Here is a 54954-nt window from a genome sequence, read left to right on the forward strand (position 1 = left end):
GAGTCTATACAGTAAGTGTACAAGTTGAACCATCCAATGTATTTCAGACATTGCAACAAAGCTCTACAGAGGTAAGCAATGAAAAAATAAAGCAGGGATTGGATGGAAATGATCCAGAAGTCTTTGCAGCTGTATTAACAGAAAGTGTCCAGAAGAGTCTTGAAAAGAACAGTTATGGAAAAACTGTTACTGTAAAAGTATCAGTGGAAAAAGATAATTCAGGAAAGTATGGTCTTTCGGATACAGAGATGAGTAAGCTGGAAACAGCGATGTTTCCAACAGAATAAGAATGAATGGAAAGCTATCAGAGGAAAAAAACTGGTAGCTTTCTTTTGTTTCAAAAACAGAGACTTGTTAAAAAGCTATTGTAATAAGCGAATCAGAAAAGTTATAATAAATGATAATGGATGGCAGAGGTCATCCATTCATTATGAGAAAAAGAAGGGATCCCACATGAACCAACAAGAAATATTCACATACATCCAAAAGCAATACCCCACCCATCCAGACACCATCAACAAATCCGGATACCTCGTCACCATCTTCAAAAACCCAAGAACCGCCGCACCTTATGCCATCTTTTACCAACCAGCTGAAAGAACAACTTTCATGGAAGTTCAGGCAGAGCCGGACATGATAGGCAACTACATCGAAATGTATCACCTTGCTCCGGCAAAGTACATGGACAAGAAGCACTGGCTGGCAGTTCCGTTGGATGGTTCTGTCAGCGATTCAAAAGTTCTGGATTTACTCGATATGAGCTACGACCTCGTAGACGGACAGGCAGAAACAGATGGAGAGACAGGAGCAGATAGATAGGGGCAGACGGACAGGCAACAGACAGTACGCCAGAAGAAAAAGATTGACAATTCTGACCACACATTCCATAATGACGATAGTGGTTCGAGAGAACTAACAGGAAAAATGGGAGAGACAACATGAAGAAAAAAAGCTCATACCGATGGCTGATATGGATCATTCTGGCAGTGGTTTTAATCGGGGTAGCACTTATGCATATCCTTCCCCCATACATCGACCGATGGAAATCCGCCAGAGATTATGACAAACTTGCCGAGGAGTATGTAAATGATGAGTCCGAACCAGATGATGGAAAGCAGAAGAAAAAAGACTGGTGGGCAACAGACGTAAAAGTAGAGTTTGACAAACTGAAAGCCGAGAATCCAGATGTTATCGGATGGATACGGTTTGATAATCAGGACGAACTTGGCATCAATTATCCAATTCTGTATTCAGGTGACAATGAGAAATATCTGAGAACCGACTTGTATGGCAACAGCCACATCGCAGGGTGTATCTTTTTGGAAGGTCTTAACAAATCTGATTTTTCGGATTATTACAACATCATCTACGGTCACAATATGAATGACGGAAGCATGTTTGGGAGCCTGAAAAAATATAAGGATGACGGATTCTGGAAAAAGAATCAATACTTCACTGTATATTCTGAGACAACCGCCTACCGTTATCGAATCTTCTCTTATGAAGATGCGGTCAATGGCGGTGATGTGTATAAAGTAGGATACCAGCCTGGCGAAGAGTATCAGAAATTTATCGATCAGATGATAAAAGATTCCGATGTCGATACAGGAGTAAAGCCGCAGACCAGTAACAAGATACTGACACTTTCTACCTGTACAGGGAACGGATACAGCAAGCGGCTTGCCATCCATGCAGTCTGCGTTGACGCACAGACTACGGATGAGTCAAAATTAAAGGAAACAGGAAATTAACTATGAAAATATCCAAAAGTATGTGAAAAAAGAAATAAAAACATATTTTTGGATATTTTTATATGGAATTATAATGTTGTAGCGGAAAATGCATTGACAAACCTGAAAAAAGGACAATATAATTAAAAATACATGGTTTGAACCAACTAACCAAAGCGTAATCGGGAAATAAGAAACAGAGGAAAAAAAGTAATGGAAACAAAGAAAGTGGCAAAAGAATACCTGCAAAAAGATATTCTGCGGACGATTTTTCAGATGTGGTATTCCTTTTACACCACAGAGATTGGAAAAGAGAGAAAAGCGGCTATCGAAGATATGCGGTTTAAACGGGATGGCTGGCTGTACATAGAGCCTTGGGAGATTTGGTTGGAACTAACGGAGCATCCGGAAAATGAGGATGATAGAATAATCTGGTATCAGAACATGCATGGAATCTGGAAGAAGGCAGAAGTAAATGATCAAATCATCAAAATCCCTGCCACAGCATTTCACATAGAGTACGAACAGCAGTGGTTGGGTGAAATACACTTCACCTGTAATCTGGGGGTGTCGCAGAGAAAAAGAAAGGCTCCAAGAAAAAAACGATATGCTTACTGGATGGAAGGCTTTTGCAGAAAATACCGGATATCGTGTAGCGGACAAATATATAAAAAAGACAGGTGGGAAAGGTAAAATGGTAAAGAAGATTGAAAACAGAAATATTGATGTGACAAAAGCCAGAGGCGAACTGGAAGAAGATCTTCTGGAATATGTCTACCGGACATGGAGGCAGGGCAGACAGATCACATCGAAAGAGTATGCCAGAGAAGTGAACATAACCGGATATGAAGCGGCAGGCCTGGTGCGGAGTCTGGTGAAAAAAGGATTTTTGTGTGAGCCGGAAAACGGACATCTGGAACTGAGCGATAAGGGAAAACTGGAAGGTATGGAGTGCCTTGCACGCCATGAGAAACTGACACAGTTCTTTCAGATGGTAAGTGGAATGGATCAGCAGAGGGCGCAGGAAGATGCCTGTAGAGTGGAACATTATATCAGTCCGGAAGGGTTAAAAGGAATTGAAAACTTTCTGCAGTACGGTGACGTATACGACAGAGTTTATGACGATATGGACTTGTATACCTTTTATGAGGATGGTGAGTTCCCGATGGCATTCGGACTGTATGAACCGGAACGACGCAATCCAAGGTTCCTTGCACCAGAGTACGGGAAACTGGAACACTCTGTCATATTAAGAGTGAAAAAGTCACAGAACTGTTTCCTGCTCAAGACAAAAAAAGACGAATCCATCGGCTATGTATGGTACAGAAGAGATGATGAATGGATACAGGCGAAAGAAGAAAAAGGTGTTTATCAGTTACCGACAGACATCTGTACTTATACTGCGAATACAGGAATCCCGATTACAGAAGCAGTGGCAATCATTGCGATTACACGCTTTGAACAGAAGCCATTGCCAATCGATTATCGGGAATTGAATATTCATGTATGGTGACGAAGAGAGGAACAGGAAAATGGAAAAAGGTGAACATCTAAAGAGACAGAACAGACCTACGATGCTACAACTGCAATATTTACAAGGTCTGTCAAAAGTAGAAAAGAAACGTGGAGCTCAGGGAAGTATCGCAGAATATTATGGCGTGAACCGATCAACGGTGAACCGTTATTTTAAGAACTGCATAGAAAGAGGAATTCTGACAGAATCACTGGAATTTACTCCTGTGGGAGAAGAATGGCTGGAAAGATATACCAAGCTGCATGAGAATCTTGAAAAATATCTGGAAGAAATCGGTGCAAAACCGGAAGAAATCGAGGAATCACTGGATGTTATGGTGGAGAATATCGACATCCACATGCTGGAACTGATGATTAACGCCTATACAGAGAAAAAATCAGTATACAAGAAAAAAGAGAATGAACTGGATCAGGAGATACAGCACAATCTGCAGAAATGTGAAAGGCATCCGGTAGTGTTCCGACTTTACCGGATGAATAAAAAGCAGGGGCAGGGAAGAGACTCTATGGCGATGAGAGGATTTGAAGAAATAGCCGAAATCGTTCAGGAGAATGGAGAAAGCTATCTGGAATTAAAGCTGAAAGAGATGGCAGCACACTCCAGAGTGAGTGGTGAAATGATGGCTGGAAAACTGAAAACATTGAAGTATGAGCATAATGAAGTCCTTGAAGAAGCAAGAATAGAGAATAATATAGTGAAAATCCCGATGGAAGCGTGCAGAATCCACCGATGGACGGGGATTGGCACGATGGGAATTGTACCAGTTACCGTTACCTGCAGCGTAGGACCAATGCACATGCCGGAAAGCACTGCACTGTTATATTTCTGGGTATAAATAAGAAGTGAGAAAAATTCTCATTTACGCATATCATGTAACAAAATAAGAAAAAATTTCAATAAAGTGTCGCTGTTGATAAAACACTATCAATAACGGCACTTTTACGTCTATTGTTGTCTGAATAGCAACAAAATCAAAGGAAATAACGGCTCGTTTGTTGCAATTCAGGCAACAAACTTGTAAAAAATGGTGTTGACATTGGATGGCAAATTATGGTATCTTTTGGACAAGGAGTTAGACGTGGGTAACCGGAATAATTCTCATGGAACTCTAAGTATCATAACTAATAAATTATTAGCAAAAAAGCTAATGCCAAAAAACGAAAAGGAGGATTACAGTTATGAGAAAGATCAAGAAATTAGTTGCTACACTGTTAGCAGCAACAATGGTAATGGCAATGGGAGTTACAGCGTTTGCTGCAGATTCATTAGCAGATGGTAAGTACACAGCAAAGCAGAATCTTTATAAGAACTCAGCTTGTACAACAACATCTATGGGAGATGCTGCACTCAATGATATGCGTGCAGAAATTACGATTGCAGATGATGAGGCAACACTTGTTGTTCATACTCATGAGATTACATATTTAGGTCTGACTGGACATTTAGGAAAAATGGTAGTTAATGGAAAAACAGTTACTCCGAAACAGACTACAACTAATGGCGTAACAGATTACTACTTCACATTCACAGGTTTAGATGCATCTACAATTTATGAAGGCTGTGTAATTACTGGTAAATTCACAACATACGTTGGAAGTATGCCGATGAACGCAACAGGATATTTGAAACTTACAGACATCACAGCAAAATAAAATAAGTAAATATGTATGTAAAGCAAGCTGCTGTACCCAAAAGTGCAGCAGCTTGTTTTAATTGATACGGAGGAAAAATGAAAAAAATAAAAAAGATATTAGCCTTTGTATTGAGTACAAGTATGTTACTTGGCGGTATGAATATACAAGCGTTTGCTGGTGAACAGAAAGAAACAAATACCGCAAATACAGAGTTAGATAACCAAAATGAATATGTTGTTCCACTGACTTTTTATGGACCTTCTGGAAAACTGCTTACGGAGGAGCCTTATTCGGGTACAGTTCAGGATTACATGGATAATGTTGCACTAGTAAAAAAGAATGATAATGGAACATATCATGTAACCTTACAGATTGAAAATTATGAAAAAATTGATATTTTGCAGTTCTCAAAACCGGGTGTAATTTCAGATGATATAGCACCTTCGAATGCACCTATGGGAACTTTTAATATTCCAGAAAAATATATTGCTAATAATGAGGAAAATCCATCAGAGGCAACGGAATATTTGAAGGAACAAGGACAAATTAATGAAGAGTGGAATGATAAATACATTCAAAATTATTCTGTTGAAAAAGCAACAACGGGTGTGTCGTGGTATTCTTTTGATGTGGATACACTGGAAGGAACGATGTATACTAAAGCTTTCTATAGTTATGGAAGAACAGATGATGACTTGGAAAGCTATATGTACGGAATTGTAAACGGAAAATTTACATTTGATGTAAATAATGCAGTAGTTGCTAAAGAGATTAACGAAGAAAATTATAAAAATATTGGATTGGAGCTTTCTAAAGTTGTAACCAGTGTTGGAGATTCACCGGATTTCACAGGATTTGTAGCAGAAGAAAAAACTGCAAATGATTTGTTTAGTGGTACTTGTGAAGCAAAAATTGAGAATGGAAAAGTTACTGTTACAGCAGAGACAAGTAGCATTGATTCAATAAGAGTACTTGAAGAAATTAAGGATTTAGGCGAGTGTACTTATCCTTCAACTTCTTCATATCGTCAATATATGTATGCGTATTCGAGAGAAGTAAAAAAGAATAAGTATATTTCTGTTTATTCAGACAATATTTTGGAAGATGGAAAATTTTCCATTGAATACGAAAACTTAGAAGAAGCTATTTTTGGAAAACAGGTTGAGATACAAACAGAAGATGGTACCTACTATGGAGAATTGCGAGTAAGAACAACACCGAAAGAAAAACTCGAATTGACAGATGGTGATGTTACACTTGTAACAGATAACTATACAGTTAATAGTAAAGCAAAATTTGGAGCAGAACTTTTACAGGAAACCTCAGATGAAGATAGTGAATATAACAAATATTATTCTTTATTAGCAGGAAACGCTTCAAAAGCATTGATCTATAATTTGTCATTAAAAATGAATGACTCGCAGGTTATTCCATCGAGAGCAGTAGAATTAAGAGTAAAAATTCCGAAAGACTGGGATACGAGCAAAATAGAAGTTCAATGGTATTATCCAGTAAATGAAATGTTTAATCCGATAGAGTATTTTGATTCATCTTCCTATAAAAATGATGATGGAAGTATTCACATGGAGGGCGATGAACTGGTTATAACAGGCACTACTCGTGTTTATAATACAATCGCCATTACACAAAAAGCGGATAAAGTAGATATTTCAGAAATCCAGGACGGAACATATAATGTTAATGTTACTATGTGGCAGCAGGATCAGCCGGATAGATTGTCTATGAGCAATTCTGCGGTTGTAAATGATTCAGCTCGTTTGGTAGTAGAGAATGGAAAGAAACATATCTATTTTGATACACAAGGAATTGTGATTACGGGCAGATATGGTTATACAAATGGAATATTCTGGGCAAATAATGAGCAGACAGAAGAAAACGGACTTCCGATATTAAGTGAATATACACCGCTTGATTATTATAGTTACTACCTAAATGATTCGGGAAGCACAGATATGGATTCCTATGCGGAAGAATATGACTTATATTATCCGAAGAGCGTAGGTTTTGAATTTCCAGAATCAGCAGACAGAGATGATGGGGTATATTTGAACTTCTTTGTTCCTATCATGGATGAACTTCAGCATAAAGTTCCTGGATCTGGTGAAGGATGCAGAACTGCATTTATGACTTTATCTGGTTTAACACCTGTGGCAGAAATTAACGAGCCAACCCACGATAAATCTGTTTTAGTTGTAGCAGTTGATAAAGCATCTAAATATACAGCCGACAATTATACAGAGGAATCTTACAAAGTATTATCTGACGCAGTAGCAAAAGCTCAGAAGGTAATCGACGGAACAACTTCTGCAAACGATTCTGAAATCGTAGCATTAGATAAAGAAATTTCTGATGCAATCAGCGGATTAAAAGAGGCAACTGGACTTGACAAATACAATAAAGTCCTGAAAAATGCCAAAGCATTAAATGAAGCAGATTATACAGCAGAAAGCTGGGCAGACCTTCAGGCAGTGATTACTGCTCAGGAAGGAAAGGTAACAGAAGAAAATGCAGATCAGGCATCCGCAGACCTTCAGTCAGCAGTAGATGCACTTGTACCGATGTCAACAGCCGTTTCCATGGAAAAAGGTGTTTACGAAGTACAGGCAACACTTACCAATCAGGATGGAACAGCAAGTGATTTGAATGCAGGATTAAAATCTGCTCGTTTATATACAGATAAAGACGGCAATGTAACTGCTTATCTGTACGTGGACGGAATTACCGGTATGCAGTATCGCAAGGGTGCCGGATATGCGGATGCAGATACAGACGCAGGCAGACTTGTAGTGAAACTTCCTGCAAATGTAGAAAACCATAAAGTAAAAGTAACAACAGAAAGCGGAGAAGCAGAACTCCTGTTAAATCTTGATTTAAAATCTGCAGTAAAACAGGAAATTAAAAAATCCGATCTGGAATCAAAACTGAATGATGCAAAAGTATTAAAAGAGAAGAATTACACAAGTGATTCATTTGCAGTATTGACAAATGCCATTGCTACAGCAGAGAGTGTTCTGGCAGACAAAGTGGCATTCCAGTCAGAAATCACAGCAGCGGAAGTTACTCTGGACACAGCAACAGCAGGTCTTGTAATGAAAGAAGACGTAAAAGCAAGAGCAGAACTGGATCAGGCAGTTTCCGATGCGAAAAATAATTATGCAGAAGCAAATTATACAAAAGACAGTTATGAGAATCTGAAGGCTGCAATCAAGGAAGCTGAAGAAGTATTAGCAAAATCTGATGCGACAGTAGATGAAATGAATGAACAGGTTGACAAGCTGGATAAAGCAGTGAAAGCACTTGTTCGTCTGGATGATGCAGTAGATAAGTCAGAATTAAATGGCTATATCGAAAATGCACTGACCAAGACAAATGACGGCACTTATACAGACAACAGTTGGAACAGTTTCCAGGCAGCAATCAAATCTGCTCAGAAAGTATCCGCTGATGTCAATGCAACAAAACCAGAAGTAGAAAAGCAGACAAAACTGCTGACCTCTTCTTATGAAGCACTTGTTGTTAAAAACAAACAGAGTGATCTCTTTGAAAAATATCCGCAGATTTTTGAAGGTACATATTCCGTACCGATCAAACTGCTCAACGCAACATCCGATGAAGATTCTATGGGAAATGCTTCCATGATTCAGAACGGAATTGTAAGAGTTACGGGTAAAGGTGAAGTAACACTGGAGATGAACTTCCAGTCCATGAAATTTGCCGGAATGACAGGTTATCTGTACAAACTGAAAAAAGTAGATATGGATACGGTTGAATACAACAAATATAATTATCCGGTAAAATATGAAGCTTCCGATGCAACAATTCTGGAAGAGTACACAGATGTTTACGATTTATTTAATGACAAGAACTCTGAGTATTACGACAAGAATACAGAAGGAAACTGGTATCCAAAAAAATTATCAATCCCGATTGAACTGAACGACAACCTGTTCTATGTAGAGGTTTATGTTCCGGTTATGGAAAGCATCGGTGAAGGACAGGGTACAAAGGTTGCCAGAGTTTCTATCGACTGGGCAAACATCAAACAGGAGACAGGAGTAGAAAGAGACAACAGTGTAATCGAAGCACTTCTGAATCAGGTATCCGGTATGCAGCAGGGTGATGTTGCTGACGAATACTGGAACGCTTTAAATGCGGCTTACATGACAGCTCAGGATGTTTACAATGATATGAATTCTACACAGAAAGAAATTGATCTGCAGGTGACAGCTTTACAGGCAGCCGTAGATGCAGTAGAAACTCAGATCGTAGACAAGACAGAACTGAATGCTTTGATTGAAAAAGCAACAGCAGAAGCAAATCGTACCGATGTTGTTTATACTTCTGCAACATTAGAAGCATTAAAGACAGCAATCACAAATGCACAGGCAGTAGCAGCAAAAGAAGATGCTACCAAGGCAGAAGTTCAGGCACAGGTTACAGCACTTCAGACAGCACTTGACAGTTTAAGAGTTGTTGATAAGACAAACTTAAATGCCCTGATTGAAAAAGCAAAAGCTGAGGCAGTAAAAACAGATGTTTATGAAAGCAGCAGTTTGACGGTCCTGAATACAGCAATTACACTGGCTGAGAATGTTGCAGCAAATCCAAAAGCAACAGAGGCAGAAGTTGCAGCAGCAGAGAAATCTCTGACAACTGCATTAAACGGACTGGTAGAAAAAGCAGTTGTAGATAAGAGCAAACTGGAAAGCAAGATTGCAGAAGCAAAGACATATTTAAGCCAGACAGACATTTATACAGAAAGTTCTCTTGCAACATTACAGAGTGCAGTAGGTCGTGCTCAGAATGTAATGGATAATGATTCTGCATCACAGAAACTGGTAGATGATCAGGTGACAAAACTGACAGAAGCAATCCAGCAGTTAGCAAAGAAGAGTGATGGAAAACTGGATATCAAGAACCTTGCTGATGGGGTTTACTCTATCTATGGAACAATGGTGAAAGTAGACAAGAATACTTATTCTATGTCAAATGAAGCAATCAACCATACAATTAAACTGACAGTGAAGAATGGTAAATACTATATCACTCTGAACTTCAACGGACTGACCGTAGGACAAAAACTTGGATATTTAAGCCAGCTGAAATACTTCACAACAGGTTATAGTGTTGATCCTCAGTATGGTAATCCGCAGGGATCACTTGCAGATGTTACCGTAGATAGTTATCAGAAGAATGCAGATGGAACGTTAGTATCTGATTCTTATGGAACAAACTATCCAGATGTCGTTACATTCGAATTGATTCCGGAAGCTCTGAATGATGGATATGTTCCGTTACAGGTATTCGTTCCGATTATGGACGCAATCAGCTCTGGTACAGGAACACAGCCAGTATACCTGAAACTGGATTGGAGCTCATTAAAAGCAACAACATCCGATGATCCAGACTTTGATAAGAACGACAACAATAATAGTAATTCCAACGGAAATAACAACAGTAATTCTTCTATTGGAAACAGCTCACTTGGAAATAATACCCTTGGAAGCAGTTCTCTTGGAAGCAGCAAACTTGGTTCTTCCTCACTTGGAAGTGGTTCTTCAAGTCTGAAGAGTGGAACATCCAGCCTTGGATCAGGTTCCAGCCTGAAATCAGCATCCAACGTTAAGACTGGTGATGTTGTACAGAACAATACCCTGTGGGCAGCTATCCTTCTTCTCGGAGGAGTCGCTTTACTGGCAGGAATCATGGAGTACAACAGAAAGAAAAAAGCAAACATAAAATAATTAAGTAGAGATTTGGCAGACGACCCTCCCATTCCTTCGGGACTGGGAGTCTGCCAAACTCATTTAACAGGAGATAAGGAATGAAATTAGCAGCGAAAAAAAATAAAATATTGTCTGCCATTATGACTTGTGTGCTTGCCATTACTTTAATGGCAGGCTTTCCTGCTGTTAAGGCTTATGCCGCAAGCGGGACAGTGTATAGCTGTACAATTAACAGATGTTACGCACACCCGGTTACCGGAGTAATCGAAGATTCCGGTGGAGAGAGTTCTTATGCAACAGGACAGGGCATGGTAGAAGGTTGTGTATACAGCAATGGTATCTTGGAAGTATCAGACGATGGAGCTTATTATCTGACCATCCGCATGAGTCTGATGGACTACACCAGTGGACATAGTTTTCAGGTACAGAATGTAGGAGATTCCGGCTGGTCTACACCATCAGAAATCGGTATTACAGGAAATGGTTCAGACAGCAACGGTACAACAGCCGATGTGTGTATGCGTGTGCCAAGCGAAAACTGTGTAGTCAGAGGTTCCATGTATGTAGAACCGATGGGAAGAGATGTTATTTTCTATCTGTATCCGAGCAACTACAGTGAAGGAAACAATACAGACATGAACGCAACTATGGTAACAGAAAGTTCTGATGGAACAGCAGTAGAATCCAGTGGTTCTGGTTCAGTAGATAATTCAGGTTCTACTTCCAGTGGAAGTTTAAGTTCTGGAAGTTCTTCTCTTCAGAGTTCCGGCTCATCCGATAAAAGCAGTTCTTCCAGCAGCTCATCAAAGAAACTGGAGAGCAGTATTACAGAAGCTGCAAAACCGAGCAGTGATTCTTCTTCACTGGATACAGAAAATCCAGTAAATTCTTCAGAAGGATTAAGTCTTTCTACTGCGAAAGATGGAACAAGTGACAGCGATTCCGATAGCGGAAATACTTCTTCCGGCAACCGGATTTTTCAGATTGCATTGGCAGTTGTAGTAACAGGTCTGATTCTGCTTGGAGCAGTATCCGGAGTGATTTATTTCTTCCGTAAGAACTGGAAACGTTGGGGAGGTGCAGAGGACGATGATGAATAGGCGTTTGAAAAAAGCATCGGCTGTTCTCCTTGCAATGACCATGATTTTTTCTCTGGCAGGTTGTGTAGACCAGAGTCAGGGAAAGAAAAGCAGTGATTCTGCTACGCAGACAGAGAGCAGTACAGATGAGACAGCCAGCAGTAAGACGGCAGATAAAAAGACTTCTGACAGCAAATCGGACAAGGATTCTTCCAATGAAGATGCCAAGTCTCTCTTAGAGATTAATGATCCGGAAGAAAAGGCAGCCGTAGAAGCAGCCAAGAAAAAAGTACAGGCTATGAAAGAAAGCCCAAGAATTATAGCGACTTCTCCGGCAACCGCAGATATCTGTGACAAGCTGGAACTGGATTTGGTAGGTGTTTGCAGTAGCACCGTATCCACAATTCCAGACAGATACAAAGATGTAGATACAGTCGGAACAGCCATGAGTCCGGATATGGAGATTGTATCCTCACTTAATCCAGACTGGATTTTAAGTCCGGTGTCATTGCAGAGTGATCTGCAGCCGAAATATGAAGCAATCGATACAGACTGGGCGTTTTTGAATCTTAGAAGTGTGCCGGGTATGTACCGTTCCATTCAGGAACTGGGTGAGATTTTCGACAGAGAAGATCAGGCACAGAAACTGGTGGACGAGTTTACAGAATTCTATGATGATTATAAGAAAAAGAATGAAGGAAAAGACCATCCGAAGGTAATGATCCTGATGGGACTTCCGGGGTCTTATATTATCGCAACACCGAATTCCTATGTAGGAAGTCTGGTGGAACTGGCAGGCGGAGAGAATGTATACTCTGACACCGATCAGGAATTTTTGACCGTAAATACTGAAGACATGAAAACCAAAGAGCCGGATATTATCTTACGTGCCGCACATGCACTGCCGGATCAGGTGGTAGAAATGTTCAATAAAGATTTTGCGGAGAATGACATCTGGCAGCATTTCGATGCTGTGAAGAACGGCAGAGTTTATGATCTGACTTATGAATATTTCGGTATGAGTGCTACGTTTAAGTATCCACAGGCACTGGAAGAATTACAGCCAATCCTTTATCCGGAAAGTGATGAAGATTCAGCAAAAGCAAAAGAAACCAGTGATAATGCACAGAAGAAAGCAAAGGATTCTGACGCAACTGAAAAATACAACGAACAGCAGAGCAAGTAGAAAGGAGAGGACAGATGAAAGAGACAGAATTAAAAAATACTTCTGAGACTTCCGAAAGGGAAGTCCAGAACCTCTCCGGTCAGGATAAAGCAAGAAAGCATCGGAAAACAGCAAAAGCAGCCATTTCCTTTATTGTAATGATCGTATTGCTGGTTGCATTATTTTTTGCGGCAGTGAATATCGGAAGCCTGAAAGTCAGCTTCCCGGAACTACTGAAAGGATTATTTGTAAAGTACAATGAAGACGTGGCAACAATCTATGACTTACGATTCCCACGAATTGTAATCTCCATGTTAGCCGGAGCTGCGATAGCGGTATCGGGTGTGTTATTTCAGGCGGTATTAAAAAATCCACTTGCCGATCCGGGAATCATCGGTATTTCCAGTGGAGCAAGTTTTGCGGCGGTACTCATTACCGCATTTGCACCGACTTTATTTTTCTTCACTCCATTATTTGCATTTCTTGGTGGTGTGATTGCATTTGTCTTAGTTTACAGCCTGTCATGGAAAGGGGGATTAAGTCCCTTAAGAATTATCCTTGTCGGTGTGGCAGTCGATGCAATGTTCACCGGATTATCCAGTGCGCTGAATTCAATGAATGGCGGAAACATGTCTGGCGTGGCAGCCATCGTCAATGGTAATATCACAATGAAAACTTGGGATGATGTGAAAACCTTAGTACCGTATGTAATTATCGGACTGGTTCTGGCACTGATTATGACGAAGATGTGTAATCTGTTAGCACTGGAAGATAAGACAGCACGAAGCCTTGGAATCAATGTCAATGCAATGCGTATCGTGATTTCACTGATAGCAGTATTGCTTGCAAGTATTTCCACAGCAGTAGCCGGAGTGATTAGTTTCTTAGGACTGATTGTTCCGCATATCGGAAGAATTTTAGTAGGAAGCGACCACAAGGCATTAGTTCCATTTAGTGCTTTGTTCGGAGCGTTTACGTTCCTGCTGGCAGATACCATCGGAAGAACGATAGCTGCTCCGTATGAGGTATCCGCATCCATCATTATGAGTGTGGTCGGAGGCCCATTCTTCATCATTCTGTTAAGGAGGTCTAAGAAGTATGCGAAGTAAAGAAAAGAATATGGATTTGACTTCTACAGAGAATGAAGCAGCAAAGAAAGTGAAAAAAGCGGATAAGTGGGCAGACAAGCCTGCGATGGAAGTTAGAGATCTGCACTTTTCCTATGGAAAAAATAAAGTCTTAAAGGGCGTATCCCTGAAGATTGAAGAAGGTAAAATCACAACGATTATGGGAGCAAACGGATGTGGAAAATCTACATTGTTTTCCCTGATGACGAAAAACTTATATCCGAGAAAAGGAAATATTTTCCTCAAAGGAAAGAATATCCAGAACCTGAATTTAAAAGAATTTGCCAGAAAGGTTGCGATTGTTCAGCAGTATAACAGTGCATCAGACGATATCACCGTTGAGAATCTGGTGGCATTCGGAAGAACCCCACATAAGAAAATGATGCAGGGAGACAGTGCCGAAGATGAGCGTATGATTCAGTGGGCATTGGAAGTAACCAATCTGACAGAATATCGTGACAGAGAAGTGTCAAGACTTTCCGGTGGACAGCGTCAGCGTGTATGGATTGCAATGGCACTTTGTCAGGGAACAAAGACGCTGTTCCTCGATGAGCCGACTACCTATTTGGATATCCGGTATCAGATTGAGATCCTGCAACTGGTGAAAAAACTCAATCAGGAATTTGGAATAACCATCATCATGGTACTGCACGACATCAATCAGGCAATCGCATATTCAGATAATGTCATCGGCATGAAAGATGGAAAAGTGCTGGTGGAAGGTGATCCGGAAGAAGTGATTACGGAAGAGAGCATCCGGGAACTGTATGGCATTGAGCTTGGTGTGACAAGGGTTGATGGACGGAAGTTTGTGCTGGCGGTGTAAGAAGAAAATAGTAGTAGAACGACAAGAAATAAAGGGGAGGAAAACTCCCACAGGAGAACAGAAAGAAGATGAAAAATCCTTTAAAAGTAGTATGGATCGTGCTTGGATTTCTTTGCCTGGGACTTGGTACGATAGGAATTGTACTTCCTATCCTGCCAACCGTTCCGTTTTATATGGCAACACTGTTTTGCTTTGCAAAGAGTTCTAAGAAACTGCACGACTGGTTCGTAGGAACGAATCTTTATAAGAAACATCTGGACAGTTTTGTTCAGAAAAGAGCCATGACAATAGGAACAAAATGCAAGATTATCGGAATGGTAACGGTAGTCATGGCAATCGGCTTTATCTGCATGAAGAATGTACCAATCGGAAGAATCTGTATCGCAGTGGTTTGGGTATGCCACCTGTTATACTTCTTCCTTCGAGTGAAAACTTTAAAAGTGAGAGAAGAATTACCGGAAGGTGCAGAAGTGGAATAATATGATGGATAAAGTAGAAAAGAAACGACAGAAGGAACAGCATGTCGTGGAAGAGATGATCCGGCTGTATTGCCGGAAAAAACATCCGAAAGAAGACAGGCAGGCAGGGCAGATTTGTCCTGTCTGTCAGGAACTTTTGGATTATGCAAGACTTCGAAGTGAAAAGTGTCCTTTTATGAAAGAAAAGACATTTTGCGCAAACTGTAAAGTGCATTGCTATAAGCCAGAGGTGAGAGAACAGATCAGGCAGGTTATGCGTTTTTCAGGACCAAGGATGTTATTATACCATCCAGTTCTTGCAGTATGGCATCTGGTATGCAGTAAAAAAGAATCGAAGAAAGAAACAAAAGGGTAAGATTTTTATGATTAAAACAAGACTGGTGGGGCTGTTGTCCCACGCAAAAAAGTATATCGTGTATACGATTTTGTGGCAGTGGGCAGCCCTCCTGTCGCAAGTGTTGGCAGTCTTTTCTATCGCAGATTTACTGGAACGGGTAGTGTACCGGGCAGTAACCGTACCGATCATTGAGCGGACAATACTGATTTTAGTTCTGGTTGTGGTGATTCGATTTATCTGTGAACGGATGGGAGCAAGGTCTTCCTATCTGGCGTGTGTGGATGTAAAGCGGATTCTGCGTGAAAAGATTTATGAGAAAATGTTAAAGTTGGGAGCTTCCTACAGTGAGCAGGTATCCTCTTCGGAGGTCGTACAGGTGTCAACTGAGGGTGTGGAGCAGTTGGAAACATACTTTGGAAAATATCTTCCACAATTATTTTACAGCCTGATTGCACCACTGACATTATTTATCATTCTTTGCAGAGTGAGCCTGAAAGCGAGTGTGATCCTGCTGATCTGTGTACCACTGATCCCGATTTCTATCGTGGTGGTACAGAAAGTGGCGAAGAGATTATTAAATAACTATTGGAGCATCTATACTGGACTGGGAGATTCGTTCCTTGAAAATTTACAGGGACTTACCACACTGAAGATTTATCAGGCAGACCAGCAGAAAGCAGATGAGATAGATGTGGAATCCCAGAATTTCCGTAAGATTACGATGAAGGTGCTGACCATGCAGCTCAATTCCACAAGCATGATGGATATTGTTGCCTATGGTGGAGCTGCGATCGGTATGGCAGTCGCGGTGTCCGAATTCTTAAAAGGAAATATCAGTGTAGCAGGAACGTTATGTATTGTTCTGCTTGCCAGCGAGTTTTTCCTGCCACTCAGACTGCTTGGTTCATTCTTCCATATCGCAATGAATGGTATGGCAGCGAGTGATAAGATTTTCAAGATTTTAGATCTGCCGGAACCACAGGCTGGAGAAAAAACACTGCCGGAGGTCGCGTTAGATGTTACATTAAAAGATGTGCACTTTTCTTATGAAGAGGACAGAGAGATTTTAAAAGGAATCAACTTAAATCTTCCGGCAGGAAGTTTTGTATCACTGGTTGGTGAATCCGGATGTGGTAAGAGTACGATTGCCGGAATCCTTGCAGCAAAGAACCGGGGATATAACGGAGAAATTACCATCGGTGGCGTACCGCTTAATGAAGTGAATGAAACCAATCTGATGCAGAGGGTTGTTCTGGTTCGCCATAACAGCTACCTGTTCAAAGGTACAGTAGAAGAAAATCTGAAGATGGCAAAACCGGACGCAACGAAAGAAGAGATGGAAGCTGTCCTTCAGAAAGTGAATCTCTTAGGGTTCTTACAGACACAGGATGGCTTGCAGACACAGTTGCTGGAAAAAGCAAGTAACCTGTCCGGCGGTCAGTGTCAGAGACTGGTGATTGCCAGAGCGTTGCTTCGGACAGACAGTGCGGTTTATATTTTTGATGAAGCCGCATCCAATATCGATGTAGAAAGTGAAGAACTGATCATGAATGTGATTCACGAACTGGCAAAGACAAAGACGGTGCTTCTGATCTCTCACAGACTGGCAAATGTTGTGAAGTCTGACAAGATTTATTTCTTAAAAGACGGAGAAATCAAAGAAAGCGGAAAGCATGACGAACTGATGAGCCGGAATGGTGCGTACAGACATCTGTATGAAAGCCAGATGGCATTGGAAAACTATGGAAAAGGAGGAGTGGCATAATGAGTGAAAATACGAATACAACAAAACGCAGAAGTGCCCTCCAGATCATGGAAAGTCTGATTGGTCTGGTAAAACCCCTGCTCCATATCATGCTGGCAGCAATCATCCTTGGAACATTGGGTTATTTATGTGCAATCTTCCTGACGATACTGGCAGGACAGGTCATCGTGCATGGTCTTCTGACAGGAGTAGCCGGAATGATTGTTCCGGTGGACAATATGTGGCTGGTATTTACTCCAGTAAAAACGATTATCACAGTCATGATCGTAATTGCAGTGCTTCGTGGAATCCTGCATTATGTGGAACAGTATTGTAATCATTTTATCGCATTTAAGCTGTTGGCAATCATCCGCCATAAAGTGTTTGCAGCACTGAGAAAACTCTGCCCGGCAAAACTGGAAGGACGGGACAAGGGAAATCTGATCTCGATTATTACAACCGATATCGAATTACTGGAAGTGTTCTATGCACATACCATTTCCCCGATTGCGATTGCAACACTGACCTCAATTATTATGGTGATTTTTATCGGAAGATATCACTGGTTAGCAGGCGTGCTTGCACTGGCAGCTTATCTGATTGTCGGAGTAGCCATCCCGATGTGGAATGGAAAACGTGGCAGCCAGAAGGGAATGGAATTTCGGACAAACTTCGGAGAACTGAACAGCTTTGTTCTGGACTCTTTACGAGGATTGGACGAGACCATCCAGTACGGACAGGGTGAAAAGAGAAAAGAGCAGATGTCTGAGCGTTCCAAAAATCTTGCAGGAATGCAGGAGTCATTAAGCAAAATGGAAGGCTCACAGCGTTCATTTACGAACATGGTTATCCTGCTTGCATCCTTTGGAATGCTGGCACTGACAATCTGGCTGTACGACAAAGGTGCGATGGGATTCGAGGGAATCTTAACCTGTACCATCGCAATGATGGGTTCTTTCGGACCGGTAGTAGCATTATCAAGCCTTTCCAACAACCTGAACCAGACATTGGCAAGTGGTGAACGTGTTCTCTCCCTTCTGGAAGAGACGCCGCTTGTGGAAGAAATTCCGGGGGATGTGGAAACTTCCGGTGTAGAGAGCATGGAATATGAATTTAAAGGAGCAGAGGCAGAGAACGTAACATTTGCTTATGGTGAAGAAGTTATTTTAGATAACTATTCACTGAAATTACAGCCGGGTAAAATCACAGGGATTCATGGTGCGAGCGGTTCCGGAAAATCTACACTCTTAAAACTGTTGATGCGGTTCTGGGATGTGCAGGATGGAAGTGTATCGGTAGACGGTACAGATGTCCGCAAGATTCCAACCAAGCATTTAAGAGATATGGAAAGTTATGTTACGCAGGAAACACACCTGTTCCATGATTCCATTGCAAACAACATTGCCATCGCAAAGCCGGGAGCATCCAGAGAAGAGATTATGGAAGCCGCAAAGAAAGCATCTATCCATGATTTCATTATGACACTTCCGAAAGGATATGATACAGAAGTCGGAGAACTGGGTGATACGCTGTCCGGTGGTGAAAAACAGAGAATCGGAATTGCAAGAGCATTTCTCCATGAATGCCCCCTCATTCTACTCGATGAGCCTACATCGAACCTCGACTCTTTAAATGAGGGAATTATCTTAAAATCATTGAAAGAATCGGCCAAGAAGAAAACAGTTGTCTTGGTATCCCACAGAGTATCCACAATGAATGTGGCAGATGTGGTATATGAAATGGAGAATGGCAGAATTTCTTAACAGCAGGAATGCAGAAGAAATACTTTCCAAAAGGGGATAAAGTAGTATATGAAAATTGGAGAATCCAAAGAAGATTATCTGGAAGCGGCGTATGTATTGAAACGTCAGAAAGGATATGTTCGTAATTCTATGCTTAGTGATTATCTGAACTATTCCAAAGCGAGTGTTTCAGTTGCAGTACGTGGACTGCTGGCAGATGGATATGTAATAAAAGACCGATATGGCAGCATTGAACTGACAGAAGAAGGAAGAAAGATTGCAAAAAAAATCTATGCAAGGCATGTGCTTTTAGAAGAATTTTTACGACGAATAGGAGTATCTTCGGAAACTGCAAATCATGATGCGTGTCGGATGGAACATACAATCAGCGAAGAATCTTATAAAAAGATTCAAGAATTGGTACGGAAGATGAAGGAAGAGAATACGTTAAACGAAGAAATGAAATTAACGAATTAAATCAAAAACAGGAAAGGCGGTGGAGAGATTTCACTGTCTTTTCTGCTTTAAAAATGAAGTAACATAAGAAAAGGGATACAAATGAAAAAAGTATTGATTGCTGCGGATGAGGTAGATAAGTGGAGTCAACTTTGTGAAGGGTTAAAAAATGAGTGGGAATGTACGACCGTTAATCTGGATGTGTTTGAAAAATTCCATACCATAGCGGTCTATGACGCAGTATTGATGCTTGTGAGAAATGATAACGGAAAGCTGGGCAGGCTGATTTGGGAAGTCCGGCAGTACAGCAGGGCTCCGATTATTGTAGTGATACCGGGGATTCAGGCGGTAAAAAAGTATATCGAATGGGGTGCAGACCTAGTATTTCCACATCCTTCGGTCAGCTTGATCAACACGTACCTGTATGCATTACTCAGACGTTCCGATATCACATGGAACACTGGAAGAAAAAGAGAAAAGCAGGAGATCATAAGGAAAGGAAAACTTCTAATTGACTGCCGTTATCATACTGTTTACTGGGGGAAGCATGAGCTTGCAACCCTAAATGAGCGAGAAAAGGCATTCCTGTATCTGTTGGCAGATGCCTCCAGACAGGTAGTTACCCATGAGATTATCTTTGAACAGTTATGGAAAGAACCATATGGAGATGACTCTGCCAACATGATCTGGTGTTTTGTACGCAGACTCCGCAAAAAAATGGAAAAGACAGAACCGGAGGCTGCAAAGATAATTCAGAGTATACGAAAGGTGGGATATTATTTAGATATAGACAGACATTGAGCAAAATGTAGAAAAATGTCGAATTATGCGAAAAGTGACTGGCAGATGACTGTTACATTACACAGTTCTGACAGTCTTTTTCTATATACTTCTTTTTGTGGTGTTTTAGTAAGGCATGACAAGGAGAAGAGTTATATTTGCATCAATGGAAGTCCTTAAAAAAACAAAAGAGTAAGGGAAAAAGAAGTGCTGTAATCGAAGAGGTTGCAGCATTTTTTTATTCGACATTTTTCGAACATTATAACGTACATATCCGGTCACCGCCATGCTCCGATTTGATTTCTATACCAAAAATCAGATCGGAGGAAAGCTAAATGGCTTATAACAAGACAAGTGAAGAACGAAAGTGGAATTATTGGAAAGAACAGGAAGAAAAGAAACTGCGTGAACTGGGAATGGAAGAAGAGAAGATCCAAAAGTTGCGCCAGATGGACAGGGAAGATTTTCTGGAAGAGCGCAGATTCCGGGAACATCTGGATGAAATGATGCAGGATATGGATTCCATAAAACAAAGGGACAGAGGACGGTTTGCACAGGATATCCGAGAACTTTTAGACAACATTGGAGACCGACGGATCTATGAATTATTAAAGGGCACAGAACATCAGACATTAGAGATACTTTTGCTTAGTACATGGGGATATTCAGGAAGAGAGATTGCCAAAATTATGGGAATGGCAGAACAGACCGTTTATACCAAAAGAAACCGTTTAAGAAAAAAATTAAATAATTTGTCGAAAATTGAATAATAACAGCATTTTTCATCGGCTATTTAATAGGCAGGTAAATTTTGCCAGTGTACTTTGACAATCCTATACCAGCATTACAGGTACGTTCCCGTAAGTAGAAGCGTGTTAGGAAGGCGCGAGGACAAATGAAAATGACAGGAAAGAATATAAAAAATTCTTTGCTGGTGTTTTTGTTTCGAGCGAATTACCTTTAACTGAAACAGGACCGTGGCGGTCTTTTGCGAGGATCACTTACGAGGGGATAATGATACATAGGAACTGCCAGTGAGCAGAGGATGGACTTTGGGTTGTAATCAGCAAGACCTTTAGAAAATCCATGAGTGGTGCAATGCCAAGCATCCGCCTGTAATGTTCCCGTAAGGCAATGGGGGAGTCGAGGACAAATACAACGCCAAAAAACAAAAGTATAAGAAATCAAGGAAGAATGTGTCGTTGATATCAGATACATGCGGCTGTAGGGAGAAATCCTTTACAGCCGTATTGATGTGGTATCAGCACGCATATTAGGTAACAAATTATGTATTACACAAAAGAATATTTAAAAAGAGCGCATCGTGAAATTGATACAATCTTTCGTGTGCTGTTTCCAGAACATGGAATGGCAGTAAGGGAAGAACAGATTATGTTATGCCACGAAATGCTGGATAACCTGCTGGGAAGAAACATAGCACTGTGTGATGCGGGTGTCGGTATCGGCAAGACGTATGCCTATCTGGTGGCCTGTGTTCTGATGAGAAAATATTCTCTCCTTGCAGAAGGATGTTCCCCTTATGAGCAGCGTCCGATCGTGATATCTACTTCCAGCATTACACTCCAGAAAGCAATTCTTACAGAATATATCCCTTTTCTCTCCCGGATTCTTCAGGAGAACGGGACGATTCAGGCCCCTATTAAAGCTGTGATACGAAAAGGGAAAGAGCATTTTGTCTGCGATGAGAGGTTGGAGCAACGAATCGTTGCAATCGAAGAAAAAAACAAAAATGCGTTGCAGAAAGAAGCTCTGCTGTCGTTGAAAGAACATTATGATATGGACGAAGTGTCCAACTTAAGTGGGTTTGACAGAAGGATGGTGAGTGTACCGAAGTTCTGTTCGGGAGACTGCCCGAAAAGAGGCTCATGCAGGTATCAGCAGTATCTGGAGCGTTCCAGAGATCATGAAATGTTCATTCAGATCTGTAATCACAATTATCTGCTGGCTGATGGTTATCACAGGCTGCAGGATTACCGCCCGTTATTAAAAGACTACCGGGCATTGATTGTCGATGAAGCACATAAGCTGCCGGATGCGGCAAAGCAGATGTTCGGGAAGAGCCTCTGTTATGACGATATCCGGGAAATCTGCTTTTATCTTGGGAAAGAGTACCAAGGCCCGGAGATAAGAAAACTGTCTGGGACGATCCGTATGGTGCTGGACATCATAGGAGAAAACCACAGAACCAGATATGGGATAAAAGAAGAATTCCACATGACAGAAGAGTGTGCAATGTATTTATGTGAGGGGATACAGACCATGAATAAGATCATAGAAAAATTAGAAAAGAAGATTCCGAAGTGGATCAGAAACAAGCTGGAAGAAACCAGAAGTGTGTTGGAATACTTTTTCCATCAGGATAAGAAGTATGTACTGCATCTGAAGCAGGACCATGATCACAGGATTATATTGTGTGCATCCAGCAGGCGGATTCCACAGTATCTGGACCAGATGTTATGGAGCAGAGGAATGGGAGCGATTCTTACAAGCGGAACTTTAAAAACCGGACAGGGATTTTCCCACATTCGGAAAATGACAGGATTACAGAGAGTGCGGAGAGTCCGGGAATATGTGGCAGACTCCCCGTTTGAATATCAGAAGAACTGTCTTTTATATCTGCCTAAGAATTTGAAAAAATCCAGAAGAGGAAGTCAGGAAGAGGCGGAGATGATAGCAGGCCATATCCATTCACTGATCTGTTCGACTTACGGGCATACGCTGGTGCTGTTCACATCTTATCATTTGATGGGAAACGTTTACCAGATGTTAAGGGATGAAATTCCGTTCCCGATGATAGAGGTGTGGAGACATTCACCGGAAGAGATCACAAGATTTAAACAGATGGACAATGCTGTCCTTTTTGCAGCCGGCTCCTGTTGGGAAGGAGTAGACTTCCCTGGAGATATGGTATCTTCGCTGATTATAGTAAAACTGCCCTTTGCTGTTCCTGATCCCATCAGCGAAGCACAGAAGAAGGAATATGCCAGCCTGAAAGATTATATTCAGGCAGTGATTGTTCCAGACATGCAGAAAAAACTAAGACAGGGATTCGGACGGGCACTCCGCACCGAGACAGATACTTGTGTCGTGTCCATTTTAGACGAGCGTGCAGGAGAAGGCGGCAGGTATCATGAGGAAGTGATGTGTGCGCTTCCAAGCTGCAAGATGGCAAAAGACATCAAGGATATCCAGCACTTTATCCGAAACCGGAAAGGCGTGGAATACTACCTGTAACCGTTCGTGGTTCTGCTACAGAAATAGCAGATTTAGCACGAAAAGTTTGGTCGTATTTCAAGGGCGTTTTCGGTGGGATTGTTGGTATTGATGAATAGCTATTTCGGCATGAAGTGGGTATACTGTGTATAGCGTTAGAGGAAAGGAGGCAGCTTATGATATACAAGGTGGAAACGATAAAAGATGGAACAGAAAAATATTTTTTCATCAGAAATCTGGAAACAATGAGTATTGAAGAACTGCCAAGTAAATATCTAATGCATAAGATTAAATGTAAACGTTCACCAAATACAGTGAAACGCACAGCATTTTCAATCTGCTATTATATGAAATATATGGCAGAGAAAGAAATGGAACTCACAGAAGTCTATCAGTTAGATTATGAAAAACAGACAGAACACTTTGTGGAATTTTTATACTGGCTTAAAGCCGGAAACCATACAGAGCAAACGGCTGGAGAAAAGAAGTGTCCGAATGAAGGAACCTGCAACGCATACTTAAAAGATGTGTTCAGGTTCTATTTATTTATAGAGGCAGAATATGAACAGTACGGAAGTCTCAAAACCTTATCGTATAACCAGATTATAGCGGTTAATCAGGTGGGAGTAAAAAAGGTACTGCGGAATCATTCTTTTAAAGCCTATCTGAAGGAAGAGGAACATCGTGGGAGAACAGCAAAAGAAAATCAGATTATTACAATTTTACAGGCCTGTACGAACCGAAGAGATCAGCTTCTGTTACTTATGTTAGCAGAAACCGGATACAGAATTGGGGAACTACTGGGAGTAAAATATGTCAAAGATATTGATTATAGGAATCACATGATAAGGGTATGCTTCCGGGAAGATAATGAAAATGAAGCGAGAGCCAAAAATGCGGAATACAGAAGTGCCAAGATAAGTAATGATACGTTTGAATTTCTCATGGATTATCTGGCAAAATATCGGAAAATCCTGCAACATCAGGATTACCTGTTTGTGAATATCATGGGTGAGAACATTGGAAAGCCATTAAGAGTGGACAGTGTATATGATATGTTGGACCGAATGGAAAAGAAAACCGGAGTTAAAATCACACCCCACATGTTACGTCACTATTTTGCAAATATGCGAAAGCAGGCAGGATGGGAACTGGAAATGATCAGTCAGGCATTGGGGCATAAACATTTGGATACGACTATAAAGTATCTGGACTGGCTGGATGATGAACTGATAGAAGCAAGTAATGAGTTTTATGCACAACACACTGCTATTTATGGGGCGGAACGTCTGCTGGAGTAGGGAGGTGTGAGAAATACCTATATATTTATTGCAACAGGCAGAACACATAACAGAATCTGAAGTAGATATTGAGAAGAAAAAGCAGGAACTATATTCAGAAATTGATGCACTTGGAATAAAAAGCGATTCAAGAATTAACAAATTGAAAAAGTTCTTGGCAGATAGAAAAATCTGGCATCTGGAAGAAATGGATTATCCTTTGCGAAATTCGTATGAACAATATTTAAGAGGACAGATACGATCACAAATTGTATCTTTCTATTTGAAAATATATGATACGGTAAAACAACAACATATCTATCAACAAATGCAGACGCTAAATGGAAAGCGGATATATGAATGGAAATATCAAAATAAAATTTATTTTCTGAAGTATTATCCGGAAAAGGAAATAGCTGAGACCTTTGAAACTTCTTATAAAACAAACCTATTGGTGTGGGATTTTACACAAAATTGTTCAGAAGTTTTAAAGAAACAAATTTTTTATACGTTGAGTCGTATCATTGCCAATACTTCAATGTCTAAGGCTTATAGAAATGTCAGGTTAAAATCCTTAAAACTTCTTTATGATTCTTGTGTTCAGTTAAATATTACGGATATTGGATTGCTGGAAATGGAACAAGTGGAAACTATTTTAAAGAATTTTCCCGAAACGAGTCAACGAAGTATTTTAGGTGAATGCAGAAGAGATGCGTTTATGCAGCAGGAACAGATCCAATGGGAAGCAAATGTATGGTATCTGGAACGATTACATCTTGGAAAACATCGGATAGACGAAAGTAAATCCTTAATTAGCATTTCTTTTATGGAAGTCAAGGAAATACAGAATCGAGAAATTTTACAGGCATACATGAAATATGAACTGGGAATTACTGGACAGGCAGTCAGCACGATTGTACGAAGATTTGTATGTATTAGAAATTTTATTGAACTGCTGGAACAAGAAAAGATACTGGCGATTCATGCAACTGTCGCAGAAGTAAAAAAGTATGCAGACGGCTTGCGAGAACGGGGAATACAGGCAAAGGGATTTAATGAAAGAATTTTCGGTATCGGTCATTTTTATAAATTCATGGAAGTTAAACAGTATATTACAAGAATGCCATTCCGAATTGAATATTTCCAACAAAAAGAAGTAATAGTACATCATGATCGTAGCGTTGAGGAAACAGTATATATGGAAATTTTGAAAAAATTATATCTTTTTCCAGAGCGATTACGATGTATGTTCCTACATCTGTGGTGTCTAGGATTACGGGCGAGTGAAGTGTGTACATTGAAAGGAAATGCTTATTATCAGCAGGGCGAGGATTATTGGATTCAGGTGTATCAGGTCAAAATGAAGAATTATAAAAGGATTCCAATCCCACAGGCACTTTATCAGATTATGAAAGTATACTTGAAAAAACATGAAATTCAGCCTGAAGAATTCATTTTTAAAAACAGCAGAGGTGGTGCTTGTCTATATGGTACATTCCGAACTCAGATGATAGAAGCGTGCCGGGAAAATAAGATTGCAAATGGAGAATATTTATTTCAATCACACGATTATCGACATACAGTAGCAACTATGTTTTATGACAGTCATGTATCACTGCAAAGTATCAGGGATTATCTTGGACATACTTATGAAGAGATGACAAGACAGTATATTGATTATATGCCGCAAAGGATTGCAAAAGCAAATGATGAGTTCTTTGAAATGCAAGGAAGTAGTTTAGCATCATGGCTAAAGAAAGAGGAAAAAGATGGAAAATGATATTATATACTTCAGCGATTTCCCCAATTTACAAGAAACAGGGACACGTAAGGATAATGGAAAATTTGATTTAACGTTGCTTCCAACGCAAGAATTAAAGGAAGAGTTTCGAGGTTATATTATGTATCGCTGCAAAAACGGAACGTTTAGAGCATTGATTCAGGATCGAACAGCTTATAATCATATTGCAAAGTTTTTGAACAGCAGAATAAATCGGAGAATCAAAAGCCTTGGAGATAGAAATCCAGAAAAATGGATATCACTTTTAAAAGGCTGGATGTTAGAACAGGGAATAACTATTGTAAAAGAAAAGAAGAGTGTGTATGGTACAGTAAGCTATGGCGAAGCAGTGACGATATTATATTTCAGAAACGTACTGAAATTTTTAGGGCCAGAAGATTTACGGGATGAGATAGAAAAAGATGTTTGGGAACTAAAAAATCTGGATATTAAAATCAGATCCAATCCAATTTATAATGTAAAAACACTGGATTTCAGAAAAATATATCAGCCAGATATCAGGGAAGAATGTAAGAAAGCTGTTTATATGAATCTGCAGTATGAAGCAATAGGAACTGTACAGGGAGAATTGACAATAATGAGGATATTCTCAGAATATCTCCAAAAAGAGTATTCCAAAATAAAAAGCTGCAGTGAAATAGACAGAGAAGTGTTGGAAGAATTTTTGATACATCTGTCAACAAAAGATACTTCCCATAGTGCGAATAGTTCTTATGTAATTTCATTAAGACGACAGTTAGAGACAATCGGAAAAATTTACAGCTATGAAAGATTGGAGCATTTATTTATTAATACGGATATTCCACCGGAAGTAAATGCAGAATTTAGAGTGTATTCTGATGATGAAATGAAACGACTGAATGCGGAAATTACACAGATGGATGTACAGATTGCAAGATGTCTTCTGATACATCAGATGCTTGGAACTAGGATATCAGATACCCTTACACTGAGACCAGATTGTCTGACGAGAGAAAATGGCCAAGATATGATTGAAATATATCAAGTTAAAACTAAAAGATATAAAAAACCGATCAGTAAAGAACTTGCAAAACTGTTACAGAGTTCTATTGAATATACACAGGAAAAGTTCGGTGATACAGAATACATATTTGTTAATGAAAAAGAACCTGACCGCCCGATGCAGTATATGGCTATAAAAACAAAAGTCATGTCCATGATACAGGAAAAGCAGTTGAAAGATGATCATGGCGAATTATTCGGGTTTGGAACGCACATGTTCCGGCACTACTATGGCGTCAAACTTACAGAAATGCATCTGGATGACTGGACGATAGCGAGACTATTGGGGCATAAAAGACTGAATAATGTACAGCATTACCGGAAAATGAGCAATCAAAGAATGGCAGACGAAACCAGAGAAGTAAGACAGAGGATGAGTGACATCATATATATGAGTCTGGCAAGATGGGGTGAAGAATATGAGCAAATACGACAAGATGATTGAGGAAAATCAGAGAAAAAGTAAAGAGAAAATTGAACTGGCATTGCAAGCAATACAAGATATGCTGGCAAATAAAGAACGTATCAGCGTTCCAAAGCTGATGAAGAAAACTGGATTGTCGAGAGGATTCTTTTATAAAAATCCAACCGTCCGGGATACATTGAACCAAGCAGTAGAGCAACAGGCCGGAATGATAGATCCAAGAAGAGAAATTCTGAACATGGCGATGGAAAAACAGATTGAACTGTTGAACCAGAAGGTGGCAGCTCTGAGCAGAGAAAATAAGGAACTGAAGAGAAAGAACGAAAAGTTACAGAAGGCATTACGGAAACAGGATTTGAATTTTATTAAGAACTTATAACATTGAAAATAATAAGATGGAAGAGATGTGTGCAGACACATCTTTTCATCGTTGAGGATAAAATATATAGAATGAGAATGGGATTGTTTTATGGTATACTAAAAGTGAAATGCTAACTTTGATATGAGGTATAAAACAATATGACAGAAATACAAATTAAAAATTTAATTAAAGAATATGAAAAAGAATATATTGAGTTTATGGAAATTGAGAAATTACCACAGTATAAGATAGATTTTTTTGAAATTAATGTTGAGGAAAGCGATGCAGCAGGATTCGCTTCAGCCGCCCAAGCTTACTATAATACGAAAACAGATGAACATATATTAAGGATATGCAAAAGTTCGGAAATACCAAGGTATATTGTGTTTCATGAATTTACGCATATTTTAGATACGGAAATGTATGCAAAGCAAGATTCTTGGAAATATATGGCTTTGTCTGGTTATACAGAATATCATGCAGCACAAGTTGAATTGATGATAATGTTAGGAGCAGATAGTATACAAACTCAAGATTTTTCATTTACAGTTGATGTTGAAATAGGTAATAGTACAGTTAGGAATTACCTAAACTCAAGACATCAATTAGTAGTGAATATGATGAATAGAACAGATTTTCCAAGAGATATTGAAGCATTAAAAACAACGGTAGGTGTGCTATATAATTATTTTGGAGTGCGTTCTATATGTAAAATGTATGCGAAAGATTATACTGAAGAAGTGGATAACACAATTATTATTCAGAAACTTTCAAAAGTATTATTTGAAGAGATAAATAGCTTTATGGTTGGATGGTTTAATGAAGCACAAGTAGAGCTGAGCTTTGTGTCATATATGAAAATAATGTGGCCTATGCTTCAAAGCTATTTTGGAAAAGAATGAAAGATAGTAACAGTAAACACAGTTTTGTATACAGTTAAACCCAGTAAAATCAACGCATGAGGGGAACTGGCTACATTTTACCAAACTATCTGGTGGTATGTGGCTCCAACAATTATAAATACATTTTTGGAAGCCTATGAGTTCAGTGGTAAAAAAATCGTGCTTTTTGCAACATCCGGAGGAAGTGGATTCGGGAACACTGTGAAAGAATTGCAGCTATCTGCACCAGACGCAGTTATAACAGAAGGCAGAATGCTAAATCGTGGAACAAAACAGGAAATCAGTGAATGGATAAACTCTTTATAAACAACAGTGTTATGGAGGTATACAGAATATGGAAAAAATAGTACAGACAGCAGGACGAAATGCACTTGGTAAATTTGCACCGGAGTTTGCTCATTTTAATGATGATGTGCTTTTCGGTGAAAACTGGAACAACCAGGATATTGGTGTGAAGACAAGAAGTATCATTACAGTGGTTGCTCTGATGGCTTCCGGAATTACGGATTCTTCTTTAAAATATCATCTTCAAAATGCAAAAAAATATGGTGTGACACAAAAAGAGATTGCAGCGGTAATCACACATGTCGCATTCTATGCAGGATGGCCAAAAGCATGGACTGTATTCAATCTTGCAAAAGAAGTGTGGGAGGAAGGTGAAGGAGATTTACCATACGAGGAGGAAGCAATGCGGGCGCATGCAAAAGAGATGGTATTACCAATTGGCGCATCAAATGATGGCTTTGCACAGTATTTTTCTGGCAGAAGTTTTCTTGCACCGATATCAACTTCTCAGGTTGGAATTTTCAATGTGACATTTGAACCTGGATGTAGAAATAACTGGCACATCCATCATGCAAAAAGAGGAGGTGGGCAGATTCTGGTGTGTATTGCCGGAAGAGGATATTATCAGGAAGAAGGCAAAGACGCTGTAGAAATGAAGCCGGGTGACTGCATCAATATTCAGGCAGAAGTAAAGCACTGGCATGGTGCTGCACCGAATGAATGGTTTTCTCATCTGGCAATAGAGGTTCCGGGTGAAAATGTTTCTAATGAATGGCTTGAACCAGTAAGTGATGAAGAATATGTGACGGCTTGCAAAACTTCTGAAGAGGAAAATAAAAATTTCTAAATATACAAAATCCTTAGTAGTAACATTTTTATAATCCACTTTTATGGGGGTAGTAGAAGGCACCATGTAGCAATGCAGGTGTCTTTTTTAGTATAACGGCAGTTGCATTGTTCCGCTATTCTGGTAAATATTGTTCCGATATTATTGATATTATTCCGTTAAAGAGGTATACTATATCTTAGATTGGAGGGATAATCTATGTTTATGACAGTAAAACAGGCTTCTGAAAAATGGGGCATTTCTGATAGAAGAATCAGAGTTCTTTGCTCTGAGGGAAAAATTCCGGGTGCGTACCAGGAAGGACGTGGCTGGAAAATTCCCGTGGATGCAAAGAAACCTGCTGATGGTCGTTATAAGTCAAAGGAGAGTCTGTTGGCGCAAATTGACCGCAAGAAGGTGGAACTGGATAGCAGAAGACCTTTAACCGCGGGTGAGGTTGCAAGGCTCAACGAAGAATTTATCATAGAGTACACATACAACTCCAATGCCATCGAAGGAAATACACTTACACTGCGAGAAACGGATTTAGTTCTTCGTGGTATTACGATTGACCAGAAACCGTTGAAAGACCATATGGAGGCAGTCGGTCATAAAGAAGCATTTGATTTCGTGAGTGAACTGGTAAAAGATAATGTTCCGATTAGTGAGAGCATCATCAAACAGATTCACTATCTTGTTCTTGTGGATAAGAAGGAAGACCGTGGCGTTTATCGCAGAGTTCCGGTTCATATTATGGGCGCACAGCATGAACTCGTGCAGCCGTATCTTATTGAACCAAAAATGGAACAGTTGCTATATGATTTTGCTGCAAGCACAGAGCATATCGTGACAAAACTGGCTCGTTTTCACATCGAGTTTGAAGGCATCCATCCTTTCATCGATGGTAATGGCAGAACCGGAAGACTGCTTGTAAATCTTGAGTTGATGAAAGCCGGATTCCCGCCTATAGATATTAAGTTTACAGACAGAATTACCTATTATAATGCATTTGATGAATATCATGTAAAGCACAATCTTTCGGCAATGGAAAATCTGTTTGCAGGATACATCAATGCCAGATTGGATATGTATTTAGATATGTTGCAGGATTAATCGACCTGCTTTTGAATATGGAGGTCGCCTATGCCTTTTGAAATAGTACGAAATGATATTGTAAATATGCAAGTGGATGCGGTGGTAAACATTTTTTAAGGTATTAGACATAATAAAATTATCAGGTATAAAATAGATGTATAAGAGAAAATCAAATCTTATACATCTATTTTTATGCGAGAGTTACAGGGCATGATGGAGTTTTTTAGTAAGAGCGGATGATGTTGATGCATATTTGGAAGAGTTTAAGTCAATGTAACTTAGGGAGAAGAGAACTGTAAAGGTGAATGATGGATATGCAGTAATAAATATGGGTGAATCTGAAGGACTAACATATGATAGAGTATTGATTTATCCAACAAGTACTATGAGAAATTGGATGAAGAATCATTCTAGCAATCTGCAACCAAAAACAAGGTCTCAGTTTTATGTTGCAATAACGAGAGCAAGATATAGTGTGGGAATTGTTTTTTGATTATGATGAGAAAACAAATATTGCAGGAGTAGAAAGGAGAAAGAACCATTTTGATTCTTTCTCATTGGGATTAAGGCTTTATTTTTTTTCTATATTCAGATGGTGATATCCCCTTAGCTTTTTTAAATATTCGACTAAAATATAAAGGGTTGTCATAACCGATAATTTCAGCAATTTCTGTCACATTGTAATCAGTATTTTGTAACAGGATCTCAGCGTTATATAATCTTTTGGATAAAATGTATTGCATTGGAGTAAATCCTGTATATTGTTTAAAGCTTCTAATGAACCAGCTAACACTAACATGATTATTTTGTGCATATTCGTTAATACTTATATTTTCGCTATAATGTTCATTAAAATAAAGTGTAGCTTTATCAATTTCTTCGATAACATAAGTGTTATCGGGTTTAAGTTGAGATAAAAAACTCCTTTGGAGCATAATAAATATTTGTTTTAAGTACATTTCTAACATCTGTTCATAATTCTCTTTACACATCTGAAGTTCATATATCATATTTCTAAATATTCCTTGATATTCAATATGAGAACCACAATAGAAGATATTCTTATTATCCGGAAAGCCATAAGAGCGAAGAATATTAGTAACATTTCCGCCAGTAAAGTGTACCCAATATGCTTCTGTTTGGTCATCACCATAGTATTCATATTTTTGGGGTTCTTTAGGTCGGTATAAAACCATATGGCCTGCTGTAACTATTTCTTCTTTACCGTTAAAATGAAAGTGTGCTTTACCAGCAGCGATATAAAGCAATTGGAAGTCTTTTCGACCTTTGGGACGCCAGGTTGGCAATTTGGGACAAGTATAAAGATGATAAGTTCCTACACTAGTTACTATCAATGGTTTTGATTTGTCTTTTATGTCTAACATTGAGTTGTTTAGATATGCGTTATTTGTATACATTTAAACCTCCTTTATAAGGGTACGAATATATCATTGTGGATTTTGTCTAATTAAAAAAGCAATTTTGTCCTTGTTTCTATCAATTCTATCATTTTGTGCATATTTTGTCCAATAAATGATATGGAATTAAGAATAGTATTTTTATATACTACTTATAACGAAGCAGACAGACTAATAAACAACGAAGCAAAAAGTTAATAAAAGGTAATGTATGATAAGGAAGGAGAATTCTTATGGAAGAAAAGAGATACCTAAAATGGTATAACAAGGTAGGCTATGGTTCGGGTGATATTGCAGGTAATGTGGTATATGCATTCCTGACAGCATTCGTAATGATTTATTTAACCGATACAATTGGGTTAAATTCAGGTATAGTTGGTACATTGATAGCAGTATCAAAGATATTTGACGGAGTATCAGATATATTCTTTGGTTCTATGATTGATAGAACTAAATCAAAAATGGGTAAAGCAAGACCATGGATGTTTTACGGGTTCTTTGGATGTGCACTTACATTATTTGGAGTATTTGCAATTCCAACAAATATGGGAAAGACAGCACAGTATGCATGGTTCTTTATCGCTTACACATTATTAAATGCAGTATTCTACACAGCAAATAATATAGCATATGCATCATTAACATCACTTGTAACAAAGAACAGTAAAGAACGAGTAGAGATGGGTTCTTTCAGATTCATGTTCTCATTTGGTACTAATATGTTAATTTCAGCATTTACATTTAACGCTGTTGAAGCACTTGGTGGTGGAGCAGCAGGCTGGAGAGCAATTGCAATTATTTATTGCATTATTGGTCTTGTTACAAACACATTATCATGTTTCTCGGTTAAGGAACTTCCAGAAGAGGAGCTTAGAGAAGGAGAAGAAGTTAAGAAAGAGGAAAAACTTAAATTTACAGAAACACTTAAACTTCTTATGTCAAATAAATATTTCTTTATGATATGTGGAGTATTCATTCTTTTACAGTTAAGAGCAGCAATGGTTGGTGTTGGTACATATTATATGACATATGTGTTGCTTAATCAGAAATTATTTGGTACATTCTCATGGGCAATTAATATTCCATTGATTTTAGTACTTATAATTACACCTACATTAGTAGCTAAAGCAGGCGGATTATATAAGGTAAATAAGTATAGCTATATTTTCGCAACATTGTGTCGTTTAGGAATTGTGTTTGCAGGTTACATTGGAAGTGTTCCTCTTATGTTAGTATTTACAGTATTATCATCAATTGGTGAAGGTCCATGGCAGGGAGATTTTGGTGCAGTAATTGCAAATTGTTCAGAACACACTTACCTTAAGACAGGAAAGAGAATTGATGGTTCAATGTTCTCTTGTACATCATTCGGAACAAAGCTTGGTGGTGGTATTGGTGTTGCTCTTTCTGGATGGTTACTTGATATGAGCGGATATGTTAACAATGCAACAGTGCAGCCAGATAGCTGTATCAGTATGTTAAATGTTATGTATTTGTGGCTTCCATTTGTTTTTGATTTGATTGTTACAATTGTTTTTTCATTTATGAATATTGAAGAGGCAAACAGAAAATTAAAAGAAAATAAGCAGTAACTAGTAATAGCCTCTAAAGTTTATCTTTAGGGGATATATGTAGAAAGTGAGGAATAAATATGAACGCAGATATTAAATGGTTAGATAATCCTGAGATATTTAGAATAAATCAGAGTGCAGCTCATAGTGACCATAATTATTTTTTGAATTATGAGGATATGGAAGAGCAGAATCAGAGATTAGTACAGTCTTTAAATGGACAGTGGAGTTTTAGTTTTAGTAAAAATGCAATGAGCAGACCGAAAAAGTTTTATGAAGAAGATTATGACATCAGTGGATTTGACAAGATTATGGTTCCGGGTCACATCGAACTTGCAGGTTATGACCAGATTAGATATATAAATACAATGTACCCATGGGAAGGTAAAACATATAGAAGAGGAGCTTATACATGCGGTAATAATATTTCCGGTGCAGGAATGTTTAGTGAAGCAGAGTATAATCCGGTAGGATCATACGTTACTCGATTTGATTTAGACGAAGCACTTTGTGGCAAGCGAATTTCTATTTGCTTTGAAGGTGTAGAACAAGCAATGTATTTGTGGCTTAATGGACAGTTTGTTGGTTATGCAGAAGATAGCTTTACACCATCTGAATTTGATTTAACACCATATATCAGAGAAAAGGGTAATGTATTGGCGGTTGAAGTTCACAAGATGTGTACAGCAGCATTTTTAGAGGACCAGGATTTCTTTAGATTCTTTGGAATATTTAGAAATGTATCATTAAGGGCTATTCCGGATGTTCATGTTGAAGATATGTGGCTTAATCCAATATTAAATAGCGATAATGAAAGTGGAAAGCTTGAAGCAACAGTTAAAGTTTCATCTATTGCCAGCAAAGATGTATCAGTTCATTTAGTTATGAAGGATATTACAGATAAAGTAGTATTGGAAAGCAACATAGCATTAGAAGAAAAAGATGGTAAGCTTATTGGTTTTATCTCAGAAGATGTAACAGAAGTAAAAGCTTGGAATAATCACAGTCCTTACCTTTATAAAATAGTTCTTGAAGTAAGAAGTGCAGATGGAGAAATATTAGAAGTTGTTCCATATAGCGTTGGCTTTAGAAGAATAGAGATTATTGATAAGGTTATATACTTAAATGGAAAAAGACTTGTAATAGTTGGTGTAAACAGACATGAATGGAATCCAAAGACAGGAAGAAATATTAGTATAGAAGATATGGTTTCAGATATTTCTTGTATAAAGAGAAATAATATCAATTCAGTAAGAACATGTCATTATCCTGACCAGATTCCTTGGTACTATATGTGTGATGAGGCTGGAATATATGTAATGGCAGAGACTAACTTAGAAAGTCATGGTTCATGGCAGAAGTTAGGAGCTATTGAGCCATCTTGGAATGTACCGGGTTCTGTACCACAGTGGAGAGAAGCGGTAGTTGACCGAGCAAGAAGTAATTATGAAACATTCAAAAATCACACATCAATTATTTTCTGGTCACTAGGAAATGAGTCTTATGGTGGAGATGATATTGAAGCTATGAATACTTATTTCAAAGAGCAGAATGATGGAAGATTAGTACATTATGAAGGCTCATACTACACAAGAGAATACGAAGATACAATATCAGATGTGGAAAGCCGTATGTATGCTAAGCCATATGAAATTGAAGAATATTTAAGTAACAATCCAAAGAAACCATATATTTTATGTGAGTTTATGCATGATATGGGTAATTCAATGGGTGGACTTGATTCGTATATGAATCTTATTGATAAGTACGAGATGTATCAGGGTGGATATATATGGGATTTTATCGACCAGGCATTTTTAGTAAAAGATGAAGTTACAGGAAGAGAAGTATTAAGATATGGTGGAGATTTCGATGATAAGCCATCTGATTATGAGTTCTCAGCTGACGGAATCGTTTTTGCTGACCGTAGAGAAAAACCAGCAATGCAGGAAGTGAGGTATTTTTATGGATTGTACAAATAAGAAAGAAATTAGAGTTGTATATGGAGATTACACACTTGGAGTACACGGAGAAGGATATGATTATATATTCTCCTATGCACAGGGCGGTTTGGAGTCAATTGTAAAAAATGGTTATGAATGGTTATATCGTTGCCCAAAGCCTACATTTTGGAGAGCTTTAACTGATAATGACAGAGGAAGTAAGTTCCATATTAAGAGTGGTAATTGGATTGCTGCAGATACATTTATAGACTGTATTGATATTGAAGTAATTACAGATGGCGAATCACAGGGAAAGTCGATTGCACCTGATAATAACAAATATGGTTCAGATGTATATGCAAGTGAGGTAAGTGTGAAATTCACTTATCAGACAATCATTAATCCGACTACAACAGTAATTGTCACATATACAGTTAATAATAAAGGAAACATTACAGTGAATGTGCATTATGTTGGCGTGAAGGGACTTCCGGAATTGCCAGTGTTCGGCTTAAGATTTATAATGCCAACTTTAGCAGATAAGTATATATACAATGGATTATCCGGTGAAACATATCCAGACAGAAAAAAAGGTGCAACAAAGGGCATATATGAAGTTGATGATTTAAGCCTTACACCATACATTGTTCCACAGGAATGTGGCGTTAGAATGGATGTAGATTGGGTAGAAATCGTTAGACATACAAGTCTTAACAATGCGAGAAAGGATATTTCACCACAGGTATTAAGACTTGAAAAAACAGATAAAGAAATAGCATTTTCTTGTTTACCATATACAGCATTAGAAATAGAAAACGCAACACATCATGAAGAACTTCCACCTGCTAGAAGAACAGTGTTATGTGTATACGGAGCTGTTAGAGGTGTTGGTGGTATTGATACATGGGGAAGTGATGTAGAAGAGGCTTACCATATCGATGCAGGAAAAGATATAACATATTCATTTAAGATATGTTAAGCAGATGTAACTGATTATGAAGTTATAGAAAAGAGGTTTTTATAATGAATACACAAACATTGATTGAAAAACTGCAAAATGGTGAGTTGGATGATAGATTGCTAGATATTTATGTAGATAATAAGCTTATGGATTATCAAAGAAATAGATATATAGTAGCAATTAAAAAATTCGAAGACTTATACGATGCGGGAGAAGTAGTATTATTTAGTGCACCGGGTAGAAGCGAAGTTGGTGGAAATCATACTGACCATCAGCATGGCAAGGTGTTAGCTGCATCTATTAACCTTGACAGCCTTGGAGTTGTAAGAGCTACAGATGACAATACAATTCGACTTGTTTCAGACAACTATGATGAGATAGTAATATCTCTTGATGATATTCTATTAAAGGAAGAAGAAAAAGAAACAACTACAGCATTGATTAAAGGTGTTGTTTCAGGATTCTTAAATAGAAAGTTTCAAGTTGGTGGTTTTAAAGCATATGTTACAAGTGATGTATTGATAGGAGCTGGATTATCTTCATCAGCTGCTTTTGAAACATTAATTGGCACTATTTTATCTGGATTGTATAACAATATGAGCGTATCAGCAATTGATATTGCTATTATAGGTCAGTATGCAGAAAATATTTATTTTGGAAAGCCTTGTGGACTTATGGACCAGATGGCATGCTCAGTGGGAAATCTTGTATATATTGACTTTGAAAACACAAGCAAGCCGGTTGTAGAAAAAGTTGAGTTTGATATGGAAAAGTATGGTTACAGCTTATGTATTACTGATACCAAGGGTTCACATGCTGATTTGACAGATGAGTATGCTGCAGTACTAAAAGAAATGAAGCAGGTTGCAAAACACTTTGGTAAAGAAGTATTAAGAGGAATCACAGCACAGGACATTATCAGAGAAATTCAAGCGTTACGTTCAGAATTTGGCGACAGAAGTGTACTTAGAGCGTTACATTTTGTAAGTGAGAATGACAGAGTAACTTGTGAAGTTGAAGCTTTAAAAACTGGAGATTTTGTAGGATTTTTAAATTTAGTAAAGGCATCAGGAGATTCTTCTTATAAGTATTTACAGAATGTATATTCAAACAGTGATGTAAACAACCAGAATATATCTGTGGCATTGGCAACAAGCGATGTTGTGTTACAGAATAATGGTGTAAGCAGAGTACATGGTGGTGGCTTTGCAGGAACTATACAGGCATTCGTTAAAAATGAATATGTAGATGAATATAAAAAGAATATGAATTTAGTATTTGGAAAAGGAGCTTGTAGCGACTTAAAAATTAGAAAATATGGTGGCATACAGGTAGTTTAGGAAAGCAGGTGTTTATATTATGAGAATATTAGTATTAGGTGGAGCTGGATATATTGGTTCCCATACAGTATATGAACTTATTGATGCAGGTCATGAGGTTATCGTGATTGATAATTTATTAACAGGATTTAAGGAAGCTGTTCATCCACAGGCAAAGTTCTATGAGGGTGACATCAGAGATAAGGCTTTTTTAGATGATGTATTTAGCAAAGAAAAGATTGATGGAATTATTCATTTTGCAGCAAGCTCACAGGTTGGAGAAAGTATGGTTGACCCATTGAAGTACTATAATAACAATTTGTGCGGTACAGAAGTATTACTAGAGAGTATGGTACAGCATGGAATTGATAAAATCGTATTTTCATCAACAGCAGCAACTTATGGAGAACCGGAAAGGATTCCAATTATGGAATCAGACAGAACAGAGCCAACGAACTGTTATGGTGAGACAAAGTTATCTATGGAAAAGATGTTTAAATGGACATCTAAAGCACATGATTTAAGATATGTATCACTCAGATATTTTAACGCATGTGGAGCACATCCAAATGGACTTATTGGTGAAGCACATAATCCGGAAACACATTTGATTCCATTGATTTTACAGGTTCCTAACGGTAAGAGAGAATTTATTTCTGTATACGGAAATGATTATGATACAAAGGATGGAACATGTGTAAGAGATTATATTCATGTAAACGATTTAGCACAGGCACATATTCTTGCTATGGAATATCTTGCTAAAGGTGGAGAAAGCGATGTGTTTAACTTAGGTAATGGTGTAGGCTTCACTGTTAAAGAAGTAATTGAAACAGCAAGAGAAGTAACAAAGCATCCAATTCCAGCAAAGGAAGAACAAAGAAGAGCAGGAGACCCATCGGTACTTATTGCTTCAAGCGATAAAGCAAAGAACATACTTGGTTGGAAACCACAATTTGCAGATTTAAGTGTAATCATTAAGACTGCGTGGGAATGGCATGTAAATCATCCAAACGGATACTAGGATAAATGGAAGGAGGTTTTTGATATGAACAAATTGATTTCTGAATTGGTCAAATATGGAATCCAAAGAGGGTTAATTGATGCAGAGGACAAGGTCTTTGTAATCAACCGACTTCTAGAATTGTTTGGATTAAATAGCTTTGAATGGTCAGATGAGGAAGTAAGAGAAATTCATTGTATATTGTCAGATATGACAGATTATGCAGTGGAAAACGGAATCATTGAGGAAGATACAATTACAAACAGAGATTTATTTGATACAAAGGTGATGGGAATTATAACACCAATGCCATCAAGCGTAAGAAGTAAGTTTAGGGAATTATATGAAAAGTCTCCAAAGCTTGCAACAGATTTTTATTACAGATTTAGCCAGGATACTAATTATATCCGTGCTGACAGAATTGTAAGAGATGAAAAATGGAAAGCAGATACAGAATATGGCGAGATAGATATTACAATTAATTTATCAAAGCCAGAGAAAGACCCAAGAGATATTGCAAAGGCAGCAAGCCAGAGTAAGAGTGAATATCCTAAGTGTTTATTATGCAAAGAAAATGAGGGATATGCAGGAACATTATCTCATCCAGCTCGTCAGAACCACAGAATTATTCCAATAAAGTTAAATGAGCAGAACTATTTTCTGCAGTATTCTCCTTATGTTTATTATAATGAGCATTGCATAGTATTTAACGAAGAACATACACCTATGAAGATAGATAGAAGTGTATTTGTAAAGTTATTGGATTTTGTTTCAATGTTTCCACATTATACAATTGGTTCTAATGCAGATTTACCAATAGTTGGTGGTTCTATTTTGAGCCATGACCATTTCCAAGGTGGAGCATATTCATTTGCTATGGCGAAGGCACCATATGAATATAAGTTTAATGTGACAAAATATGAGGACGTGACAATTGGTATTGTAAAATGGCCTATGTCGGTGATTAGATTACAAAGTGAAAGCAAAGAAAGTATAGTAGAACTTTCAAGTAGAATTTTAGATTCTTGGAGAGCATATACCGATCAAGAGGCATTTATATATTCTGAAACAGATGGTGTGCCACATAATACAATCACACCGATTGCAAGAATGAATGGTTCGTTATACGAAATGGACCTTGTGCTTAGAAATAATATTACCACAGAGGAAAAACCTTGGGGTGTATATCATCCGGACGAAAAATTACATCATATTAAAAAAGAGAATATAGGCTTAATCGAAGTAATGGGATTAGCTGTATTGCCGGCAAGACTTAAAAAAGAAATGGAAGAGCTTGCAGATGCGATTATAGCAGGAAAAGATATTAGAGCCATAGATAATATCAGAAAACATGCAGACTGGGTAGATGAATGGTATGCAAATTATGAAATTACTTCTGATAACATAAAGGAAGTATTACATATAGAAATTGCAAAAAGATTTGTTCAGGTTCTTGAATGTGCAGGTGTATTTAAGAGAACTGAAAAAGGCATGGAGCAGTTTAAAAGATTTTTGTCAGTTTTGTAGTTATTAATTTGAACAAGTATGATGGATAGCATGTATATAGGAGATGATTTTGTGCCATTGACATATGAAAAAAGAAATGAAGGAGTATCGGCAGAGTGGAAAAAATCTGTGCATGTTCCGCCACATTTGCATGAAGCAATAGAAATAATTTATGTGACAGATGGTACAGTTGAATTGGGTGTAGGACAAGAATTGTTTCATATGGAGCAAGGTGATTTTGCCATAGTATTTCCAAATGTTATCCATCATTATCAAGTGTTTGGTCAAGGAGAAAATAAGGCTATATATTTATTCTTGGACCCATCATTAGCACAGAATTTTTATGAGGATTTACAAAAGTACAGCCCGGCATATCCGATAATTGATAAGGAACATGTGCATATGGACATTGTAAATTCAATAAAAGCACTGGCAAATAATACAGAGTGTAATCCAATGATAATTCAGGCATATGTACATATTATTTTAGCCCATGTATTTTCTGATATGGAAATGACCGATAAAGATTTGGTTGGAGGCGACGATATAATATACTGTGCGGTTGAATATATTGCGAAGAATTTCAGGGAAGATATACATCTTGAAAAAATGGCGTATGATTTAGCGGTTAGTAAATATGTATTATCTCGAATGTTTGCAAAGACATTTCATTGTAACTTTAATAAATACTTAAATGGAATTAGACTTAATTATGCGATTTCAGCTTTGGAGAACACTAATGAGTCTATAACTAATATAAGTCTTGATGCAGGTTTTGAAAGTCAGCGAACATTTAACCGTGTATTTAAGGATAGATACAAGATGACACCGAGGGAATATCGAGACAGAATGCATAGCAAGAGAAGTAAGGAGAGTGACATCTAAGATGGTAGAAAAAAAATATTTTGGAGAAACTCAAAATGGTGATATTGTTAGTAAATTCTTACTTGAAAATAAAAGTGGAATGCAAGTAGAGGTTTCAGATTTAGGAGCATTAGTATTAGCTATATCAATTATAGATAAAGAAGGTATACAAAGGGATGTTGCTCTTGGATTTGAAAAAGTGGAAGACTACTTTGATACAGAAACCGGAATGGGAGCGTATGTTGGAAGAAATGCCAATAGAATTAAAGGTGCATGCGTAAATATTGAAGGTGTGGATTATAAGTTGGATGCTAATGAAGGAAACAACAATCTTCATAGCGGATTTAACAGGTCACATTGTCAAATGTATTATTCAGAAAAAGGTGCAGATGATAGTGGTGAATATGTTGAGTTTCATCGAGTAAGTCCACATTTAGAGCAAGGCTTTCCGGGAGATTTAGAGCAGACTATTCGATATACTCTTACAAAGAATAATGAATTAATGATTGATTATGTTATGAGCAGTGATAAAACAACTATTGTTAATCCAACAAATCATACATACTTCAATTTAGATGGACATAGTAACGGAACTATATTGGAACATGAACTGGAAATTTATTCAGATTCTTTTTTGGATATAGATAAAGAAATGATTCCAACAGGTGACATTATAGATGTTAGTGGTACACCAATGGATTTTCGTGAGAAGAAAAAGATAGGTTTAGATATTGATAGCGAATATTTGCCATTGAGAACTGCTAACGGATATGACAATAATTACATCTTTAAGAATGACAGAACATTAAAAAAAGTTGCAAAGCTGTATTCATCAGAATCTGGCATTAGTATGACGGTGTTATCAGATTTATGCGGATTGCAGATTTATACAGGTAACTTCTTAAACGGACAAGCCGGAAAAGATGGTTCTACATATGGGAAGCATAGTGGAATATGTCTTGAAACACAATTTTATCCTAATTCATGTAATGATAAGAGATTTCCAAGCCCTTTATTAGAAGCAGGAACTAAATTTGTTTCAAGAACAGTATATAAGTTTGAGTTACAGTAACGTGTTTTAAAAGCTTTATATTAAGCAGAAAGGAATGCATATGGTTGATTTTGTAGAAATGACAATTAAGCAGCAAAAGAGAATAGCTTTAATAGCTCATGATGGAAAGAAAGATGAGATTATTAAATGGTGTCAGGCAAACAAGGATATTTTGAGCAAACATAAATTATCTGGAACAGGCACAACTGCTAGAATGATAGCAGATTGTGTAGGTTTAGAGATAAAAGGATATAATAGTGGACCATTAGGTGGAGACCAGCAGATAGGTGCAAAGATTGTCGAAGGAAATATAGACATGGTAATTTTCTTTTCTGACCCACTTGCAGCTCAGCCACATGACCCAGATGTGAAAGCACTTTTAAGAATTGCACAAGTATATGATATTCCAATTGCAAATAATAAAGCAACAGCAGATTTCATTATTAAGTCTTCATTGATGGATGAAGAGTATATTCATCAGGTTGAAAACTTTAAAAATACAATTCAGAATAGAGTTAAAGAATTTGAAAAGGCTTAATATGTACATATATTTGTGTAATTTATAAATAGATTGCGATAAGACAAGGAGTTGATAGGCTATGTTTGATACAATACATCATGTTGCAATTATTGTGTCCGATTATGAGAAATCAAAAAAATTCTATGTGGAGCAATTAGGACTACCTATTATAAGGGAGAATTATAGAAAAGAGAGAAATGATTATAAATTAGACTTGAAGGTGGGCGATATTGAGCTTGAAATCTTTGGTATGGAAAAGGCACCTGACAGAGTAACAGAACCAGAGGCTTGTGGATTGCGACATTTAGCTTTTAAAGTAGAAAATATTGAAAAAACTGTAAAAAGTTTGAATTTAAAAGGAATCCAAACTGAAAAAATTAGATTAGACGAGTACACAAAAAAAAGAATGACTTTTTTTCGTGACCCAGATGGTCTTCCAATAGAATTGCATGAATAGTTATTAGTAAATTTATCACTACACAAATATGATTGTCAATAAAATGATAATACGTTTGTTGTTGATAATTGGCAAACGATGTGTTTAAAGGTTAGAAGCGATAGATATGATTGCTAAAATATATTGAGTAGAAAGCAAGTAAATCATTGATAAATTTTGTAATTTTCTTTTTCATTTTAAAAATCTCCTTTCTTTGTTTTCATATCCTCATTATAAACTAGTTTCAAAGAATTTCGTGCCAAATAAGAATTAAAAATGGTCAAAAGTTGCAGAATAAATTGTTGATTCTGCTCTTGGTGAGAAGACATATATTTAATAATATAAAGGTTTTAGGTATGTCAGTTGAACTTGTGAAGATAATTGCAGACATTTCTGGATACTGTGTATAGAAGTTTAGGAAGAATGTATGTTGTGGTCAAGCTTTTTTGTAACACTTTGTTCGATAAATACCTACCTGTAATGAGCCTCCATTGGTGTTAAATAATTATTGTATGAATGAGGGCGAACATAGTTATACCAATTTATGTATTTCGTAGTTAGTTCATCCATCATCTCTACATTTGAAAATGAAGTTATGTTATAAAAGTTGCTTTTGAAAGTGTTATAAAATCTTTCCATGGGAGCATTATCATAAGGACAGCCAGCCTTACTCATACTTTGTGTTATATTATTTTCTTTGCAAAAATTTACAAATTCCCATGAAGTAAACTGTACCCCCTGGTCTGAATGCAAAATCACTTTAGGGTAGTTTTCCTTTTCAAGGGCTGTCTTCAGAGTGCTTATTGCCAAATCAGTGTTGATATAATCACTGTTTAACGAAGCAACAGCTGACCTGTCATACAAATCAATAATTGAACAGTTGTATCTGAATTTTCCATTTGGCTGGCGCATATATGTGAAGTCTGTGCACCATACTTTGTTCTTGCAGTCGACAGTAAAATTCTGATTTAAGAGATTGTCAAAGATTTTATTCTTTTTGCCAGCCTTGTAACCTGGCTTAGAATGCATAATTACTGCACAAAGATTCAATTCCTTGTTCATATATTTATGCATTGTGGTATTGCTTAACTCATAGCCATATCGTTTGATAAAAATGCGTATAGCCCTATCGTTTGATAAAATGCGCATAGCCCTATAGCCTATAACACGATTGCTGTTGTAATAAATATACTTTATAAGCTCAAAGATATGTGCTAAGCGTTCACGATATTTTCGCTTTGCATCCTTTTTGTAGTTGTAATAACAATTAGGACTAATGCCAAACTTCTGGCATAGCCATCTTAAACCAAATATATTTTTATTGTCATCGATGAATCGATATACCACTAATCGATTTCCTTCGCGAAGAATGCCACCGCTTTTTTTAAGAAAGCAATCTCTTTATCTTTTTCATTAAGAAGCTGATTTAATCTTCTGATTTCCTTTGCTTCATTAGATTCTGCGGTTGTGCTGGTGGTATAGAGGCATTCTTCCTTGTATTCGTTAACCCATTTGCTAACGGAGCTTTTGGCAACATTAAATTCAACAGCAATTTGCGGTATTGATTTGTCGCCTGCCATATAAGCTTTAACTACTTCTTTTTTGAAGTCTTCGGTGTAATGTACTGACATAGTAACGTCCTCCTTGTTTGAGTAATATTATAATATATTATTCGAACACGGTGTTACAAATTTATTATATCACAACACATCCTCCACCAGCATATTAAAGTAATTTGATATCCGTAGTATAAATTCGGCAGATGGGGTGCCACCCCACGTTCTATCCTACTGACAGTTTTGGCGCTGTATCTGATAGCAACAGCAAGATCCTACTGATAAATGCCACGCTGTCAGAAGGAACTGTTACAATAACACTTACGTATGAAAGAGTAAATATCTACTGTGCAGGACTAGAAAAAATAACGCTTTTGTGATAGACTAAAATCGTTCTGGTAATGAGGTTATAGAACTTGGCAACAATTTATTTTATTGATAGCGAAAATGTAGGAGATAGCTGGATTGACTTATTAGGGAAAACTAATAGTCGATTTCTTGTTTTCTACACAGGGCATTCACCTCGTATTGCTTATCCACAGGCAATACAGTTAATGAGTGCAACTAACAAGCCGGAATTCGTTGAATGTTATGAAGGCAACAATGGATTGGACTTTCAGTTAGTATCATATTTAGGATATGAGTTACATGCCGATAATACCAATGAAATGGTCATTGTATCAAATGATACAGGATTTGATGCAGTAGTTCATTTTTGGATGGACCGTGAAATGGATGTCAAAAGAATTAATCGCTTAAATCCATCAAATACTCAAATTCTAGAAGGTAAAGAACCTGTATCTGATGATGAATTTATTACCAGTTCATTATCAGTAAAAGTGACAGAAAAGGTAAGTGGTATAGACAAAAGGGAACTCTATACTATTATCAATTGCATAGGGATAGATGACCAATCATATATTCATCTTGCACTTGTTCACTTTTATGGTAATAAAAATGGAGAGAACATATATAAATGCTTGAAGAAAGAAAAATTTGCGGCTCCTCCTGTTCAGTGGACAAAAGAAACAAGGATGAAAAAACTTATAGAGCTTATTATTAAGTATGAGAGCAATTCTAAAGTTTCAATTCCAGATTCTTTAACGGGATTTATCGTTAATAATATTGTTGATGATAAAAAAGCTATGGGAGATAAGTTAAACAAATCCTATGGAGGTTTGGGACCGCAGTTAAATAAAATGTTCAAACCGTTTTATAAAACTCTTGCTAAAATCAAGAAAAAATAAAAAGAAAGATTCCAGAACAGATATCCATGCGGCATTCTTGTGCTGTATGGATAACCTCATTAAGAAGAAATATTGAGCAACTATTTACTTGAATTAACAACATATAGTCAATTTAATCCTGATGTATTAGAGAAGTATAGTGAAAATAAATCATCAACCATGTTAGAAAACATAAAACATGCAGAAGATAAGCAAAATTTATTACAGCAAGCATTTGCAGAATGCCCTTTTAATTTAGATATATACGAAAAATTGTTGCAATTTGGGTATTTTGATTTTGATACCTTTATAGATGCAAAAAAGATTTTTAGAAAATCAGAAATGGATAATTTGCTTGAAGAAAAAATCAAGAGTAATTTGAAAGATATGGAGAATGTAAAAAATATGTTAAAGTTCTAGCAAGTTATAAAAACAAAGATGAATCGTCTGTATTATCAATGTTTTATCAAGATACTATCAGTAAAATCAAGAATGATTATCACGAAATATTTTTAGTGTGCGTTGATTCAAGAAGATTAAGCACTTGGATTAAGGATCATATCAATAAGGATAGAGATAAAATTGCCTCAACTTCAGAAGAGAGCATAAGAGATAAAATTAGTACATGGATTAAAAATACTGTTGATGATAAACAATATGAAAATCTGTCAGTTATGGGATTGATTAGTATTGACGATATAAAATATAAGGACAGCACAAAAAACACATTGGCAGAAGTACAAACAGAGTATGCAGATAAGATGATTGCATTGATACTGGATTATATAAAAGAGCTTGGAAAGAAAAAGATTGCTTATGAAGAAGCATATGATAAGTATAATGCAGGTCTGAAAAAACATATGGATGATATAGCTGCTAAAAATGATGAACTGAAACAGCAAGGATTATTTGCATTTTCAAAGAAGAAGGAATTAAAAGCGGAACTTGATAGACTTAACAATGAGTATGAAGAGTATCACAGAACAGAGCCAGTAAATTTAAAAAATGCGTATTTTAATATGTAGATTGGAGTGTGCCTATGGATATAAAACAACTTCAAGAACAATATGCTAGTTTAAAATCTCAAAGAGACAACATGGCTGATGAAGTGGAATACTTAAAGGATAATGAACGTAAATTATCTTATGTTATAACCGATGAAAAATCGTCTGTTGAGCATATAGAAAATACTATTGAATCATTGCAGGAGACTCTTTCAGATTTAAACAGTTTATTAGAAACGCATGAGGACGAAATATCTGATATATCAGATAAATTGGAAAGTAAAGATAAAGAATTATCTGATATGGATCAGCAACTTGCTGAGAAGAAAAAACAATTAGATAAACTTATGAATGATGAACTATGCAAAAAATCTTTGACAGTTAATAATAAAAATTCGTACTTTGCCTCATTAAAAAAGAATACGAGTACGACACCAATAGTCACAGAATATTGTAAAAGTGATAAAGAATTTATGGTGCTTAATGCTGGAATGAGGTTACCAGAATACAAAAAATTCTCATATATAATCATAAGAAGTAATAAAACAATAGTGGGAATGCAGGAAAATGTACCTACTATGTCAGAGATAAAGAGTGTTGCCGACAAATCAATATCTGGTGTAAGCATACCGAGAATGCAGTATTTGAAAAAGCATATTATTGATGCTGCTAGTAAATATAAGAACCTTACACCAAATTTAATAATTCCATTATCAGAGCCTTGTCCGTTGGGTGGTCAATCAGATTTTAACCAACAAGGATATGGATGGGAATGGGATTGGTCATATGGAATAGGAGATTATACGGAAGGTACATATTATGGGGAAATGACAGGTTTTTCAGTAATAGGTATTAGGATAAATGGATCTGATTATTATTAAATAGCATCTGTCTATATAGTGTGTACTTAATATAGAGCAGCTTTTATGACTCCGATAGAGAAAGAAAGGTTGGTGGCATATGAAGGTAAGCGTACAACAAATGCAAGGTGTATCAGCATACATAGAAACACATTATGAAGCATTGGCATATTGCCGACAGGAAAAGAAAACATGTCATTATAAAGAATATTGGAAATGTGCCAATTCAAAGTCTGTACAATTTAATAAGGACTGTATAGGATATACAAAGTGTGCTGATTTTATTTCAGATGCGAGATATAATGAAAAACTTGCTAAAGTATCCAGAAAATCAGTAAAGAAAAATCAGAATAGGGCAACTCAAAAATCAGTTAAATCTAAGCTGAAGAAACAAAATAAAGTACCCAAAAGAGTTGTGGAGAGAAAGTTACCAGACAATGCACTTGGTAATGATCTGAGAATCAGAGCTGTACTTGAACAATTTATGAATCAATAATATACCTATACTGATATATAACAGGTACTTAATTTCTATAGGTTTAAGAGTACCCCCCTATGTCATATATGCTTGCTTAAATCAATGATTTTGAGGTTAATTTGGCTTCATATATTCGTAGGTGAACAAGTTTACCTATGATGTATTTTGAAGCGGATTTGAGTTGATTTTTATTGATTTATTCAAAGGATATGGATGTGTTTTGTGGGGAACTGGATGTAGTTCATCTTAAATCTTGTGCCAATTCTAATAAGCGAATAGAAGATATGTCTGCCAGTCGGTCATATCTTTTTCTTTTGGCGTTGATTTCTTTGCGGAATGATTTTCGATGTGCTGATATATATTTGATTATGATATATTCCATAGTGCGCCTCCTTAATCTTCCATGCTAAAAGGTTCATAATCAAAAGGATCTGGTTCATTGATTACTTCATGCGGTAGAAACATTTCTGTATAAAGTAATTCTTGAGCATATAGAGCCTCTTGTGTGTACCGATTTAGAGAGCCACGTTTGAGAGATAGGGAAAATAATTCTTCATAGGATAGTTGCCTGATTTGTGATTTTGTCATTGTAAAATTCCTCCTTTGAGTGTTATTTTGCTTTTCAATAGTTACGCAACGAGAAGCGGAGAAGGTGAAATTTTTCTTCTCAAAATTTATGTAATAAGAAGCGGAAAAGGTGAAATTTTTTTGGAAAAATATCGGAGAGGTGAAGATGCCTAAGATAACCCCTCATGTGTGCCGCCATACCTACTGCTCGAATATGGCAAAATCGGGAATAAATCCGAAGACTCTTCAATATTTGATGGGACATTCGGACATAGCAGTAACTTTGAATGTCTATACCCATGTTGGACTTGAAGATGCGGAGAAGGAACTTCACAAGATGCAGAGTATGGAAGATGCTAGAAAAAAGATGGGACTTTCAGATAAGGATGATAGACCATTAAAACAGAATATGTTCAAAGTATTGTAGTGAGTTATAAAATTAGCACTTAGGCAGAAATGATCAGCCCCCTGTCAAGTAGACAAGTAAAAAATCTAAAATAAGTTTATAGATATCCGCCACATTTGACTCAGTGTGGCGGATATTTATGTTATGAGACGTTTATGCACACCATTTTGCTTTGTATGTTTCTATTCTTTTGTTCTCTGCAATCGGATATTGTGTCGGGGTTTCCAACGATAATGCTTCGCTTCGTACTTCCAGTGGCGTTTTGCAATGGAATCTTTCCTGCAGTCTTTCTTCGGCATAAAACTTTTGTAAATGTCAATTAAGATTTTTAACTGAGTGATTAGTGACATTTCCAATGAGAATCACCTCCATGGAAATGGTATCACATCAGTATGGATTGTACATTTTTATTTTCCATTAAAAGCGAACTGAATTAAACAAAGAAAATTTTCCCTTATTTTTGCCCTTATGAGATAATCGTAAGGGAAATAAGGGAATTTTCTTTTTAGTCATTGCCTACCACTTTATCAAGCAACCTTGCAGATTTTCGCTTGGCTTTTCTTGTAGAGTGAGCATAGACATTCATTGTGGTACTGACATCTGAGTGCCCTAACAGTTCCTGCACATCCTTTGGTGCAGCTCCGTTTGCCAACAGGTTGCTTGTGTAGGTGTGACGCAGCTGATGAAAATGAAACCCTTCAAATCCTTCCGGCTTCTCTGCAATTCTCCTGCAAACAAGTCCTAATGTGCTTGGTAGCTCAAGACTAAGAAAGAAATCCTTGATGAAGCTGGCAATATCCGCAAAAGATGTAAGGTTATAGGGAAAGGCGAGATTTATGAGAAGAAGCTGTTTACCTCAAAGAATACGAGGTTCAAGCAGGAAGATTTTCTGGATGAGGTAAAACTATTCTATACCAGAATGATAAACAATTGGGTAACGGACGAAAAAGACAGATTAACAGTATTTGATTGCAATGGTCCATATCTTGCTACCAAGAAGATTGGCAGGAATAATCCAAAGGCAGAACAGATTGAGCAGGATAATAAGCTGCGGATTGACTGGAATCGGGAGGTTGACACGGCAATTATAAGCGATGTCCCCATGGATGATATTCTACAGATAAAGAGGGAATATATCACAGAGCCAGTAAAGAGGGCGATTGAACTGTATGGAAACAAATCACAACGATTAGCAATGATACTTAATATGTCGATTACGGTGCTTGTACTGCTGATATCGAAGATGCTTGAAGCAGCCAGAGCTATTCGGAATAAGATACTGCATACAGATGTTGCGAATGCCGAAAAAACAGATTTTGCAAGCAATATAGTGGTAGATAACACAGATAATATACTTCTGCTATTGAAGAATTTACAAAAGTTGAGAATAAAATAACAACGCAAGAAGAAACAATCAAGGAAGTTAATGTTACAGAACCAGACAAGCCTGTAATGACACCAGAGGCAGCCACATATCCAAAGCTTAAGAAGATAAAAGCAGAGCTTGATAATCAGAATAATCTTATCTTTCAGGCTGAACAGCAACGAGGTAATCTTGAGATTGAATTATCGGATTTGAAGGGATTGGCAAAGCTTACAAGAAAAGCTGAATTACAGAGAAAGATTGATGAAAAGACTGATTATATCAATCGATTGAAGATAGGACTTTCAAATATGGTTCGTAACTACGGATTTGAGAACATGAATGAATTTTATCTAAGCTACAAGGAATCAAAGATTGCATATGCAGAGTATCAGCAGGAAGTTGATGACTGGAAGAAATCCAATGACAATGCAGTAACACCAATGAATAAGACAGAAATGATGTCAGAGAAACTTGCCCGATTGCAGAAAGATGTTGGAAAGTTTAGACAAAACAATAGAAGAACATTTGACAAAGAGATGAGGTAATACTTCTCCTCTTTAGGAATTATGTTCAGTCAATATTGGTATTATATCAGATTAAAATGATTGATAAATCCTAACATTTTTGCTATTCTATTATTATAGAAATGTTGCAACGGAGGTAGACAGGCATGGCGGTCAGAGAGATAATCTTAACAGCACAGCACAGCACAGCACAGCACAGCACAGCACAGCACAGCACAGCACTCTGACAGCGCCTTTTTAAGGCATGGTCATACATGGAAATTAAGAAAACGTATCTATTCCAATACTATATTTACAAAATCAAAGGAGGATTCAGATGAGAAGATTAAAGCATAATTTTAAGAAAGGAATAGCGCTTGTTCTTTCCTTTGCTATGGTGGCAGGACTAGTTCCTGCTATGTCAGGCGGAGCAAATACCGTGCAGGCAGCAACCGGCACGGGAACAGAGCCAAGTGTTTCAGCATATGCCACAAAGACACAGTTGATGGATGGTACATTTGCTCCGAATGAAGAGGGAACTGCAGCAAATATCGGAAAGCTGGTATTTGGTAAAAATAGCAGTAGAGTTGCGCAGGAATGGTACATCTTAGGGAAGGATGAGGGAGTATCAGGAGATAATACCATCATCTTTGCCGCAAGCCCGATAGCAGAAGATCAGGTGTTTGAGAATGACGGGCAGAAGAATAAGACTGATACAAACTTGTGGAGTGATTGTGTTTATAATGGATCAAGCATATCTGAGGTATATCCAAACCACTACGGAGCAAGTGACCTTCGAGTGGCATTGAAGGGTATGGCAGATGGTTCAAATGAAACCTACTTCACCACAGCCGAGCAGAGACTTATGAATGCCACCACAGTGACAACGTATGACACGAGGAATAGTGTAAACTATACCACCACAGACAAGCTGTATGCATTGGCGGCAGATGGTTATGGTTCTTCCTATACCACCATAAAAGCAGGAAGTGATAACAAAACCGTACTTGCCATGAGTAGTTATTGGAGAAGCGGAAGTTTATTTAGGCTGCGCTCGCCGGATGCTCATTTTAGTCTCTTTGCGCTGATTGCTAATCCGGGCGTCCTTGTGACCACGTACAATGTCACCTATGGATACGTCTCGGTGATGCCCGCTTCCAATCTGAATCTGTCATCTGTTCTCTTTGCATCTGCTGCGACAGCAGCATCATCTGATACAAAATCGGGAATGATTGCAGACGGTACGGCGATGACTTTAAGACTGGATGGAACAGGTAAGAATATTGGTACAGCGACGTATAACATCACAACCAGTAATATTAAGGCAACTAAGGGAAGCACCACAAGTAACGTGGCACTTGTAGTGCAGGGCAAGGACGGAACAAATGATTGGTATTATAGTAAACAGATTACAGGAACAGAGACTGTCACGACGAATGCTTCAGATATTAAGACAGCACTTTCTTTATCATCAGATATAGATTTATCAGCCTGCAAAATCTGGCTGGAAATAACCGAAGATAATGTTTCATATGCAGTAAACGCAGAAAAAGAGATTGAAAAAATCAATACCACCTATGTAACCAAAGAACAGTTGATGAATTCATTTAAACCATACAGAGATGGAACTGCAGTAAATTACGGCAAGCTGGTATTTGGTAAAAATAGCAGTAGCGATGCGCAGGAATGGTACATCTTAGGACAGGATAATGGCGTATCAGGAGATAATACCATCATCTTTGCAGCAAGCCCGATAGCAACAAATCAGAAGTTTGAGGATGACTGGCAGAATAATAAGACTGATACAGCCTTGTGGAGTGATTGTGTTTATAATGGATCAAGTATATCTGAGGTATATCCAAATCACTACGGAGCAAGTGACCTTCGAGTGGCGTTGAAAACTATGGCTACGAGTACATCCTACTTCACCACAGCAGAGCAGGGTTTAATGAATCCTACCACAGTGACAACGAATGACATGAAGAACAGTACAACCTATACCACCACAGATAAGCTGTATGCACTGGCGGCAGACGGTTCCGGTTCTTCCTATACAACCATAAAAGCAGGAAGTGATAACAGTACAGTACTTGCCATGAGTAGATACTGGAGCAGTGGTTCGTGGTTCTGGTTGCGCTCGCCTGGCGGTGGTAGTGATAGCTACGCGTTGCTCGCGTATCCGGGCAATGATGTCTACCGCAGCTATGTCGACGGCGTAAACGCTGTTCAGCCTGCTTCCAATCTGAATCTGTCATCTGTACTCTTCGCATCTGCTGCGACAGCAGCATCATCTGGTACAAAATCGGGAACGATTGCAAACGGTACGGCGATGACTTTAAGACTGGATGGAACAAGTAAGAATATTGGTACAGCGACATATAACACCACAACAGGTGATATTAAGGTAACTAAGGTAAGCACCACAAGTAACGTGGCACTTGTAGTGCAGGGCAAGGACGGAACAAATGATTGGTATTACAGTAAGAAGGTTGATACATCAGATACGATAAATGTATCAGCTATTGCGTCAGAATCAAATACACCGGCAACAATCGATTTATCAGCCTGCAAAATCTGGTTGGAAATAACCGAAGATAATGTTTCATATGCAGTAAACGCAGAAAAAGAGATTGAAAAAATCAATACCACCTATGTAACCAAAGAACAGTTGATGAATTCATTTAAACCATACAGTAATGGAACTGCAGTAAATTACGGCAAGCTGGTATTTGGTCAGAACAGCAGTAGAAATCCACAGGAATGGTACATCTTAGGAAAGGATGAG

The 54954-nt window shown here is 37.8% G+C and carries 49 protein-coding genes and 3 pseudogenes (1 of these 52 running past the window's edge); 47 read left to right on the top strand and 5 right to left on the bottom strand.

From position 1 onward, the window contains the following. The 28 genes and pseudogenes from OCV48_RS09560 to OCV48_RS09695 all read left to right on the top strand — a co-directional run. Positions 1–287 carry the final stretch of a hypothetical protein gene (locus tag OCV48_RS09560; RefSeq protein ID WP_055247014.1) on the top strand. Its footprint begins 340 nt before the window's first position, so only the last 287 of its 627 coding nucleotides appear in the window; its start codon lies off the left edge, out of view; its stop codon occupies positions 285–287. A 166-nt stretch (positions 288–453) separates the two neighbouring features. After that, entirely contained in the window at positions 454–819 is a 366-nt protein-coding gene (locus tag OCV48_RS09565; RefSeq protein WP_015513345.1) for an MmcQ/YjbR family DNA-binding protein, read from the top strand. A 119-nt stretch (positions 820–938) separates the two neighbouring features. Further along, the gene (srtB, locus tag OCV48_RS09570; RefSeq protein WP_055247017.1) at positions 939–1751 is read left to right on the top strand and encodes a class B sortase; all 813 of its coding nucleotides are present in this window, start codon (positions 939–941) and stop codon (positions 1749–1751) included. Positions 1752–1943: 192 nt separating this feature from the next. After that, entirely contained in the window at positions 1944–2423 is a 480-nt protein-coding gene (locus tag OCV48_RS09575; protein WP_015513346.1) for a hypothetical protein, read from the top strand. Position 2424: 1 nt separating this feature from the next. Continuing rightward, complete coding sequence (locus OCV48_RS09580) at positions 2425–3243, top strand: metal-dependent transcriptional regulator (protein ID WP_055247019.1); 819 nt, start codon at positions 2425–2427, stop codon at positions 3241–3243. Between the two features lie 19 nt (positions 3244–3262). Then, positions 3263–4099: a hypothetical protein gene (locus OCV48_RS09585; protein ID WP_147591792.1), complete on the top strand. Its 837-nt coding sequence runs from the start codon at positions 3263–3265 to the stop codon at positions 4097–4099. A gap of 343 nt (positions 4100–4442) precedes the next feature. Then, on the top strand, positions 4443–4916 hold the full coding sequence (locus tag OCV48_RS09590) for a hypothetical protein (RefSeq protein ID WP_015513349.1): 474 nt from the start codon (positions 4443–4445) through the stop codon (positions 4914–4916). A gap of 77 nt (positions 4917–4993) precedes the next feature. Then, the gene (locus OCV48_RS09595) at positions 4994–10663 is read left to right on the top strand and encodes an NEAT domain-containing protein (RefSeq protein WP_147591793.1); all 5670 of its coding nucleotides are present in this window, start codon (positions 4994–4996) and stop codon (positions 10661–10663) included. An 80-nt stretch (positions 10664–10743) separates the two neighbouring features. Beyond that, positions 10744–11745, top strand: coding sequence for a heme-binding Shp domain-containing protein (locus tag OCV48_RS09600; protein ID WP_055159318.1), 1002 nt, complete (start codon positions 10744–10746; stop codon positions 11743–11745). Continuing rightward, positions 11735–12910, top strand: a complete 1176-nt coding sequence (gene isdE, locus OCV48_RS09605; protein WP_055247030.1) for a heme ABC transporter substrate-binding protein IsdE — start codon at positions 11735–11737, stop codon at positions 12908–12910. The genes OCV48_RS09600 and isdE overlap by 11 nt, the downstream gene beginning before the upstream one ends. A gap of 137 nt (positions 12911–13047) precedes the next feature. Continuing rightward, on the top strand, positions 13048–13998 hold the full coding sequence (locus tag OCV48_RS09610) for a FecCD family ABC transporter permease (protein WP_449495042.1): 951 nt from the start codon (positions 13048–13050) through the stop codon (positions 13996–13998). Continuing rightward, the gene (locus tag OCV48_RS09615) at positions 13988–14842 is read left to right on the top strand and encodes an ABC transporter ATP-binding protein (protein ID WP_229092161.1); all 855 of its coding nucleotides are present in this window, start codon (positions 13988–13990) and stop codon (positions 14840–14842) included. The genes OCV48_RS09610 and OCV48_RS09615 overlap by 11 nt, the downstream gene beginning before the upstream one ends. 68 nt (positions 14843–14910) lie before the next feature. Beyond that, the gene (locus tag OCV48_RS09620; RefSeq protein WP_015513353.1) at positions 14911–15321 is read left to right on the top strand and encodes a YbaN family protein; all 411 of its coding nucleotides are present in this window, start codon (positions 14911–14913) and stop codon (positions 15319–15321) included. Positions 15322–15325: 4 nt separating this feature from the next. Continuing rightward, positions 15326–15676: a nitrous oxide-stimulated promoter family protein gene (locus OCV48_RS09625; RefSeq protein ID WP_015513354.1), complete on the top strand. Its 351-nt coding sequence runs from the start codon at positions 15326–15328 to the stop codon at positions 15674–15676. Between the two features lie 7 nt (positions 15677–15683). Continuing rightward, positions 15684–17423 carry an ABC transporter ATP-binding protein/permease gene (locus OCV48_RS09630; RefSeq protein ID WP_015513355.1) on the top strand — a complete coding sequence of 580 codons (1740 nt, stop codon included), beginning with the start codon at positions 15684–15686 and terminating at the stop codon, positions 17421–17423. Next, on the top strand, positions 17423–19165 hold the full coding sequence (locus OCV48_RS09635; RefSeq protein ID WP_147591794.1) for an amino acid ABC transporter ATP-binding/permease protein: 1743 nt from the start codon (positions 17423–17425) through the stop codon (positions 19163–19165). Before OCV48_RS09630 ends, OCV48_RS09635 begins: the two co-directional genes overlap by 1 nt. Positions 19166–19213: 48 nt before the next feature. Next, complete coding sequence (locus tag OCV48_RS09640) at positions 19214–19621, top strand: metal-dependent transcriptional regulator (RefSeq protein WP_015513357.1); 408 nt, start codon at positions 19214–19216, stop codon at positions 19619–19621. 81 nt (positions 19622–19702) lie between these two features. After that, positions 19703–20401 (top strand): winged helix-turn-helix domain-containing protein, encoded by a 699-nt coding sequence (locus OCV48_RS09645; RefSeq protein ID WP_015513358.1) that lies wholly within the window; start codon positions 19703–19705, stop codon positions 20399–20401. Positions 20402–20715: 314 nt separating this feature from the next. After that, positions 20716–21150 carry a helix-turn-helix transcriptional regulator gene (locus OCV48_RS09650; protein WP_015513359.1) on the top strand — a complete coding sequence of 145 codons (435 nt, stop codon included), beginning with the start codon at positions 20716–20718 and terminating at the stop codon, positions 21148–21150. Positions 21151–21667: 517 nt separating this feature from the next. Further along, a complete protein-coding gene (locus OCV48_RS09655) occupies positions 21668–23635 on the top strand; it encodes an ATP-dependent DNA helicase (RefSeq protein WP_015513360.1) in 1968 nt (655 codons plus the stop codon). A 155-nt stretch (positions 23636–23790) separates the two neighbouring features. Next, on the top strand, positions 23791–24915 hold the full coding sequence (locus OCV48_RS09660) for a tyrosine-type recombinase/integrase (RefSeq protein WP_006426957.1): 1125 nt from the start codon (positions 23791–23793) through the stop codon (positions 24913–24915). 28 nt (positions 24916–24943) lie between these two features. Next, a complete protein-coding gene (locus OCV48_RS09665) occupies positions 24944–26674 on the top strand; it encodes a tyrosine-type recombinase/integrase (RefSeq protein ID WP_007886448.1) in 1731 nt (576 codons plus the stop codon). Then, a complete protein-coding gene (locus OCV48_RS09670) occupies positions 26664–28163 on the top strand; it encodes a tyrosine-type recombinase/integrase (RefSeq protein ID WP_006426955.1) in 1500 nt (499 codons plus the stop codon). Before OCV48_RS09665 ends, OCV48_RS09670 begins: the two co-directional genes overlap by 11 nt. Then, positions 28138–28521, top strand: coding sequence for a DUF6262 family protein (locus OCV48_RS09675; RefSeq protein ID WP_015513361.1), 384 nt, complete (start codon positions 28138–28140; stop codon positions 28519–28521). Before OCV48_RS09670 ends, OCV48_RS09675 begins: the two co-directional genes overlap by 26 nt. A gap of 140 nt (positions 28522–28661) precedes the next feature. Next, entirely contained in the window at positions 28662–29405 is a 744-nt protein-coding gene (locus tag OCV48_RS09680) for a hypothetical protein (protein WP_006426953.1), read from the top strand. An 87-nt stretch (positions 29406–29492) separates the two neighbouring features. Then, positions 29493–29711 (top strand): annotated as a pseudogene (locus OCV48_RS09685) (flavodoxin); the annotation flags it as partial. Between the two features lie 28 nt (positions 29712–29739). Then, positions 29740–30537 carry a carboxymuconolactone decarboxylase family protein gene (locus OCV48_RS09690; protein ID WP_147591795.1) on the top strand — a complete coding sequence of 266 codons (798 nt, stop codon included), beginning with the start codon at positions 29740–29742 and terminating at the stop codon, positions 30535–30537. A 198-nt stretch (positions 30538–30735) separates the two neighbouring features. Further along, positions 30736–31629 (top strand): Fic family protein, encoded by an 894-nt coding sequence (locus tag OCV48_RS09695; protein ID WP_147591796.1) that lies wholly within the window; start codon positions 30736–30738, stop codon positions 31627–31629. 545 nt (positions 31630–32174) lie between these two features. Here the strand turns inward: OCV48_RS09695 and OCV48_RS09700 are convergent. Further along, positions 32175–33029, bottom strand: coding sequence for an AraC family transcriptional regulator (locus OCV48_RS09700; protein WP_147591797.1), 855 nt, complete (start codon positions 33027–33029; stop codon positions 32175–32177). A gap of 233 nt (positions 33030–33262) precedes the next feature. Between OCV48_RS09700 and OCV48_RS09705 the strand changes: the two genes are divergently transcribed. The 10 genes from OCV48_RS09705 to gloA2 all read left to right on the top strand — a co-directional run bounded on the left by OCV48_RS09705 (position 33263) and on the right by gloA2 (position 44224). After that, positions 33263–34621 carry an MFS transporter gene (locus OCV48_RS09705; RefSeq protein ID WP_147591798.1) on the top strand — a complete coding sequence of 453 codons (1359 nt, stop codon included), beginning with the start codon at positions 33263–33265 and terminating at the stop codon, positions 34619–34621. Between the two features lie 59 nt (positions 34622–34680). Then, positions 34681–36582: a glycoside hydrolase family 2 TIM barrel-domain containing protein gene (locus tag OCV48_RS09710; protein WP_147591799.1), complete on the top strand. Its 1902-nt coding sequence runs from the start codon at positions 34681–34683 to the stop codon at positions 36580–36582. Further along, positions 36566–37522, top strand: coding sequence for a beta-galactosidase small subunit (locus OCV48_RS09715; protein ID WP_147591800.1), 957 nt, complete (start codon positions 36566–36568; stop codon positions 37520–37522). The genes OCV48_RS09710 and OCV48_RS09715 overlap by 17 nt, the downstream gene beginning before the upstream one ends. 44 nt (positions 37523–37566) lie before the next feature. After that, positions 37567–38844, top strand: coding sequence for a galactokinase (locus OCV48_RS09720; RefSeq protein WP_147591801.1), 1278 nt, complete (start codon positions 37567–37569; stop codon positions 38842–38844). Positions 38845–38863: 19 nt separating this feature from the next. Continuing rightward, on the top strand, positions 38864–39847 hold the full coding sequence (galE, locus tag OCV48_RS09725; protein WP_147591802.1) for a UDP-glucose 4-epimerase GalE: 984 nt from the start codon (positions 38864–38866) through the stop codon (positions 39845–39847). A gap of 24 nt (positions 39848–39871) precedes the next feature. Then, positions 39872–41353 (top strand): UDP-glucose--hexose-1-phosphate uridylyltransferase, encoded by a 1482-nt coding sequence (locus OCV48_RS09730; RefSeq protein WP_147591803.1) that lies wholly within the window; start codon positions 39872–39874, stop codon positions 41351–41353. Positions 41354–41404: 51 nt separating this feature from the next. Next, positions 41405–42217, top strand: a complete 813-nt coding sequence (locus OCV48_RS09735) for an AraC family transcriptional regulator (RefSeq protein WP_147591804.1) — start codon at positions 41405–41407, stop codon at positions 42215–42217. Between the two features lies 1 nt (position 42218). Continuing rightward, positions 42219–43268 (top strand): aldose epimerase family protein, encoded by a 1050-nt coding sequence (locus OCV48_RS09740; RefSeq protein WP_147591805.1) that lies wholly within the window; start codon positions 42219–42221, stop codon positions 43266–43268. Positions 43269–43302: 34 nt separating this feature from the next. Next, the gene (locus OCV48_RS09745) at positions 43303–43785 is read left to right on the top strand and encodes a methylglyoxal synthase (protein WP_262559581.1); all 483 of its coding nucleotides are present in this window, start codon (positions 43303–43305) and stop codon (positions 43783–43785) included. 61 nt (positions 43786–43846) lie between these two features. Then, complete coding sequence (gloA2, locus tag OCV48_RS09750) at positions 43847–44224, top strand: SMU1112c/YaeR family gloxylase I-like metalloprotein (RefSeq protein WP_147591806.1); 378 nt, start codon at positions 43847–43849, stop codon at positions 44222–44224. 450 nt (positions 44225–44674) lie between these two features. Here gloA2 and OCV48_RS09755 read toward each other — a convergent pair whose 3' ends face one another. Next, the gene (locus OCV48_RS09755) at positions 44675–45550 is read right to left on the bottom strand and encodes an IS3 family transposase (protein ID WP_262559583.1); all 876 of its coding nucleotides are present in this window, start codon (positions 45548–45550) and stop codon (positions 44675–44677) included. Further along, complete coding sequence (locus OCV48_RS09760; protein WP_147591808.1) at positions 45550–45834, bottom strand: helix-turn-helix domain-containing protein; 285 nt, start codon at positions 45832–45834, stop codon at positions 45550–45552. The genes OCV48_RS09755 and OCV48_RS09760 overlap by 1 nt, the downstream gene beginning before the upstream one ends. A gap of 341 nt (positions 45835–46175) precedes the next feature. Between OCV48_RS09760 and OCV48_RS09765 the strand changes: the two genes are divergently transcribed. The 5 genes from OCV48_RS09765 to OCV48_RS09785 all read left to right on the top strand — a co-directional run bounded on the left by OCV48_RS09765 (position 46176) and on the right by OCV48_RS09785 (position 49345). Further along, positions 46176–47006, top strand: a complete 831-nt coding sequence (locus tag OCV48_RS09765) for a PIN domain-containing protein (RefSeq protein WP_147591809.1) — start codon at positions 46176–46178, stop codon at positions 47004–47006. A gap of 72 nt (positions 47007–47078) precedes the next feature. After that, positions 47079–47405: a hypothetical protein gene (locus tag OCV48_RS09770; protein WP_147591810.1), complete on the top strand. Its 327-nt coding sequence runs from the start codon at positions 47079–47081 to the stop codon at positions 47403–47405. 38 nt (positions 47406–47443) lie between these two features. After that, positions 47444–48010 carry a hypothetical protein gene (locus tag OCV48_RS09775; RefSeq protein WP_147591811.1) on the top strand — a complete coding sequence of 189 codons (567 nt, stop codon included), beginning with the start codon at positions 47444–47446 and terminating at the stop codon, positions 48008–48010. A gap of 14 nt (positions 48011–48024) precedes the next feature. Next, the gene (locus tag OCV48_RS09780; RefSeq protein WP_147591812.1) at positions 48025–48870 is read left to right on the top strand and encodes a hypothetical protein; all 846 of its coding nucleotides are present in this window, start codon (positions 48025–48027) and stop codon (positions 48868–48870) included. A gap of 79 nt (positions 48871–48949) precedes the next feature. Then, positions 48950–49345 (top strand): hypothetical protein, encoded by a 396-nt coding sequence (locus OCV48_RS09785; protein WP_147591813.1) that lies wholly within the window; start codon positions 48950–48952, stop codon positions 49343–49345. Between the two features lie 375 nt (positions 49346–49720). Here the strand turns inward: OCV48_RS09785 and OCV48_RS09790 are convergent, their stop codons facing one another. Next, positions 49721–49915 carry a hypothetical protein gene (locus OCV48_RS09790; RefSeq protein ID WP_147591814.1) on the bottom strand — a complete coding sequence of 65 codons (195 nt, stop codon included), beginning with the start codon at positions 49913–49915 and terminating at the stop codon, positions 49721–49723. Positions 49916–50042: 127 nt separating this feature from the next. Between OCV48_RS09790 and OCV48_RS09795 the strand changes: the two are divergent. Then, positions 50043–50321: pseudogene (locus OCV48_RS09795) on the top strand (tyrosine-type recombinase/integrase); the annotation flags it as partial. A 484-nt stretch (positions 50322–50805) separates the two neighbouring features. Here the strand turns inward: OCV48_RS09795 and OCV48_RS09800 are convergent. Continuing rightward, positions 50806–51066 (bottom strand): annotated as a pseudogene (locus OCV48_RS09800) (tyrosine-type recombinase/integrase); the annotation flags it as partial. A gap of 153 nt (positions 51067–51219) precedes the next feature. Here OCV48_RS09800 and OCV48_RS09805 point away from each other — a divergent pair. From OCV48_RS09805 to OCV48_RS09815, 3 genes are all read left to right on the top strand, one after another. Next, a complete protein-coding gene (locus OCV48_RS09805) occupies positions 51220–51696 on the top strand; it encodes a hypothetical protein (protein ID WP_262559587.1) in 477 nt (158 codons plus the stop codon). A gap of 56 nt (positions 51697–51752) precedes the next feature. Continuing rightward, a complete protein-coding gene (locus OCV48_RS09810; protein WP_262559588.1) occupies positions 51753–52211 on the top strand; it encodes a hypothetical protein in 459 nt (152 codons plus the stop codon). A gap of 295 nt (positions 52212–52506) precedes the next feature. Next, positions 52507–54954, top strand: a 2448-nt coding sequence (locus OCV48_RS09815) for a DUF6273 domain-containing protein (protein WP_262559589.1), incomplete at its 3' end; no start/stop codon positions are given.

It is taken from the genome of Bovifimicola ammoniilytica, assembly GCF_025567085.1.
GTDB lineage: Bacteria > Bacillota > Clostridia > Lachnospirales > Lachnospiraceae > Bovifimicola > Bovifimicola ammoniilytica.

Coding starts and splice junctions, on each gene's coding strand:
- OCV48_RS09730 (WP_147591803.1), top strand. CDS start 39,872: ATGAACAAATTGATTTCTGAATTGGTCAAATATGGAATCCAAAGAGGG.
- OCV48_RS09575 (WP_015513346.1), top strand. CDS start 1,944: ATGGAAACAAAGAAAGTGGCAAAAGAATACCTGCAAAAAGATATTCTG.
- OCV48_RS09720 (WP_147591801.1), top strand. CDS start 37,567: ATGAATACACAAACATTGATTGAAAAACTGCAAAATGGTGAGTTGGAT.
- OCV48_RS09745 (WP_262559581.1), top strand. CDS start 43,303: ATGCATATGGTTGATTTTGTAGAAATGACAATTAAGCAGCAAAAGAGA.
- OCV48_RS09760 (WP_147591808.1), bottom strand. CDS start 45,834: ATGTCAGTACATTACACCGAAGACTTCAAAAAAGAAGTAGTTAAAGCT.
- OCV48_RS09695 (WP_147591796.1), top strand. CDS start 30,736: ATGTTTATGACAGTAAAACAGGCTTCTGAAAAATGGGGCATTTCTGAT.
- isdE (WP_055247030.1), top strand. CDS start 11,735: ATGATGAATAGGCGTTTGAAAAAAGCATCGGCTGTTCTCCTTGCAATG.
- OCV48_RS09610 (WP_449495042.1), top strand. CDS start 13,048: ATGATCGTATTGCTGGTTGCATTATTTTTTGCGGCAGTGAATATCGGA.
- OCV48_RS09630 (WP_015513355.1), top strand. CDS start 15,684: ATGATTAAAACAAGACTGGTGGGGCTGTTGTCCCACGCAAAAAAGTAT.
- OCV48_RS09810 (WP_262559588.1), top strand. CDS start 51,753: ATGACACCAGAGGCAGCCACATATCCAAAGCTTAAGAAGATAAAAGCA.
- OCV48_RS09680 (WP_006426953.1), top strand. CDS start 28,662: ATGACAGAAATACAAATTAAAAATTTAATTAAAGAATATGAAAAAGAA.
- OCV48_RS09775 (WP_147591811.1), top strand. CDS start 47,444: ATGTTTTATCAAGATACTATCAGTAAAATCAAGAATGATTATCACGAA.
- OCV48_RS09660 (WP_006426957.1), top strand. CDS start 23,791: ATGATATACAAGGTGGAAACGATAAAAGATGGAACAGAAAAATATTTT.
- OCV48_RS09595 (WP_147591793.1), top strand. CDS start 4,994: ATGAAAAAAATAAAAAAGATATTAGCCTTTGTATTGAGTACAAGTATG.
- OCV48_RS09580 (WP_055247019.1), top strand. CDS start 2,425: ATGGTAAAGAAGATTGAAAACAGAAATATTGATGTGACAAAAGCCAGA.
- OCV48_RS09700 (WP_147591797.1), bottom strand. CDS start 33,029: ATGTATACAAATAACGCATATCTAAACAACTCAATGTTAGACATAAAA.
- OCV48_RS09690 (WP_147591795.1), top strand. CDS start 29,740: ATGGAAAAAATAGTACAGACAGCAGGACGAAATGCACTTGGTAAATTT.
- OCV48_RS09650 (WP_015513359.1), top strand. CDS start 20,716: ATGGCTTATAACAAGACAAGTGAAGAACGAAAGTGGAATTATTGGAAA.
- OCV48_RS09780 (WP_147591812.1), top strand. CDS start 48,025: ATGGATATAAAACAACTTCAAGAACAATATGCTAGTTTAAAATCTCAA.
- OCV48_RS09640 (WP_015513357.1), top strand. CDS start 19,214: ATGAAAATTGGAGAATCCAAAGAAGATTATCTGGAAGCGGCGTATGTA.
- OCV48_RS09670 (WP_006426955.1), top strand. CDS start 26,664: ATGGAAAATGATATTATATACTTCAGCGATTTCCCCAATTTACAAGAA.
- OCV48_RS09565 (WP_015513345.1), top strand. CDS start 454: ATGAACCAACAAGAAATATTCACATACATCCAAAAGCAATACCCCACC.
- OCV48_RS09710 (WP_147591799.1), top strand. CDS start 34,681: ATGAACGCAGATATTAAATGGTTAGATAATCCTGAGATATTTAGAATA.
- OCV48_RS09785 (WP_147591813.1), top strand. CDS start 48,950: ATGAAGGTAAGCGTACAACAAATGCAAGGTGTATCAGCATACATAGAA.
- OCV48_RS09645 (WP_015513358.1), top strand. CDS start 19,703: ATGAAAAAAGTATTGATTGCTGCGGATGAGGTAGATAAGTGGAGTCAA.
- OCV48_RS09805 (WP_262559587.1), top strand. CDS start 51,220: ATGATAAACAATTGGGTAACGGACGAAAAAGACAGATTAACAGTATTT.
- OCV48_RS09590 (WP_015513349.1), top strand. CDS start 4,443: ATGAGAAAGATCAAGAAATTAGTTGCTACACTGTTAGCAGCAACAATG.
- OCV48_RS09740 (WP_147591805.1), top strand. CDS start 42,219: ATGGTAGAAAAAAAATATTTTGGAGAAACTCAAAATGGTGATATTGTT.
- OCV48_RS09615 (WP_229092161.1), top strand. CDS start 13,988: ATGCGAAGTAAAGAAAAGAATATGGATTTGACTTCTACAGAGAATGAA.
- OCV48_RS09790 (WP_147591814.1), bottom strand. CDS start 49,915: ATGACAAAATCACAAATCAGGCAACTATCCTATGAAGAATTATTTTCC.
- OCV48_RS09600 (WP_055159318.1), top strand. CDS start 10,744: ATGAAATTAGCAGCGAAAAAAAATAAAATATTGTCTGCCATTATGACT.
- srtB (WP_055247017.1), top strand. CDS start 939: ATGAAGAAAAAAAGCTCATACCGATGGCTGATATGGATCATTCTGGCA.
- OCV48_RS09625 (WP_015513354.1), top strand. CDS start 15,326: ATGGATAAAGTAGAAAAGAAACGACAGAAGGAACAGCATGTCGTGGAA.
- OCV48_RS09705 (WP_147591798.1), top strand. CDS start 33,263: ATGGAAGAAAAGAGATACCTAAAATGGTATAACAAGGTAGGCTATGGT.
- gloA2 (WP_147591806.1), top strand. CDS start 43,847: ATGTTTGATACAATACATCATGTTGCAATTATTGTGTCCGATTATGAG.
- OCV48_RS09715 (WP_147591800.1), top strand. CDS start 36,566: ATGGATTGTACAAATAAGAAAGAAATTAGAGTTGTATATGGAGATTAC.
- OCV48_RS09585 (WP_147591792.1), top strand. CDS start 3,263: ATGGAAAAAGGTGAACATCTAAAGAGACAGAACAGACCTACGATGCTA.
- OCV48_RS09655 (WP_015513360.1), top strand. CDS start 21,668: ATGTATTACACAAAAGAATATTTAAAAAGAGCGCATCGTGAAATTGAT.
- galE (WP_147591802.1), top strand. CDS start 38,864: ATGAGAATATTAGTATTAGGTGGAGCTGGATATATTGGTTCCCATACA.
- OCV48_RS09635 (WP_147591794.1), top strand. CDS start 17,423: ATGAGTGAAAATACGAATACAACAAAACGCAGAAGTGCCCTCCAGATC.
- OCV48_RS09675 (WP_015513361.1), top strand. CDS start 28,138: ATGAGCAAATACGACAAGATGATTGAGGAAAATCAGAGAAAAAGTAAA.
- OCV48_RS09620 (WP_015513353.1), top strand. CDS start 14,911: ATGAAAAATCCTTTAAAAGTAGTATGGATCGTGCTTGGATTTCTTTGC.